Origin of the sequence: Photorhabdus sp. RW14-46 (assembly GCF_963887965.1) — a bacterium.
Classification (GTDB): domain Bacteria; phylum Pseudomonadota; class Gammaproteobacteria; order Enterobacterales; family Enterobacteriaceae; genus Photorhabdus; species Photorhabdus laumondii.
The window spans coordinates 1-57,671 of the sequence record NZ_CAWPHH010000015.1 but is presented as its reverse complement, the minus strand read 5'-3'; the positions used below and the strand labels follow the sequence as shown (position 1 = coordinate 57,671).

General features: G+C 41.8%; 36 protein-coding genes and 3 pseudogenes. 15 read left to right on the top strand and 24 right to left on the bottom strand.

The features are described 5' to 3' along the window. Positions 1 to 41: 41 nt before the first annotated feature. From treR to glyA, 3 genes are all read right to left on the bottom strand, one after another. A complete protein-coding gene (treR, locus tag AACQ38_RS13695) occupies positions 42 to 989 on the bottom strand; it encodes a trehalose operon repressor TreR (RefSeq protein ID WP_011147484.1) in 948 nt (315 codons plus the stop codon). Between the two features lie 72 nt (positions 990 to 1,061). Further along, positions 1,062 to 2,207, bottom strand: coding sequence for a 3-phenylpropionate MFS transporter (locus tag AACQ38_RS13690; protein ID WP_165578361.1), 1,146 nt, complete (start codon positions 2,205 to 2,207; stop codon positions 1,062 to 1,064). A 319-nt stretch (positions 2,208 to 2,526) separates the two neighbouring features. After that, entirely contained in the window at positions 2,527 to 3,780 is a 1,254-nt protein-coding gene (gene glyA / locus AACQ38_RS13685) for a serine hydroxymethyltransferase (protein WP_165578360.1), read from the bottom strand. Positions 3,781 to 4,148: 368 nt separating this feature from the next. Here glyA and hmpA point away from each other — a divergent pair. After that, positions 4,149 to 5,342, top strand: a pseudogene (gene hmpA, locus AACQ38_RS13680) (NO-inducible flavohemoprotein); the annotation flags it as partial. A 654-nt stretch (positions 5,343 to 5,996) separates the two neighbouring features. Here the strand turns inward: hmpA and AACQ38_RS13675 are convergent. The 4 genes from AACQ38_RS13675 to AACQ38_RS13660 all read right to left on the bottom strand — a co-directional run bounded on the left by AACQ38_RS13675 (position 5,997) and on the right by AACQ38_RS13660 (position 9,173). Further along, complete coding sequence (locus AACQ38_RS13675) at positions 5,997 to 6,419, bottom strand: regulatory protein RecX (RefSeq protein ID WP_011147489.1); 423 nt, start codon at positions 6,417 to 6,419, stop codon at positions 5,997 to 5,999. Continuing rightward, positions 6,416 to 7,810, bottom strand: coding sequence for a DUF6880 family protein (locus tag AACQ38_RS13670; protein WP_165578359.1), 1,395 nt, complete (start codon positions 7,808 to 7,810; stop codon positions 6,416 to 6,418). The genes AACQ38_RS13675 and AACQ38_RS13670 overlap by 4 nt, the downstream gene beginning before the upstream one ends. 59 nt (positions 7,811 to 7,869) lie before the next feature. Continuing rightward, positions 7,870 to 8,451 carry a recombinase family protein gene (locus tag AACQ38_RS13665; RefSeq protein ID WP_165578358.1) on the bottom strand — a complete coding sequence of 194 codons (582 nt, stop codon included), beginning with the start codon at positions 8,449 to 8,451 and terminating at the stop codon, positions 7,870 to 7,872. Positions 8,452 to 8,798: 347 nt separating this feature from the next. Continuing rightward, on the bottom strand, positions 8,799 to 9,173 hold the full coding sequence (locus AACQ38_RS13660) for a hypothetical protein (protein ID WP_165578357.1): 375 nt from the start codon (positions 9,171 to 9,173) through the stop codon (positions 8,799 to 8,801). Positions 9,174 to 9,336: 163 nt separating this feature from the next. Between AACQ38_RS13660 and AACQ38_RS13655 the strand changes: the two are divergent. Next, a pseudogene (locus AACQ38_RS13655) lies at positions 9,337 to 10,156 on the top strand (IS982 family transposase). On the opposite strand, the gene AACQ38_RS13650 reads toward AACQ38_RS13655, so the two are convergent. The 11 genes from AACQ38_RS13650 to AACQ38_RS13595 form a co-directional block, all read right to left on the bottom strand. Then, complete coding sequence (locus tag AACQ38_RS13650) at positions 10,143 to 10,793, bottom strand: DUF4276 family protein (RefSeq protein WP_041380234.1); 651 nt, start codon at positions 10,791 to 10,793, stop codon at positions 10,143 to 10,145. The pseudogene AACQ38_RS13655 and the gene AACQ38_RS13650 overlap by 14 nt on opposite strands. Further along, positions 10,790 to 11,878, bottom strand: a complete 1,089-nt coding sequence (locus tag AACQ38_RS13645) for an AAA family ATPase (protein ID WP_165578356.1) — start codon at positions 11,876 to 11,878, stop codon at positions 10,790 to 10,792. Before AACQ38_RS13645 ends, AACQ38_RS13650 begins: the two co-directional genes overlap by 4 nt. A 559-nt stretch (positions 11,879 to 12,437) precedes the next feature. Beyond that, complete coding sequence (locus tag AACQ38_RS13640; protein ID WP_165578355.1) at positions 12,438 to 13,025, bottom strand: hypothetical protein; 588 nt, start codon at positions 13,023 to 13,025, stop codon at positions 12,438 to 12,440. Between the two features lie 505 nt (positions 13,026 to 13,530). Continuing rightward, complete coding sequence (gene tssI / locus AACQ38_RS13630; RefSeq protein WP_207631862.1) at positions 13,531 to 14,652, bottom strand: type VI secretion system tip protein TssI/VgrG; 1,122 nt, start codon at positions 14,650 to 14,652, stop codon at positions 13,531 to 13,533. 422 nt (positions 14,653 to 15,074) lie between these two features. Continuing rightward, complete coding sequence (locus tag AACQ38_RS13625) at positions 15,075 to 16,466, bottom strand: aldehyde dehydrogenase family protein (protein ID WP_165578353.1); 1,392 nt, start codon at positions 16,464 to 16,466, stop codon at positions 15,075 to 15,077. After that, positions 16,466 to 17,527, bottom strand: a complete 1,062-nt coding sequence (locus AACQ38_RS13620) for an AMP-binding protein (RefSeq protein ID WP_109791723.1) — start codon at positions 17,525 to 17,527, stop codon at positions 16,466 to 16,468. Before AACQ38_RS13620 ends, AACQ38_RS13625 begins: the two co-directional genes overlap by 1 nt. Before the next feature lie 682 nt (positions 17,528 to 18,209). Then, positions 18,210 to 18,548 carry a nitrogen regulatory protein P-II gene (gene glnB / locus AACQ38_RS13615; RefSeq protein ID WP_011147501.1) on the bottom strand — a complete coding sequence of 113 codons (339 nt, stop codon included), beginning with the start codon at positions 18,546 to 18,548 and terminating at the stop codon, positions 18,210 to 18,212. Positions 18,549 to 18,563: 15 nt separating this feature from the next. Then, positions 18,564 to 20,186, bottom strand: coding sequence for an NAD+ synthase (locus AACQ38_RS13610; protein ID WP_165578352.1), 1,623 nt, complete (start codon positions 20,184 to 20,186; stop codon positions 18,564 to 18,566). Positions 20,187 to 20,252: 66 nt separating this feature from the next. Then, positions 20,253 to 21,590, bottom strand: a complete 1,338-nt coding sequence (glrR, locus tag AACQ38_RS13605; RefSeq protein WP_011147503.1) for a two-component system response regulator GlrR — start codon at positions 21,588 to 21,590, stop codon at positions 20,253 to 20,255. Continuing rightward, positions 21,587 to 22,432, bottom strand: coding sequence for a two-component system QseEF-associated lipoprotein QseG (gene qseG / locus AACQ38_RS13600; RefSeq protein WP_242685591.1), 846 nt, complete (start codon positions 22,430 to 22,432; stop codon positions 21,587 to 21,589). Before qseG ends, glrR begins: the two co-directional genes overlap by 4 nt. Before the next feature lie 3 nt (positions 22,433 to 22,435). Continuing rightward, on the bottom strand, positions 22,436 to 23,875 hold the full coding sequence (locus AACQ38_RS13595) for a sensor histidine kinase (RefSeq protein WP_041381009.1): 1,440 nt from the start codon (positions 23,873 to 23,875) through the stop codon (positions 22,436 to 22,438). Between the two features lie 775 nt (positions 23,876 to 24,650). Between AACQ38_RS13595 and AACQ38_RS13590 the strand changes: the two genes are divergently transcribed. The 5 genes from AACQ38_RS13590 (at position 24,651) to AACQ38_RS13570 (ending at position 29,600) form a co-directional block, all read left to right on the top strand. Further along, the gene (locus tag AACQ38_RS13590) at positions 24,651 to 24,923 is read left to right on the top strand and encodes a type II toxin-antitoxin system prevent-host-death family antitoxin (RefSeq protein ID WP_165578351.1); all 273 of its coding nucleotides are present in this window, start codon (positions 24,651 to 24,653) and stop codon (positions 24,921 to 24,923) included. Beyond that, complete coding sequence (locus tag AACQ38_RS13585) at positions 24,910 to 25,257, top strand: type II toxin-antitoxin system RelE/ParE family toxin (RefSeq protein WP_165578350.1); 348 nt, start codon at positions 24,910 to 24,912, stop codon at positions 25,255 to 25,257. The genes AACQ38_RS13590 and AACQ38_RS13585 overlap by 14 nt, the downstream gene beginning before the upstream one ends. A gap of 574 nt (positions 25,258 to 25,831) precedes the next feature. After that, on the top strand, positions 25,832 to 26,431 hold the full coding sequence (locus AACQ38_RS13580) for a short chain dehydrogenase (RefSeq protein ID WP_165578349.1): 600 nt from the start codon (positions 25,832 to 25,834) through the stop codon (positions 26,429 to 26,431). Between the two features lie 179 nt (positions 26,432 to 26,610). Continuing rightward, positions 26,611 to 27,777, top strand: coding sequence for an FAD-dependent oxidoreductase (locus tag AACQ38_RS13575; RefSeq protein ID WP_165578348.1), 1,167 nt, complete (start codon positions 26,611 to 26,613; stop codon positions 27,775 to 27,777). Between the two features lie 26 nt (positions 27,778 to 27,803). Next, on the top strand, positions 27,804 to 29,600 hold the full coding sequence (locus AACQ38_RS13570; protein ID WP_165578347.1) for a flavin monoamine oxidase family protein: 1,797 nt from the start codon (positions 27,804 to 27,806) through the stop codon (positions 29,598 to 29,600). 368 nt (positions 29,601 to 29,968) lie between these two features. On the opposite strand, the gene purL is transcribed toward AACQ38_RS13570, so the two are convergent. Next, the gene (purL, locus tag AACQ38_RS13565) at positions 29,969 to 33,856 is read right to left on the bottom strand and encodes a phosphoribosylformylglycinamidine synthase (RefSeq protein ID WP_165578346.1); all 3,888 of its coding nucleotides are present in this window, start codon (positions 33,854 to 33,856) and stop codon (positions 29,969 to 29,971) included. Between the two features lie 266 nt (positions 33,857 to 34,122). Here purL and mltF point away from each other — a divergent pair, with 266 nt between their 5' ends. Both mltF and AACQ38_RS13555 read left to right on the top strand, forming a co-directional pair. Beyond that, a complete protein-coding gene (gene mltF / locus AACQ38_RS13560) occupies positions 34,123 to 35,538 on the top strand; it encodes a membrane-bound lytic murein transglycosylase MltF (RefSeq protein ID WP_165578345.1) in 1,416 nt (471 codons plus the stop codon). A gap of 130 nt (positions 35,539 to 35,668) precedes the next feature. After that, positions 35,669 to 37,975 (top strand): Orn/Lys/Arg decarboxylase N-terminal domain-containing protein, encoded by a 2,307-nt coding sequence (locus tag AACQ38_RS13555; RefSeq protein WP_109791726.1) that lies wholly within the window; start codon positions 35,669 to 35,671, stop codon positions 37,973 to 37,975. Here AACQ38_RS13555 and tadA read toward each other — a convergent pair. The 4 genes from tadA to AACQ38_RS13535 all read right to left on the bottom strand — a co-directional run bounded on the left by tadA (position 37,964) and on the right by AACQ38_RS13535 (position 50,740). After that, positions 37,964 to 38,485 (bottom strand): tRNA adenosine(34) deaminase TadA, encoded by a 522-nt coding sequence (tadA, locus tag AACQ38_RS13550; RefSeq protein WP_339367049.1) that lies wholly within the window; start codon positions 38,483 to 38,485, stop codon positions 37,964 to 37,966. The genes AACQ38_RS13555 and tadA overlap by 12 nt on opposite strands. 251 nt (positions 38,486 to 38,736) lie before the next feature. Further along, entirely contained in the window at positions 38,737 to 39,333 is a 597-nt protein-coding gene (locus AACQ38_RS13545; protein WP_228985164.1) for a gp53-like domain-containing protein, read from the bottom strand. Positions 39,334 to 39,734: 401 nt separating this feature from the next. Then, the gene (rtxA, locus tag AACQ38_RS13540) at positions 39,735 to 50,330 is read right to left on the bottom strand and encodes an MARTX multifunctional-autoprocessing repeats-in-toxin holotoxin RtxA (RefSeq protein ID WP_165578344.1); all 10,596 of its coding nucleotides are present in this window, start codon (positions 50,328 to 50,330) and stop codon (positions 39,735 to 39,737) included. Between the two features lie 281 nt (positions 50,331 to 50,611). Continuing rightward, complete coding sequence (locus AACQ38_RS13535) at positions 50,612 to 50,740, bottom strand: hypothetical protein (RefSeq protein ID WP_278249247.1); 129 nt, start codon at positions 50,738 to 50,740, stop codon at positions 50,612 to 50,614. Positions 50,741 to 51,606: 866 nt separating this feature from the next. Between AACQ38_RS13535 and AACQ38_RS13530 the strand changes: the two genes are divergently transcribed. The 3 genes and pseudogenes from AACQ38_RS13530 (at position 51,607) to AACQ38_RS13520 (ending at position 53,389) form a co-directional block, all read left to right on the top strand. After that, positions 51,607 to 52,008, top strand: coding sequence for a hypothetical protein (locus tag AACQ38_RS13530; protein ID WP_011147514.1), 402 nt, complete (start codon positions 51,607 to 51,609; stop codon positions 52,006 to 52,008). Positions 52,009 to 52,316: 308 nt separating this feature from the next. After that, positions 52,317 to 52,793, top strand: a pseudogene (locus AACQ38_RS13525) (phage tail protein); the annotation flags it as partial. Further along, entirely contained in the window at positions 52,790 to 53,389 is a 600-nt protein-coding gene (locus AACQ38_RS13520; protein ID WP_165578343.1) for a tail fiber assembly protein, read from the top strand. The pseudogene AACQ38_RS13525 and the gene AACQ38_RS13520, both read left to right, overlap by 4 nt. Positions 53,390 to 53,557: 168 nt before the next feature. Here the strand turns inward: AACQ38_RS13520 and AACQ38_RS13515 are convergent, their stop codons facing one another. After that, positions 53,558 to 53,752 carry a hypothetical protein gene (locus tag AACQ38_RS13515; protein ID WP_207631861.1) on the bottom strand — a complete coding sequence of 65 codons (195 nt, stop codon included), beginning with the start codon at positions 53,750 to 53,752 and terminating at the stop codon, positions 53,558 to 53,560. A gap of 351 nt (positions 53,753 to 54,103) precedes the next feature. Between AACQ38_RS13515 and AACQ38_RS13510 the strand changes: the two genes are divergently transcribed. From AACQ38_RS13510 to AACQ38_RS13500, 3 genes are all read left to right on the top strand, one after another. Continuing rightward, positions 54,104 to 54,823, top strand: coding sequence for a gp53-like domain-containing protein (locus AACQ38_RS13510; protein ID WP_165578341.1), 720 nt, complete (start codon positions 54,104 to 54,106; stop codon positions 54,821 to 54,823). Positions 54,824 to 54,978: 155 nt separating this feature from the next. Then, complete coding sequence (locus AACQ38_RS13505; protein WP_011147518.1) at positions 54,979 to 56,250, top strand: phage tail protein; 1,272 nt, start codon at positions 54,979 to 54,981, stop codon at positions 56,248 to 56,250. A 446-nt stretch (positions 56,251 to 56,696) separates the two neighbouring features. After that, a complete protein-coding gene (locus tag AACQ38_RS13500; protein ID WP_165578378.1) occupies positions 56,697 to 57,524 on the top strand; it encodes a phage tail protein in 828 nt (275 codons plus the stop codon). Positions 57,525 to 57,671 lie beyond the last annotated feature (147 nt).

Below are 57,671 nucleotides of genomic sequence, written 5' to 3'. Positions count from 1 at the left end.
ATGGGTTGAAGATCACATTGAAACGGAAATATTTTTTATTTTTAAGCCAACTTACTCGGAATGATTACTTTTTGTTTGAAGTATTGACGATTTATTTGAGAAATTAATTGATCAGATGCATATTTACCAGCCTCACTATAACCCAAATCAATAGAAACCGTGTTAGGGTATAAAAAATTCAATAAAGGTGTATTACCAATACTACCTATTTGTATATCTTCCCGACTATTTTGCTGCAAATATTTATATGCACCTAATGCCAAACTATCGGTTGCACAGATTAAAGCTGTCGTTTTCTCTCTCAATACCTTATTAATATGTTGAAACCCACTCTGATAGCTTAAATCACATTGAACAGAAAGCGGGCGCAAACCTTGCTGTTCACAACAAGCTAGATAGGATTGATGGCGAAGAAAACCTGTCGTGGTATCACAATCATCTACACCAAGAAAACTAATCTCTCTGTGCCCCCGCCGATAGAATTCATTCATCAATAAACGGACAGCACCAATATCGTCATAACATACAGAAGAAAAACCGGTATATTCACGAGCAAATACCACCATTTTGTCACGCCAAGGGAAGAGAGACTCTTCTGATAATCCAGTAAAACCGAACAAAATAATACCATCTGCATGACGTAATGCCAACTGACGTAGATGTTCCTGTAAAAGCTGTGGATCAAAATTACTTTCCATAATAATGGGGTCGTAACCATGCTGGTAAAACAGGGGTAACATGGCACTTATCGATAAATTTTCTGAAAAAGATCCCAGACGCGACACAATTAAAGCAATGATTTTGTCACTCTTTACTCGCATCGCTCTTGCTGATTTAGAAGGAATAAAATTATTTTGTTGGATAATCGTTTCAACTCTTTCACGTACTTGTGGGCTGACACTATTCTCATTGTTTAATACTCGCGAGACGGTTGATTTACTGACATTAGCCAAGCGAGCGATATCTTTTATTGTTAATTTATTCGACATGATATCTCATAAAAATATTATTGAGGTATTTAGTTTCTTACAAAAATATTGTAAGAAACTAAATTTATGTTGTTAATAATTATGAGCTTTAACCTGCGGTCGCAAGAAGATAGCAGGAAAAGCAACTAAGGCCATCATCCAGAAAATTCCACTGTGCAGATAATCATACATAAATCCTGCAATTACCGTCATGACAGCGATACCGCCCCCCATTGCCAGTGCAGAATAGGCCGCTTGCAAACGCACAATTTCCCCTTCCTTTCTCGCACCGATAAAACGCATCGCTGCCAAATGACAGACAGTGAACGTACCACAATGCAAGATTTGGACGATAATTAACACCGGCAATGAAGTGTATGTTCCCATCAATCCCCAACGAACAACACCACAGATACCGGAAAGCAGCAGAAGATTACGGGCACTCCAGCGCCGAAATAATTGATTACTCAGAGTAAAAATAATGACTTCAGCCACTACGCCCAATGACCAAAGATAACCGACTACCGAGGCAGAATAGCCCGCGTTTTCCCAGTAAATTGCACTAAAGCTGTAATATCCCGCGTGGGCACCTTGCAATAAAGCCACACATAATAGGAATCGACGTACCGATTTTTCAGACAACAACTGTTTAAATGACACGACATCCACTTTGGCAGATTTGGTTTCACCAACCGGCATGATAGAGGGCCTAAGCAATGTCACCAACAGCGTAGAGAAGACGCTAAACAATATCGTGATGAGGATGGCACGATGTCCCCAGATAGAGATTAATTCCCCGGTTAATGCTGAACTGATAATAAAGGCAATTGAACCCCAAACCCGTATCTTGCCGTAATCAAAAGGAAATTGCTTTTGCCATGTTCCCGCCAGCGCATCACTCAATGGCATCATCGGCGAAAAAAATAGATTGAAGCCAACCATGACGAACAGGAGCCACGCCCAATGATTTCCTAATGTAAAGCCAACAATGAAAACAAAGGTTATCAATGCTGATATACGTAGCGCAAAAATAAGTTTTGCGGGATCTTTAACTGTAGGTGCAATTAATAAACTGCCCAAAAAACGGGAAATCAAGCCTGCACCCAATAGAACCCCTATCATATCGTGCTCTATACCTTCACCCTGTAGCCAGATTGCCCAGAAAGGTAAAAATATCCCGTAAGAAAAGAAATATGTGAAGTAATCTAACGCCAGCCAGCGCGTCGATCGAATAACCATTAGTCCTCCCTGGTAAAAAATGCAAAAAAACCCGCCCTTAACTAACTTGATTAGCTCAAGAAATTAAGATATTGAGAGTTATCTTGAAGTGGATATCCCCCGGGGGGAAAATCCACGCATCACTCCTCAATATCTCACTTAAGCAAACGATGTTAGCCGGAACAGGTTTTGTAATGAGCTATACCCGTCATCTTTCAAGTTGCCTCTTTGTTGGCTGCACTCGCTCACCCCAGTCACATAGTTACCTATGCTCCCAGGGATTCACTCCCTTGCCGTCGCGATACATCTTGAAATCCATAGGGTATATTGAAATTTTAATTTATGCGTAAACCGGATATTTTGCGCAAATAGCCAAAACTTTCTGCTTAATCATTTCAATGGTCACTTCATCATTGATGTTGTCCAATACATCACACATCCAGCCAGCCAATTCACGTGCTTCGGCTTGTTTAAAGCCACGGCGGGTAATCGCAGGTGTACCAATACGCACACCAGAAGTCACAAATGGGCTCTTCGGATCATTAGGTACGCTATTTTTGTTTACCGTGATATTTGCACGACCCAATGCAGCATCGGCATCTTTACCAGTGATGTTTTTATCAACCAGATCCAGCAGGAACAAGTGATTTTCTGTACCACCAGAAACCACTTTGTAACCACGAGCCAAAAACACTTCAACCATCGCTTTCGCGTTATCAGCAACCTGATGTTGATACGCTTTGAATTCTGGTTCCATTGCTTCTTTCAATGCCACCGCTTTGCCTGCAATCACATGCATCAGAGGCCCCCCCTGACAACCAGGGAATACAGAAGAGTTCAGTTTTTTATACAACTCTTCGTCGCCACCTTTTGCCAAGATCAAACCACCACGTGGACCCGCCAGTGTTTTATGCGTCGTGGTAGTAACGATGTGAGCATGAGGAACCGGGTTAGGATACACTCCTGCGGCGATTAGGCCAGCAACGTGTGCCATATCAACGAACAGGTAAGCACCAATGCTGTCTGCAATTTCACGCATTTTTGCCCAATCAACCACACCGGAGTAAGCCGAGAAACCACCGATAATCATTTTTGGCTGGTGTTTTTCAGCTTGTGCCGCGATATCGTCATAATCGATTTTACCGCTTTCATCGATACCATAAGGCACAACGTTGTATAACTTACCAGAGAAGTTAACCGGAGAGCCGTGAGTCAAATGACCACCATGTGCCAAATTCATCCCCAGAATCGTATCGCCCGGTTGCAGCAAAGCCATATAAACTGCCGCATTCGCCTGAGAACCAGAATGTGGCTGAACGTTGGCATAATCAGCACCAAACAGTGCCTTAGCACGATCGATAGCTAATTGTTCAACAACATCTACATATTCACAACCACCGTAGTAGCGTTTACCCGGATAACCTTCAGCATATTTGTTAGTAAGTTGAGAGCCCTGTGCCTGCATAACTCTTGGGCTGGTATAGTTTTCAGAAGCAATTAACTCGATATGTTCTTCCTGACGAACAACTTCTTGCTCCATCGCCTGCCATAGTTCGGGATCATAACTAGCAATATTCATTTCACGCTTTAACATTGGGTTCTCCTGACTCAGCTAACTTCTCTTCAAACAACACCCCCAAAGGGCCGAATGGCACACAGTGTAAACCCTTTTCACCGAATGAGATAGTCTTGACAAAATATTTTACGCAAACGATTGCATATCCATTACAAGCAAGGTATCGGTTCTAAATAGTGTAATGAAAATTACGCTACATTTTTCCTCATTTTGTCGGAATTTATGACCTAAAGTAGTCCTTTCCTTAGTGTAAATATCTTTTAGGGGCATTTTTTTCACCATAAAGACCACACGTTATATTTACAAAGTCCCCAAAAGGGTATAAGTTGCATTTAAATTACATGTTATAACTTTCATTACCCACTTGAAAGAAATTCAGGAGCTTCACCATGCTGGATAACCAAACTATTGCAACTGTCAAATCAACTATTCCCCTACTTTCCGCGACTGGCCCAAAACTGACAGCACATTTCTATGAGCGGATGTTTAAACATAATCCTGAGTTGAAAAACATCTTTAATATGAGCCATCAGCTTAACGGCGATCAACGTGAAGCCTTGTTCAATGCGATCTGCGCCTATGCAGCCAATATTGATAACTTAAAGGTACTACTACCCGCAGTGGAAAAGATCGCTCATAAACACGCGAGTTTGAATATTCAACCAGAGCATTATCAGATTGTCGGTACTCACCTGCTGGCAACGTTGAATGAAATGTTCCAGCCGGGAAATGAAATTCTGGACGCCTGGGGAAAAGCTTACGGTGTGCTCGCTGATATTTTTATCAATCGTGAAGAGCAAATCTATCATAGTGGTGAATTAACAGATGGTGGCTGGCGTGGTTTACGCCCATTCCGTATCAACCGGAAAGAAGTAAAAAGTGAGGTCATTTGCAGCTTTGAATTTGCACCACAAGATGGTGGGAAAGTAATGGACTATAAGCCTGGCCAATATCTAAGTATTTATCTGCAAGATGATAGTTTTGCTAACCGAGAAATTCGCCAGTATTCACTAACGGCAGCACCAAACGGCTCCAGCTACCGGATTGCGATTAAACGTGAGCCACAAGGAATCGTTTCCAACCATATGCACGATAAGATGCAAGAAGGCGATACCGTCTGGCTGACCGCCCCACGCGGTGATTTTTTCCTTGATATTAAACCAGAAACGCCGGTTACTTTAATTTCTGCGGGGGTTGGCCTGACTCCCATGATGAGCATGTTGTATCACCTCCACCAGCAAAATCACAATAGCCCGATTAATTGGTTACATGCGGCGGAACACGGCGGTCATCACGCGTTTAGCCATGAAGTCGCAGCGATCGCGCAAGCAATGCCGAATTTTGCTGGCACAATTTGGTATCGCGAACCAAGGGATGAAGATCAACAAGGTATTCATTATCAACACAAAGGTTTTATGGATCTGACGGTTCTGAATGAGGCGTTGAAAACAGAAGGAATGCATTTCTATTTCTGTGGCCCAGTCGCCTTTATGCAATATGTCGCGAAGCAGTTATTAGATATGGGGATAGATAAACAATTTATTCACTATGAATGTTTTGGTCCACATAAAGTGATTTAAATTTTCAACTTAATATTAAAAACGTTATAGGGTGATAATAGCCAATAAAGTGAACTGAACAGAAACTATTTTTAATTTATGGATTCTGATATTCATGTTTATTGAATGTGCTTAATATGACTGAAAAAACCAATTCATCATTATCTTAGAGACCTTATGGCGTTTGTTTATCGTGGAGCCCGTCCTATTGGACGTCAGCTCCTTACGATTCATTTTCATAAAATAAATCTCTCGGATTTGACTATTCTCATGTTTAGTTATAATGATAGATATATTAAATGGGTTAATATATTAGCGATTAAAATTGAATAAATGAGATGTAATACGGAAGTTACTTTAATTATTTGTACTGATTTAGTTCTAACAGCCCATTCTAACAGGGCTGCTTTATTTTCCCTTGTTCATAGTAAAGAGGAACCTGGACGGTACTCCGACAAAAGACGCTACAGTTTGGCCTGAATACGACGGTGTGGCTCCACATTTTTGTTGCTGATGTTCCAGATAGCGCTGGGCCACGAACAAATTGTTCTCAAATCCAGAAACGAAGTCGTTCATTTGCTTGTTGGAGATCGTGTCCTACCCACAACACGGGGTAATGGGAGCGAAGCTACAATATGACGACATTTGTCTTGGATGGGGCTCTGACAACCATGATCAGCTTAACGCCTCAAATATCATGTCCATCGAAAACCCCTTGTACTGGAGGTAGCGAATCTGTTTGTTTTTTTCTTTGGCTTCTGATACCACCGCATCACCAAATTTACTGACTTTCAGGTCCCTTGCCATGGCATACCAGTCCACATCCACTTTCTCCAGCATCTGCTCGACCAACTCCTGAGAAAAACCTTTTTGCCTGATCTCCTGTTTGATTCTGGCCGGGCCATGTTTTTTTCGAACATGTTTATCAATCAGGCGGTTATCATCCAGATAACCACACTCACCCAGTCTCGACAACGCCCTGTCGATATTCTCTCTGTTTTCCGTCATCTTACTCAGAGCCCGTGTCAACTCACCGGATGCGTAATCCCGCCTTGCCAGCAGTGACACCGCGTGGTCATACAGTTCCTGTGATGTCATGAGGCATCTCCGCTGTAGCGTAGGCCGTCCTTTCCTACGGATAATCCTTTGATTTTATCTGTCATCAGCGGCCAGAGTGCGGTTTTACGTTTATGTTGTTCGTAGAGAGTTCTGAGGTAGCCCTCTGTTTCCGGAAGCTGAGGGCAATCCTCCAGACCTTCGCCATAATCGATGGCTTTTTTCATGTCTGAGGCGGCATAGCTGTAATACTTGCTTTTTGATTGCTGAATGTTGTCCTCCACCAAAAAGCGGCGCAAAAGGGTCGCCGTATGCGCATAGCCGTGTTTATACAGAGTACTGGATAATGTCCGTAAATATGAATGGGTGATATAAGCCAGCGAGTCGGCGAGGTTGTTTTTTGGCGTGCCCATAATGCAGGCGTCGATTAAGTCATACCGTTCAATGTCTGATGCAAAACAGACATATGGCGCTAATCCTGTATCTTTTGCTATTTTCAGGAATTCCGGGCTGTGATCGACATCTTTTTCAGCAGCTTTTGTGTACAGATGATAAAAACGGGTATCACCTTGAAAGGTGAATGCTGTAATACAGTGGGCTTTGGCCTCTTCTTTTCTCCCTTCCTCAATCAGGGCCTGAATGAATAGTTCATTCCATATGATATTATCTGTGATATCCTCATCGTCATTCCGCTGACTTTTTAATACGGCGAGTGCATCATCGGACCGCAGTTCTTCCATAAGTAATCTGGCATAATCAAAATAATGGGTGGAATGGCAAAACTCATCGTTTTTAAACGCCATCGTCAGAAAATCCAGGTCTTTCATTATTATGCTGAGACCCAAAGCTTCCCGGTGGAGTTTTTTTTGATAATACATGTCACGAATTATACGTAAAATATCTGTACCGAGTAAGGCGCGGTATTTTTTAAAGATTTCAATCCCAAAATAAAATTCTCTTTCAACAACGGTGAATATTTTTTTAGCAATGAATGCAGGATCGTTGTTTTTTTGCGCTCCCAGTGATTTCATCCACGCATCCAACAAAATGGTGTAGTAGTCCATCCAACTTCCGCTGGAGGTGTCCACGTTACCGGTGAATTTTTCGAACTCAAGCATCATTTTTACGCTCAGACTTTCCACCTGCTCGGGGAGCGCGTGGGCGATACCCACAAGGGGGGTCGCTATACTGCGTGTCAGCTCATCAAAAAAGGCATCGGCATCATAGTAATCATAAAAACGTTTGCTTTTGGCGCGTCGGACATACTCCTTCTCGACGGCTTTGAGTACCTCCGCTGCCGATAACAGATACCCGTTCACCAGTGCGTTCCTGGCCTGTTTATTATCCTGTATCAGGTCATGAATGATATTGAGTAGCACGTCATGACCCATCTCTGAAAGCTGTGCGGTTTGTTTTTTTGTTAACGATACCATGAAACTCCTCGTGGGGCAGGCTGTATGAAACACCAGGGCGAATTATTTGCCCCTTCAGGTTATAAAATCATCCCGGCCTTTATTCTGTGAATGGTTTGCCGAGTTGTACTGAACTGACGGGCAACAGCACTGATGCTGTCTCCAGCTTTCAGACGAATGATCACCGCCTGCTGCTGTTCCTCATTTAATGCAGGTGGACGCCCGAAGCGTTTTCCTGCCGCTTTTGCTCTGGCAATACCAGAATGAGTGCGTTCAAGAAGCAAATCACGTTCGAACTCAGCCACCGCCGAAATGACCTGCATGGTCATTTTCCCTGCCGGGCTGGTAAGATCAACTCCGCCCAGCGCCAGGCAGTGAACCCGAATATCTGACTTTGCCAGCAGCTCTACTGTCTTTCGTACGTCCATCGCATTGCGCCCCAGACGGTCAAGTTTGGTGACAATCAGTACGCCGCCATTTTCCATACGATCAAGCAACCGGGCAAAACCGGGACGTTCGCTGGCGGCCACCGAACCGCTGATTTGCTCCTCAATCAGTCGCTGGGGTCTGATGGCAAAACCAGCCGCCTCAATTTCCCTGCGCTGATTTTCGGTGGTCTGTTCGAGAGTGGAGACCCGGCAGTAGGCAAAAACTCGTGACATAGTGAAAATTCCTGTACGTAATGGATGTCCGAATTATAATGCATGTACGAAATATAATGCATGTACGAAATAAATTATACTTACTTTCGTACATCTTTTGCAGAGGGTGTACGAAACCGGTGGGTTTGCGGCAACTTTGTATCTGGCGTTACTCCATCGAATGACGTTGTTGTTAAGCGCCCTCTACGGCTTGGTATTTTTGGAAAACGACTGATATGCGCGAAGAGCTTAACCGGCTAGCCGAAGTGCAGTTGCTGCGCTGTGGACGTGTGCCGATTGAACAATTCTGGGATTGATGCTGGTGGCGGGTATATCTTAATGGTTACTCGCCTTCAGTTAAGCGTGGTTCATGAAATTTCGTGTCGTTCGAGGAACACAACATCACCTACAACAAAGTCACTTCCTACTAAATGGGAACCGACAAGATACTCGCACGCGATGTAATTGACCGGATACTCTTTCCGCTTACCGTCTTCATCGCAAAGCATATAGCAGTATTCTTTTCCGTTGATGTTTAGCGGTGGCCGCAGCGTTACCATTTCAAGATACCCGCCCACAAAATTAGTGAGATCCTGAACATCAAACTCGCCCTCCATGCCCTTATTTGCCGGGAAGTCCTCGGCAAAAACCTCTTTGGTTGTACGATCTGCTTTAACCAGAAAAGCCATATCCATTATTCCTTTCAAGCGAAACGTTGAATCAATCATAGCAGACCGAAACACTGCCCCGAACCGGAAAAACTGTTTTTTTACTGTCATACTTGGGGGCAATCATACACATACACCCAAATCACCCTCACAAAGAACCTAAGGAATGATGAAGTTTTTGCTAAAGAAAATAAAATCGTGGATATCTTCAGGCTATGGTTACTTTAAAAGAACTTTACTGCTGCGTGTCGATGACTTTGTGCCTCTCTGGCATCAGCAATTCATTAAGGATAGATTACGTCAGCTTAATCGACCGTCTTTTCTTTCTCTCAGCTAAGTGATGACGCTCCTTATCTTATTTCACATCAGTCATTACCAGAATCTTAAATCCTTTTACTTTGAGTATGTAACACCTTATTTCCAGAAAGAATTCCCCGGATTAGTCAGTTATACTCGAATGCTCGCACTGAAAAAAAGAGCGTTCACCCCTTTTCATTGCCCAAGGCTAAGACAGCAAAGATGGCTTTTATTGATTCGACCAGAATAGCGGTATGCCATAACTTGCGTCGGGTCTTTGATGACGTAGTGAGTCGAGGAAAAAGCAGTACAGGCTGGTTCTATGGCTTTAAACTTCTCTTGGTTATCCATGATTGCAGGGAGTTTTTGGAGGTCAAATTGATCCCGGTAATACGAATGATAGTCAACCGGTCAAACAGTGAGTGAAAGGGTTAAGTGGATATGGAGATAAAGGTTATCTTTCACAAGCCCTGTGTGAAGACCTGGCTGTGGAAGGAGTTACGTTGGTGACGAATATACGCAACAATATGAAAGCCAAAGCTTTATTACTATGGGATAACCTGATGTTAAAAAAATGTTTTGTGGTAGAGACCGTAGTGAATCAGTTGAAAAATATTTCTCAGATAGCACACTCAAGACATCGTAGTGTTCTCGGCTTTCTGCTGGAAGTCGTGTCAGGATTAATTGCCTACACTTTTCAACACAAAAAGCCGAGCTTAAATTTACGTAATTTTGAAATAGCTATCCCTAAACAAAACTGAGGTTAGTTAGCTTATTTAACCACTGATTGAAATGTGGGCATTGGGAACGAATTGTATCTAATCCAATATCACCGGCGATGAGTGGGCCGTGTAAGGTCTTATGGTAATTGGGTACTATCGCCAAAATACGCTTAGATGGTGCAGTTTGTGGGCTATTATTAATATCTTCAGGGCTATCAAATTGAGCTTTGATGGTTTGTAATACTGAAATGGGGGCGTTGTCATCAAGCCAATCCGCAAATTTTTCAGGTTGGCAAAACAATAGTGCTTCAAATTCATGTAATAACAGATTGGGAATAAAATTAGTTTGCCCAATATCATTAGCGAAAGCTTGCTCTAGCTTAACTACCCGTTCGTTGGCTGCATTATCCTGTTGTTCATTATAATCAGGGAAATCAGTAGGCAGGCCATAGTAGTCAATTAATGTTGTGACGAATGCACCGGGATCTTGTCGACATAAGCGAGTAATTTGATATTTTACCTTACCATAACTTGTAATACCGCCTTTCTGACTGGTACTCGTCTGAACTAATATTGGTGTCAGATAGATTTGCTGTGCTACAAAATAGGGAGCTAACACATCCCGCACAAAAGTTTCTTCCGTTTGCCCTTCTACAAAAACATTGATACGGATCATCGCTGTGGCCTCCCGCCGAGTAAATTTTTCTTCCATAATTCACCAAGGCTATAGTCTTCAAGCCATTCTGAAAGAAAGTCACTATTCAGACGCTTAAAGGTAGATTCCCCTTGTTGTTTGTCAACGATAATCAAATCATCAGCATCAAATTGATTGACCAGTTCGACTGACTGGGTAGAAATAATCAGTTGGTGCTTACTGCTGGCGTTTTTGATCAAACCAGCCAGTACATTAATAGCATAGGGGTGAAGTCCAAGCTCTGGTTCATCAATAATAATTGAACTTGGCATATAATCTTCGGGTTGCAGTAACACGGTAGTCAATAAAATAAATCGTAAAGTACCATCGGACAATTCACTCGCTTTAAAGGGAATATCCTGCTCTTTCTCTGTCCATTCGAGTTGAATGTAATCAGTATTATCCGGGGTGGGCCGCAAGTAAAAATCACCAAAAAATGGTGCAACCATTTGAACGGTTTTGACAATGCGTTTGTAATGCAGAATATGATTTTTTTGCAGACGATATAAGAATGCCGCTAAATTAGCACCATCTTCCCGTAAATAGTCATTATCATTAATACGATGAGTTTGTTTAACTCTAGCATTATCACTCGTATCATGGAAATGGTAAACCCTCCATCGGAGCATAGTAAGTGATGCGTAATCCTCAATGTTATGATGCTGACCGATCTGAGATTCAAAGTGTCCAGCACCAATATTAAAATCCCCTTTGATGTCCAAAAAGAGTGATTCATGTTGGAACATCATACGGTTATCATTTGTGGGTTCCAGTTCAAACTTATAACCATTGTGATCAAAATAAAGCTCAGTGCTCATAGACTCAGTTTTTTTACGACCAAAATGCAATAATGTGTCGGGGCCACCCATTTTGCCAACAAGAGATTGTAAATGATGATCAAGTACAACGGTGATTAGACGAAAAAAACTGATGAAATTGGATTTCCCAGCACCATTGGCACCAATGAGTACATTTAGACATCCCATTTGTAAATCACATTCTGAGATAGATTTGTAGCCTTTTATATTAATTTTTCTTAGGAAATTATTGTTGGTTACTGGTTTCATAATTTTGCCTTTTCAGCATTATGCGACTCAAATATGCCCTATGTTAGAGCAAATAATAGGTTAAGTATTATCTTGATTGCCAGGTTTGCGTCCAGCTCTTCCTCTAAAAATTTTTCTTTAGTGGAATACATTATCATTAAAATAATCTTCCTAATACACCATGCTTTGTTACCGCCACGACTGCTCTAATGGGTACCGGGCGAGATTCGCACCCACTGAAAGACCGTGCCTCTGCACGGCGCATAAAAACATCTAGGTATTATCTTAAAAATATTCTGATGTTGAGGGTGTGATTTTGTATTACCACACTGCGATGCCTATTGTGGTTCAGTGTGAGTGGAACTACGAAATTAATCAGGATGGAACTATCCCGGGGCAGCTGGTAATCTCTCTTATGCTGAGTCGTGGGAAGCAATGAGAGGGCAATTCAGAAGAATATTGGTATCTTGGCTGTTTCAGTTTCACGTTAATACCTCACTTTCATATTAATCAGATTAGCAGACTTGTGAGATGTCCGAAATTTTTGCTCCACTACATCTTCCGAAGCACACCCACTATGTCACTGACTTTCATCAGTCAAGTATTTTTTCCTTACCTGAAAAACCGGTACCATCATGACAAACATGCTGCCGACAGCAAAAGCCCCTACTGCAAGCAACATATTCGCGACATTCCCCTCACCGAGGTGATCCCACAGAGTCATCGCTACCACAAAAATCAGCATGAACACGAAGATATGGGTAAATTTTTTACGGACTGGGAGGAGATGAAAAAGCGTGGTACGGATGAACTCTTCCCCCTCCTTCTTCTTAGTGAACGCTACTTTGACTTTATCGAGATCGACTACCGGCCGGTAAAAAAGCTTGTTGTTAACAGAGGTGCTAGCATAAGCCCGGATATCATCCGTTGATGGTAAGTCACTAGGCCACTTACGTGATACGATGACTCCATAAGCCTGAAGGACCGGTAGTGCAAACGCATAATGGTTAACCTTCTGAACATAGCGATTATCTAGAACAGCCAAAACGTCTCTACCAGCGGCTTCCTCTTTGACATAAAGCTTTATTCTGTCAGCCTTCGGAATGATGGGATGGAATAGCGCTAATGTTGTGATGACGGCAGAAATTAACCCGGTTTTTCCCTTCACCGGGCAGAAATAAGCCTAGTTCAAGTATGTAAGTATAACTGGTACTACGAATCCCATAATCCGAAAAAATGTGTAATTTTATTCCTTCTTCGTTCTCTTCCGATAAATAATGGTCAGGCCACCACCGCCAACTGCATCCCAGTGTATGTGCTATCGGCACATACAGGATCTCCGGCTCATGAACCTCAGAATCACGGGGCAGAAAAGGAATGATTCTATTGAAGAAACACATACCGTGAGATGGGCCATACTCACCGCCACCCATAGGGCCATGCAGGTCATCCGGTGATCTCTTGCCATCGTATCCACCTGAAACTTGAGATCGACAAATCTCCTGGCAGCTTCAGCCTGTTCGGATGACAGATGAGAGAGATCGGCCATTTTCATGTCTGAATCGGCCATTTTTATTGACCAACGATACTGGCTAAGCATTTTCTCTATCCTATCAAACTTCCTGTGCCATGTGTAAAAGGTGGCATCAGAAAAGACATTCCTACAACAGATTTCACATGCGAATAAACCTCTTTAGCCTCACGGAGAAATTGGGACTACCAAAGGTAAAACCGTTCGTCAAAGTCGTCCCTCTGCTACCAAAATGGGATTCATCCGCTTGAGGTTGATGACCGCGGTGAGTAATTTGGATTATTTGCCACGGCGCATTAAATTTTTCTTTCGGATGATCGGTAAGCGTAAACCACATGCCCGGTAAAAGAGCAAAACTGTCACTTTGCCCACTGCCAAGCAAAGCATCATTACGCAATGCCTCCAACCGGTATTGACTTATTCGCTGCCCATTTCCATCTTTATAACGTCCGGGAAAGTCATAGTAATAGTAGCTATTTAAATCCGAACGCTGATTGCCGATGTACCTGTGATTTTCATGGAATTGAAAATCTGAAAGCCACCGGGGATGTTTAAATGTGTAATCTCTCACCGAAATTTCAGCAATGCCCACTCGTTCTCCCCAACGAAACTGGCTGATGCAACACTGGTTGCCTGTAACATCAGGTTCTGGGTTGTAGGGCAGTGAAAGAGAACCATTCTTGGTATAAGAGTCGACAAAAATCATTGTCGGCTCGCCCTTATCCTGATCAAAGTAATAGTAATAAAAGATCCCTTCATCAGCTAACAGACGCTGTAAAAAAGCCAAATCACTCTCATCGTACTGAACACAGAACTCCCGCACGGGATGTTCATAGCGCAATAGACAAGAGAATTGCCGAACGCCATTTTCTTTCAATAGCCTATCAATAATATCGGTGACGGATTTATTCTGAAAAATTCGAGAGTTAACCCGCAATCCGGCACGCCACAAGGAAGGGTGGAGAGTCAAGTAATAACAACTACGATAACGGCCCGTTGTTTCCTGCACAAAATGAGTCACAATCCCGGTGATATAACGCTCAGGCTGCCCATCACGATAAACGGTCAATGTGGCGTATTGATCCAAAATATCCGCAAAATCAATATCTGAATTGGCACAAGTCACTGTGGCTTGCAAACTGAATAGCATTGACAAGACTTCATTCAGTGTAAATTCAACCACAACAAAAGTTTTCACAGGGAGATTACCGGCCGTAAGAGTAAAAACCAGCCCGGTTCGTTCCACATTTAAATCATTAGCCATAAGCAACTATTACCTATAATTGAGTTATCAGTCTGAAATATACCCTAAACGAAATGATCACAAAAAAAGCAATTATGATGTTTTTTAATCAATCAGGCAATGAAGTCATAAGGAAATATGATGAAATGCAACGTTAGCATCAAAGTGGAATTTGATAACTTTCAAACAGGCTTTGTTTTGGATATGTAATATGTCGCTAAACAGTGGTTGGATATGGGAATAGATAAACAATTTATTCACTATGCATGTTTTGGTCCACATAAAGTGATTTAAATTTTCAACTTAACACTAAATAATAAAAAACCGCGCCATGAATGACTTATGGCGCGGTTTTTGTATATACCTGTCATCTTTCAAGTTTGAATCAATTCGGTCACGGGTCTTTAGCATAGATTGATATCGTTACATTTCTCTTTATCATTTTAAGTAAACCAATTCTTCTGAATACGAACCCCTCGGCTATGCATCAAAAATTCTGACAAATATCCGTCATGCGGTACAAGTGGTGCCATCCAGGTTGTCGGAATATCTCCTGCATAAACATTACTGATAGTTGTATTACTCAGAACGGCACCCAGAATTTCTGGTTTTTTCGAGAATACAGTAACAACTAACGAATCTGATAACATTTGTGAACTCTTCAAACGGTCATAAGGTGCAACAGTGACGCATGGAAATGGAAGTTCGCGTTGAATTAAAGGATCTGTTGGATTATCGACAACAGTAACGCAAGGTCTAAGGATATATCCCGATGATGTTTGTTCACCAAACAACCGAAGATCTTCATTTTTTTCAGGATAAAGTGATTTCTGTAATAAAGCCGTAGTATTCGATGACCCTAATGGAAATGTCTCCTCAGCATCCATCTGATCAAACGCTTCCGATAAACGTTGACCAAAATCAACAGGGTCCCCTTCTATTAATACCGCGCTGGCAGAAACACATGCGGTACCACCAAGAGCACTGACCGATCGGGCAACAAGTGAAACTGCTTCATCAATATTGACATCTGAACCTACCACAATTTTCGAACGCCCCGGTCCTTGGATTAAAACTTTAGGATTCGAATGATATTTATTAACGATATCTTGCCCGCCATAAATAATAGACAGATCTGCCGCAGAAACCATTTCGTCAGCACCTTGATGATCTGTCGGTATGAGCGCAACATAGTTTCCGAGCCCAGCCTGTTGCAATGAGGAGACTAATCGTTGAGCGGTGAATGGTTCACGAACAGAAGGCTTAATTAAAATTCGATACCCAAAAGCAAGAGCTTGCGGCCACAAAGCATGCGCTCCCGGCCCATTGCCACCAGTCAGAACAGCCAGCACATCCGCTCGTCGGCTGAATAAAGCACATCCTTCTGCAACTCTGCTATCATCCACATGCCAAATAGCGCCATGTGGCATAGATGCTTTGATTATCTCAGGCATCATCATAAGCACTTCTGAAGTTTCAATCAGTGACCTTTCGATAATACTCGCTGGCAGCCCAATGACACGGTGTGTCAATTGCACATATTCTGCCGGAGAAAGCCCGGCGACACTCTCACTGGAATAAATTTTTGCCGCCTGCTTCATTGCTGAATGAATTTCATCCAACCTCAGTCGGGGAGCAATTCTCATCTTGCGAACAACTTCACAAATATAAACGAGAGGCGCTATCGCAGTTTCTCCAACAACTTCATCTAACACGTTGATAACAGCCGCACGCCGGCGTGTAACATAGGATTCTCCCAGTGCGAGAGCCTCCACTTGTTGCAATTTGTTCTCCATTGCGGTTTTTACGTCAGGCTTCACACTATCGATTAGCATTAATAGACCCCTTCTATTACCGCATGACCAGAAATCTCCTCAACAGGACGCACCAGCGTAACGGAAACTCCTGGGTAATCATCTATTCTTGGCATCCTCACCGCTGTATCACGTTCCAAGATATTCGGAAATAAAGCAAACTTGTTGATGTAGTTCATTACAACCCGACCTCGTTCCCCAAAAGGAACCGGTTTTTGCGTCAGTGGATCGATAACTTCAAAAAGGACGTTAGGGGCAAAGCTGTCAAAGATAGGTGACCCTTCAAAATCCTGATTATCTCTTGATTTAGATTCGCCCAGTATCATTGTACTGCCATAACTGGCTGTTATTTTGACATCAGGGAAAATTGAGGATTGCAAAAATGCCTGTGTATCTGGGTCCATGTGAGTTCCACCCCAAGCAATAAGGTCCAAACTCTTATTCAAATGACTGACCAACGCCGCTCTCCTAACCATTCGTTCTAAAAGTGGCGGCGTGACAATTAGGTAACTAATATTTTGTCTATTAATAATATCTTCAGCCTGATCGAGAATATGCTCGCAGTAAGCCTCCATCCCGGCAAGATCACCTTGTTGGATCATCTTTTTAACCCAACGTGGATCTAAATCCACGGTGAAGAAATGCCCACCATTAGCACGAGCACGAAGACGGCTTATTGCCCCGATAACATGAGGACCAGAAGGGACCAGCGCCAAGGTATTCTTTATTGCCCCCGTATTAACGACTTTCATATCACTCAAACGCCAGGCCACTAACTGCTCTAACCACTCTTCAAAGACGACAACACGTTTGGGTCGTCCTGTCGTCCCTCCACTTTCAAATACCCCCGCAATGGCCGCATTCTGCAAACCACGAGGCACCAAGCTTTCAGTCGGAACATCCCGAAGTTCATCAGCAATATCGGGAAATAACCTTAAATCAGAGAAAGTACGTATATCTTGCAATGGATCGAAATCCAATATTTTGCGTTTTTCAAGCCAAAACGGCGATCCGGTTTCAGGCGAAAAGTGCCAATTCATGATTTGAGACAAATAAACGTCAAAGTTATGAAAATCAGTCACATGTACCTCCATATTTTAAGCCAAATTTACAAGGCATTACTATTCAGCTTAAAAAAGATAAGAAATTTAAATGAATCATAAAATAGTTGAGAGGCTCTTTCTTTATCTGACAAGAAAGAAACCACACAACAATACAATTTTAATTGTTTTTTCAAAGATGGCCTTAAATTCTCACAATAAATTTATGATTAAGAATAATTATTAAAGTTAGAGGTAATCAATTAATTTAAAAAAACATTCAGTGATTGAGAAAATATTATCATTTATTAATCATGATGCGCGATTTGCAAAAGATAAATTTCTTTGTCAAAACGGTATATGGCTAGGCTTGGAGGTTTGAAATCAATTGATTTATACCCAATAGATTTCAAGATGCATCGCGACGGCAAGGGAGCGAATCCCCGGGAGCATAGGTAACTATGTGGCTGGGGTGAGAGAGTACAGCCAACAAAGAGGCAACTTGAAAGATGACGGATATATATGATTATTTAATTAACCACATCAATAGAGACAGAGTTTTTACTGCATTCTCAATATCTTTTATATTAGCCAATATTTTGATTCTGTATGCCAATATCCAATTTCGCTTTAGCGTTTAATCTATTAGCCTCAGCTACCATCTTATCTTTATAGGGGTGGCTTTTTTATCTGCCTGTCACCACCCCAAAAAATTCAAATTAAGTTAAATCGCCTCTTCATCCTGCTCACCGGTGCGGATACGCACAACACGCGCTACATCAAATACAAATATTTTACCATCACCGATTTTCCCGGTCTGTGCCGTCTGCATAATGGTTTCAACACAGGTATCGACAATATCATCTGGCACGACAATTTCTATTTTCACTTTTGGCAGAAAATCCACCATATATTCTGCACCGCGATACAGCTCTGTATGACCTTTTTGGCGCCCAAAACCTTTCACCTCTGTTACTGTCATTCCGGTGATACCCACTTCCGCCAGAGCTTCACGCACATCATCTAATTTGAAAGGTTTGATAATCGCATCAATCTTTTTCATGAAGTTTTCCTGTTGTTACCAGTTTTTACGGCCGAAACCAGAGGTAATCGGGTAGCGTCTGTCTTTACCAAAATTACGTAGCGTAATACGCGGTCCCACCGGAGCCTGACGACGTTTATATTCGTTGATATCAACCAAACGAACAACTTTACGTACAATTTGTTCATCAAACCCTGCCGCCACCAGCCCATCAACCGACTTATCCTGTTCCACATAACCTTCCAGAATATCATCCAGAATGTCATAAGGCGGTAAACTGTCCTGATCAAGCTGTCCGGGTGCCAATTCTGCCGATGGCGGACGATCAATGACTCGTTGAGGTATCGCCGGCGAAACGGTATTACGATATTTTGCTAATGCAAATACCAATGTTTTCGGTACATCTTTCAGCGCATTAAAACCACCCGCCATATCACCATATAATGTGGAATACCCCACCGCTGATTCACTCTTATTACTGGTCGTCAGCACGAGACGATGGCGTTTGTTAGACATCGCCATCAGAATAACGGCACGGCAACGCGCCTGTAAATTCTCTTCGGTGGTATCTTTGGCCGTACCGGCAAACAGAGGTTCAAATTGTGCCATAAATGCATCAAACACCGGTTCGATCGACACCACATTAAACTCAACACCCAACATATCAGCCTGTTTTTTAGCATCTTCTATACTCATTTCAGATGTATAGCGGAATGGCATCATAACGGCCTGAACATGCTCTTTACCCAATGCATCAACAGCAATTGCCAGCGTTAAGCCAGAGTCAATTCCTCCAGATAAGCCTAATAACACGCCTTGAAAGCCATTTTTGCGAACGTAATCATGCACTGAAAGGACTAATGCCTGATATACCTGCTGCAATGGCGGTAATTCAGGTGCCGGATTAACCATAGGTTCAATTTTTAATTCATTAAAGCAGCATTGTTGGATTTGTTCATTAAATGCGGCTAACCGATGAGTCACTTCACCACTTGCATTAAAAACTTTAGAACAGCCGTCGAAAATCAGCTCATCCTGACCCCCAACCTGATTAAGATAAATCATGGGTAACTCTGTACGTCGGCAATGTTCTCTAATCAGTTCATAACGGATATAAGGTTTTTCACGGCTATATGGAGAAGCGTTGATAGAAAGAACTAAGTCTGCACCAGCCTGTTTCAAGGTATCAATCGGCTCATCAAACCATAAATCTTCACAAATCAATAAGCCGAGATTGTAGCCCTTAAATGGCACAACACAGCTTTGATCGCCCGCTTTAAAATAGCGTTTCTCATCGAAAACACCATAATTTGGTAACCGTTGCTTGAAATAACGGGCCAAGATCTCCCCTTGCCAGAATAAGGAAAGTGCGTTGTAAATCTCCCCGTCCTGCTCCCAAGGATGACCAACTAAAATAGCAATTTGACAACTGGCAGCCTGTAAACGTGCCAATTGCTCACGGCAACGCTGATGAAAATCAGCTCGGAATAATAGATCTTCTGGAGAATAACCGGATATTGCCAGTTCAGAAAACATCACCAAATCAGCATTTTGTTGCTGTTGTTCCTGTACTGTCTGCAACATACGTTCACAGTTGCCTTCAATGTCGCCAATCATCCAATTAAGCTGTGCAAGGGCAATATTAAGAGTACGGCTCATAAAATTTGGCTCTCCCAAGCCACCAATCTTTATACCAGTGTAAAAACTTCCTGAGCAGCAGAAAAGTTATTCTTTAAAATCATTCGCATCCAATTCATGGCGCGCCAGTAATTTGTAGAATTCAGTCCGGTTACGCCCCGCCATACGCGCCGCATGAGTCACATTCCCTTTGGTCATTTGCAGTAATTTACGCAGATAATTCAGTTCAAACTGATTTCTGGCTTCTACAAAAGTGGGTAATGCTGTATTTTCCCCTTCTAGTGCCTGCGTAACCAAGGCTTCACTAATAACCGGCGCAGTAGTCAGCGCAACACACTGTTCGATCACATTAACAAGCTGACGCACATTGCCAGGCCAACTTGCCGCCATCAGGCATTTCATCGCATCAACTGAGAAACTACGGACAAAAGGTTTATGGCGTTTCGCTGATTCACGCAACAGATGATTCGCCAATAAAGGAATATCTTCAACCCGGCCATTCAAAGCTGGAATTTTCAAGTTCACCACATTTAGGCGGTAATAGAGATCTTCGCGAAACTCATTTTTTGCCATTGCCTTCGGTAAATCACGGTGAGTCGCTGAGATAATCCGTACATCAATATCCAGATCACGGTTACTTCCGAGCGGACGTATTTTACGTTCCTGCAATACGCGCAACAATTTAACCTGCAAAGCCTGTGGCATATCACCGATTTCATCAAGAAACAGCGTTCCCCCCTGCGCAGCAAGGAATAACCCTTCACGGCTGCTGACCGCACCGGTAAATGCACCTTTAGCATGACCAAACAGTTCTGACTCAAGGAGTTGTTCCGGCAAAGCACCACAGTTAATCGCGATAAATGGTTTTTTCGCCCGTGGACTGGCACGGTGAATTGCCTGGGCTAGCACTTCCTTCCCGGTACCACTCTGACCGTTTATCAGTACACTGACATCAGATTGAGCAACCATTCGCGCCTGCTCCAACAAACGCAACATAGCAGGACTGCGGGTAACTATCTGTTCCCGCCACTGTTCATCACTGGCAGGCGTAGTCAACGCCAATGCACCATCAATCGCTTTATAAAGCGCATCCCGATCAACGGGTTTAGTCAGAAAACTAAAGACACCCTGTTGAGTGGCCGCTACTGCCTCTGGAATTGAGCCATGAGCCGTCAGAATGATAACCGGCATACCCGGTTGCTGCTTCTGGATTTCAGCGAACAGTGCCATACCATCCATTTCATCCATACGCAGGTCACTGATCACCAAATCGATTTTTTCTTTAGTTAGCAATCTCAACGCTTCACCGCCACTTTCTGCGGTTGTGACACGAAAACCTTCACTGGTAAGACGCATTCCCAACAATTTCAACAAACCAGGATCATCATCAACCAGAAGAAGATGGGCTGGTTTACGCGCTGTCATGGTGCTGCTCCTTTATCTGATTCAGAGGTACTGTTTGGCGTACTGTTTTTGTTAGGTAATGCCGTCGTCGCGGGCGTTTCAACATGTTTATCCGAATTGCCTGAGCCAGCACTCCCCTGATTTTGTTTACGGGAAGAGAGCTGACGTTCAATATCTGTCAGGTTTTCCAGTTTACGAGAAGTTTGCTGTAGCTCAAATTCCAACCGTGCGCGACTTTCACGCAGACGATCAAGTTTATTATCCGTATCTGCCTGTAATTTTTGGAATTTTGCCCGCTCCTCAGCCACTGCAATTTGCTGAACTTGCTGCTCACGCCATAACTGCAATAACGCTCGCAACGGGTCCGGGAATTTCAACCGGTATTTGTTGAAGTTTTCAATCATTTTCCGACGCTCAGACAATGTAGGCCCGGCACTGTTAAGTAAGATACTTTGTTTAAAAGCCATATCCCAAGTAACCGGAAGCGTGTATTTCGCCATATTACGTGCTCTCGCTGATGTCAGGCGATCTGAACAATCCATCAGTCGCAGCCAGTAAAGCGCATTCTCAATCGATGGCGGCGTCTCTAAATCCCACATTAACCCACACTCGGCAATACGGTAATCCGTCACCCGTTGCTCTGGTATTACCATTTGCGTAACTGTCGCTAAATTATTATTAACCGGATTTTTAACGCAACCCGCCAATAAAAAAACAACGAAGATCAGCAGCATCATGCTAAAACCCCCAACTGAAACTCGTGGTAATAACAATCTGGCAACCGATACGTTTTCCCCAAGTTGTACTGCAATATTCTGCCGATCCGTCTTTCGTACAAAACGGTAAGTAGACCTGTTATGCATTATTTATTCATTCTCAGCAGCTAATGGCAATTTAATACGAAAACATACGTCAGCAAATTCGCTCTGAATTAATATCAGTTCGCCCCCCATACGCTTAATACAATCCTGCGCAATACTTAGCCCAAGACCGCTGCCTTTCACTGCACCTTTACGCTGGAGCGTTCCCTGATAGAACGGTTCAAAAATCATACTGCGTTCTGATTCAGGAATTGGCGTACCTGTATTAGCAACATTAATTTGAACATATTTACCAATCTGACGACTTGAAACCCAGATATTACCGGATTCGGCACCATAGTGCACCGCATTAGAGTAGAGATTATCAATAACCCGCATTAATAGCGTAGGCTCTGCCCATAAAATATCAGCATCAAGCTGGATTTCCGTCTGAATATTTTTCGATCTCGCGGGTAAACTGTGTGATAAAACTACCTCATTAACAATTTCCCGTAGAGAAACTTGCTGTTGCTCCGTCGGGCCATCTGCCAGTTTACGGTTATAATCCAGTAATTGTTCGATCAATTGCTGTAAATGTTTACTACTATTATCAAGAATAGCAACCACTTCTTGCTGATCAGCCGTTAATGGCCCTGCCACTTCATCAGCCAGTAATTCTGTCCCTTCCCGCATACTTGCCAGCGGTGTTTTCAGTTCATGAGAAATATGACGTAAAAACTCATGGCGCTGTGATTCCAACCAAGCCAAGCGTTCACTGAGCCAGATAATCCGTTGTGCCAAAGAACGGAGTTCTCGCGGCCCCTGAAAAGAATCTATGCGAACGCCCAATGATTGCCCTTCTCCCAATCGGTTAATCATGCGTTCAATCCCTTTAACCGGCCCGATAATCATGCGAGTAAATAACGCGACCAATAACGCACTCAGTAGAAATAAAATAAGACTCTGCCAGCCAAAAAATTGCCCTTTTTCAGCAATATCTTTCTGTAACTGTTCTCCCCGGCTGAAAATAATATCACGGGTAGCCTGTACCATCTGGCTATTAGCATTGGAGAACTGCTCAAGTAATTGAGCGGCAGGTTGGGTAGGTTCACTATTGAGACAAGCGATTTTTGTCAATTGCGACAATAAACTATTAAGCGTCTTAATATGTTGTTGCTCATCAAGTATAGCCATCTGATCTTTCAGCATCTTAAGGTATTGCTGATATTGCCTTTGGTAGAGGTTTTCCAGCGTCTTATCCCCTAACACACAATATTGGCGGTAGCTACGCTCCATCTCCAACGCAATACCCGTCATAGCCTCACTGCGGCGGGCATCCGCTAGCGTGGTACGGTTTATATCAGCCGCTTGCTCACTGAGTTGATCAAGACTTTGATAAGCCTGATAAGCCAAAACCAACAGCGGCAATAACACCAGCCAGAAGGCCATGACAACTAATTGGCGCAATGAGCGCGGAAATAAACGCCATTTTTTCAAGGAAATCATCTCGTAACCTGTCAGTACACCAATGCTAACCGACAAAGGGCTGATAGAAAAACCCATCGGCTGATAAATTTTGCTGTGACTGAAAATCAGTGTAAGACGCAAACAGTACAAAGGGGCAGGTAAACACCTGAGCAATGACGACGGGATAATAGTTTTTGCTACTATCCCGCCAGTGAGGGTGACTTATGCCTGTTGTTTACCTACAGTCAGACATAGGTGGTGCCTCACTCCACGTGTCGCCCGATGTTTGATAAGGCTCGAAAGCGATATCACGGAGTTGGACGGTAGGCACCTTACTCTGGCATCATTCGATAGTTTATGTGGCATTTCTCCACCTAATGTGGGCCGACATAAGAAGCTGAATGAGCAACTGTGCCAGCTTAATGCAGATTCCATGCCAACATTAAAATTTTAATTATAACTAGCTGTTTTTACTTTGGAAAAAATTAAACGTAACGTTTCAGCAACCAAACAGCTTCTTTTCCGACATGAGGAAAATTTATTTTTTGTCGCCAATTAAAGACATCTAAAATCATGAAAATAAAAACAGATTAAAATCAAATAATTAAATGTCTCCTTTTTGAGACACTCATAACACGTGTTTGTCGGGTAATTGAGACAATAGAGCAATTCGGCATCTAAACACCTAGGAATTTGCTGATATAAAACTCTCACATCTGAATCAGTAATAGTCCATATTTACCCCATATATGGCCTTTATCAGCAAATGATGTATTATTACAGAAGCAACAGAGTTTCTACTCGGAGGACACTTATGTATCAAACCCCAAATTCGCGGATTACGACAGTCTCCGCGTTTAAAAAAGAATTGGCTTCTATGGATGTATCGCAGCCAGTCACAGTAACCCAAAACGGGGAGCCGTTATATGTGGTTCAAGATCCGGCTCAGTTTGAAATGCAACAAGAACAAATGGCATTGTTGCGACTGCTGTCTTTTGCTGAAAAAGACATAAAATCTGGACGAATTGTGTCATCTAGTAAGCTACGAAATAATTTACGGAAATTAGCAAACGGTGATCATAAATAAAATTGAATATACCCAGACATTTGAAAACCAGCTTCATGAACGTTTTGGCTATTTAACCAGACATATCGGTGCAGAAGCATCTTGGAAAATTCTGGAAACCTTTTTACACAATTTTGAAACTCGTGTTCTTAGATATCCTAAAAGTGCTCCGCTATGTGAGGAAACGGCTGATATTGGGTTAACCAGCCACCATGACTATGTGGATACCAAATTGCAACTACGAGCAATCTACAAAATAGATGAAGCTAACCATACCGTAATTGCTACACTGTTCCTAAATACACGACAGAGTTTACGCCAAGCACTGATCCAATATTGCCTGCGTAGAGACTGAATTTCTGACATTCCATTAGCCAAAAGGGAGAGCAATTTTTGCTCCCCTTTGTGGTATCAATTGAAAGTATCCTTCAACTGTTTAATTTAACAATTCTTGTTTATTAGATTGCAGCACTACCCTAACTGTTTACGAGCATTACGGAAAATTCGCATCCACGGGCCATCTTCGCGCCACTCTTTTGGATATCATAAATTTCTGACAATATGTTTTTGGTATTCAGTAAAAAATATATTCAAACTTAAATTAGTAATAAAAAATACCGTTTTTAAACATTTTTTAGATAAAAAAAACATTAAAATGTATAATATACATTCAATTTAGACTATATTTTTATGAATACTATTTAAAAATATCTTAAAAATACCCTAAAAATGTCTTAAAAACGCCCAATTTGTACTTATTTTATACAAATTCACCCCACACTGTTGTTTGATTCAACTATTGGAGTTGAAAATTTCATTTTATACTCTAGCATTATTAGAGACTTCCACCTATATAGAGTTAAAAGTAATATTCATTATGCAACGATGTAGTCGAGAAAATTTTATTAACTAAGAAAAGGTAAACAGAAATGAAAGTTATTGTTATTGGAGCAAGCGGTACAATAGGAAAAGCAATCTCGGAAGAATTAGAAAAAAATCACGAAGTCATTCGTGCCGGAAGGAATGGCTTAGATGTTGTAGTTGATATCACTTCCGTTGATAGTATTAAGAGTATGTATGAGAGAATTGGCAAAGTTGATGCTGTAGTCAGTGCAACAGGTAGCGCACATTTTGGATCAATTTCAAAATTAACTCCAGAGTTAAACGAAATAGGAATAAACAGTAAACTTAAAGGCCAAATTAACTTAGTACTGTTAGGTATGGACTATATTAACGATGGAGGAAGTTTTACTTTAACAACTGGAATTATAATGGACGACCCTATCCTACAAGGAGCATCAGCAGCTATGGCAAATGGTGGTGTTAAGGCATTTGTAAAATGTGCAGCAATCGAAATGCCAAGAGGAATTCGCATAAATAGCGTTAGCCCTAATGTCTTACAGGAATCATTGGATAAATACAGTGAGTTTTTCCCAGGCTTTAATGCTGTCCCTGCTAGCCGTGTAGCACTTACTTTTAGAAAAAGTGTCGATGGAGCTCAAACCGGCCAAAACTACGAAGTTTATTAATTTAGAAAAAAGAATATAAATATATAGTCCTAAAAGACTTGTATACTTATATTAGTTAGCTATCAAATAGCTAAATTAAGTTATCCCGTATTCAAACTGCCTATACTAATTATTTTCATCAGGATAGGCAGTAAATATTCTATATTTTACAAAGTATATACTACAATAAAGGTACGCTTATGGCTAAAATATATGAGTTAATCGTTATTGGTGGTGGATTGATCGGCCTTTCCACAGCATATAATGCAACATCCTTTTTTGGAGGACACACTGCATTAAACGGAAAAGATGTTCTCGTCCTAGAGCAATCTTCATTCTTTAATCAATTATCTAGTAGTGCAGAAGCTTCCCGTCAATTCCGCTTTCAATACAATAATAACTTTATGACCCAATTGGTTATTGATTCTGCCCCAGAATGGGAACGGCTCCAAAAACAAACAGTAACTGAGCTTATTTCACATGTTGGTAGCCTTTGGTTTGGAGATCCAACAATCCCAACAACCGAAGGAGGAGTGAATTCTGCCATTAATGCAATGAAAAGAATGGGTATTCCTTATCAATATTTAACCGCAAAAGAAATTGAAGCTTGGTATCAATTTAAAAATATACCTGATGATTATGTAGGCTTTTTCCAAGCCAACGGTGGTATTATTAATCTACCTGCAACTTTAAGAACCCTCTATAATATTTCTCACAATAATGGAGTACATTTTAAAGAGTACAATTCAGTAACAAAAATTGAATCAGATGGCTGTAATGAAGTAATTGTAACGACAAATAAAGAAATATATCACGGCAAAAAAATCGTTATGGCCGTTGGTCCATATACCAATAAATTAATCTCGCCTTTGGGTACTACACTTAATTTAGAAATCTGGGATATGGTTTCTTCATATTTTCGTAAAAAAAATCCCGGAACAAACTATCCAACATGGTTTGTATTCCAGAAACCTAATGATAAAAATAGTAACTTATATTATGGGTTCCCTGAAGCACCTTGGAAAAACCCAGGCTACATTAGAGTAGCGCCAGATTATCCATTCAGAATTTATGACAGTCCAGAGCAACGAATACCACCAACAAAAAGTGATTTTGAAGGTACAAACCAATGGGTTAAGAACCATATGGAATATCTTGACCCAGAACCTAAATTTACATCTACATGCATGTTAGCAATGCCAAAGGATGACAAACCTTTCTATTTAGATTCGTTACCAGGTCATTCAAATATTGTCGTTTATACCTCTGGATGGGGTGCTAAATTCACGCCATTACTTGGCAAGATATGTGCTCAATTAGCTATTAATGGCCATACATTTTATGACGTAACTCCATTTAAAATCTAATATTAATATATAAAAAGGAAACCAATATGACTAATTCAAGAATTGAAATGGATCAAATTTCATATAAAGATGACAGCCAAGATGGGCTATCCATTGATGTCGCTATAATAGGAGCCGGTGTATCTGGCTTATATGCTGGATATCGTTTATTGACAGGTGAATGCTCAGATAATATTCACCCTCCCTCTTCAGTTCATATCTTCGATCTGGATGATCGTATTGGGGGTCGTCTACTTTCTATTAAATTACCAGGGACAGATATCATTGGAGAATTAGGTGGCATGCGCTACATGACTTCTCAAAAAATTACAACTACTCTTATCGAAGATATTTTTCTACTAAATTACAAATCATTTCCATTAGGAGATCCAAAAAACCACTTTTATTATTCCCGTAAACAACGCTTTAAAGGTAATGCATGGGATATTGCACAAAAAAATAACCAAGAATTCAAAACACACTATTATCTCAACAAAAATGAAGAAGGTTATAGCCCCAATCAATTGTTTAACAAGGTAATTTATGATGTCCTAATAGATGATCCATGGTTTGTTGAAAAATATGGAGACTCAGTAAAAAGAATAAACAAATACACTTATGAATTTAAAATAAGAGCTAGACAATGGGATGATATAAAGATTAATTTATCTTACTATAAAGAAAATAGCTCTTATAATGGAATGAAAGTCCGAGAAATTGGATTTTGGAACTTAATAAAAGATCGAATTGGGCAAGAGGGCTACTCTTTCTTAGCCGATTGTGGAGGATATTTTTCAAATACAATAAACTGGAATTCCTCAGAGGCAATGCCTTATATGGTAGGTGATTTTTCATCAGATAATGTTGAATACAGAACCATAGAAAATGGATATGATCAGCTCGCCTATGCGTTAGCCAAGAACTATAATGAAGCTAAGGGATCTCAGTTATGGATGAAAAATCAACTTGTAACTTTTAAGAAAGATTCAAATGGAAAGAGGAATTATACTCTTAAGTTTTGGAATAAAAAGGGTAAATATTACTGGACAGTCTATGCTGACAAGGTAATTTTGGCTATGCCAAGATGGTCTTTAAAACTTTTAGATCAAGAGAATTTTTTCTTTGATAAAACAAAAAGAAATAAATTACAAAGAAACATAGACTCAGTATTTAGTGAACCTTCTTTCAAACTATTAATGGGATTTGAATATCCATGGTGGACAAAAGATTTCGGCACAACCGCAGGAGAATCAATTACAGATTTACCTATACGTCAGTGCTATTATTTTGGTACTGATCCTAAAAATTCACATTCCTTGTTCTTAGGCAGCTATAACGATATGCGTACGGTATCGTTCTGGAACCCTCTTATACAGCAGAAATATAATAAAAGTTTTAAATTCGATGATATAAACCCTGATAACAAATATCTACAAAAGTTTGAACCACATTCTACTAAATTGGTATCGAAAGAAAAAATTGAGCAAATATTTGTGCCAGGTAATGAAGCTTCTAAAAACTTAGTTGATGAAGCTATGAGCCAAGTTGAAGAACTACATGGAATAAAGATTCCACCCCCTTATATTGTACGAATTAAAGATTGGTCTCAAGATCCTTATGGCGGCGGCTATCATGCTTGGCATGCAGGAATTCATGTTAATGAGGTAATGCCTTATATGCGCCGTCCTATATGCGATGAATCAATTCATATCATTGGTGAAGCTTATTCAAGTCAACAAGGGTGGACAGAAGGGGCATTTTGTGTGACAGAAAATCTTTTACAAGAGTGGTTTAATTTAAACAGACCATACTGGTTAGCTGATGATTATTATCTAGGATGGTAAATACAATGTTTAAAATAGATTGAGTTTCATTTTTTACAGCCTATTTTTACATATATAACCTTAGATATTTTTAAAAACAGTCAATTTAGAAGTATGTAAACTCAGATTCGGTTTTTGAGTTAGAAAATGTAGGCATTCAATCCGGTTATCACTTCCAGTAGAAAACTTATTGGACTATGATGCCTCGTATGTTCCATTTAATGAATATTTTTTGACTAATCAAATACCGTTTCAAAATGAATTGAAACAAATAAAAAAATGGCTTCAATTGTGATCTCACGTCAGTTACGAAACAAAGAATCACAATGAAGCCAATGAACACTATCAGCCGGAAAAAACCGGCTGACACAATTTATATACCGCGGTACTTACCCTAACTGTTTACGAGCATTACGGAAAATTCGCATCCACGGGCCATCTTCGCGCCACTCATCTGGATGCCAAGAGTTATTCACCGTGCGAGATACCCTTTCTGGATGCGGCATCATCACGGTTGCTCGACCATCAAGGCTAGTCACTGCGGTAATGCCATTCACTGAACCATTGGGGTTAGCGGGATAGTTTTCCGTAACCTGACCATAGTTATTCACATAACGCAAAGCCACTAACTGGTTGCTTTCAAGCATCTCAAGATGCTGTCTATCACGGAATTCTACTTGCCCTTCCCCATGAGAAACCGCAATCGGTATACGAGAACCGACCATATCCTGTAAGAACAGTGACGGGCTGTCAGTAATTTCCACCAAACTGAATCGTGCTTCAAATCGCTCTGAGCGGTTACGTACAAAACGCGGCCAATGTTCTGCACCCGGGATCAATTCCCGCAAGTTAGACATCATCTGGCAACCATTACAAACACCCAGCGCTAACGTATCTGGTCGTGCAAAGAAAACGGCAAATTCATCACGGACACATTCATTAAACAGAATTGATTTCGCCCAACCTTCACCTGCCCCCAACACGTCACCATACGAGAAACCACCACAGGCAACCAGTGTCTGGAATTGGTTCAATCCAATACGTCCAGACAACAAATCACTCATATGAACATCAATCGCTTCAAAACCTGCTCGGTGGAATGCCGCGGCCATTTCAACATGGGAGTTAACGCCCTGTTCACGCAGTACAGCCACTTTCGGCCTTACCTGCTGCAAGATGTAAGGCGCTGCAATATCTTCTGAAATATCAAAGGTCAGTTTTACATTCAGTCCAGGGTCCTGATTATCCTGTTTAGCCTGATGTTCCTGATCTGCACACGCCGGGTTATCGCGCAGACGCTGCATTTGCCATGTGGTTTCTGCCCACCATAAGCGCAAGGTACTGCGATTCTGGCGATAGACTTCAGTATTACCACTAAAGATAACAAAATCATCACCTGCTTGGGCTTTACCCAAATAATGTACGCAATCGGCCAGACCATGTTCTGCCAAAATGCTTTCAACAAATCCTCTATCCGATGCTCGAATCTGAACTACAGCACCCAACTCTTCTGTAAAGAGCCCAGCCAGAATATCTTCATCAAATACACTGATATCAGCTTCAATGCCACAATGGCCGGCAAAAGCCATTTCAGCCAAGGTTACCAGTAAACCACCATCAGAGCGGTCGTGATAAGCCAGCAATTTTTGTTCCGCAATCAGTTGCTGAATTGCATTGAAGAAACCCGCTAATTGTTCAGCACTACGTACATCCGCGGTTTTATTACCCAGTAGACGGTAAACTTGTGCCAATGCGGTACCGCCCAGCGTATTTTTTCCTTGCCCCAGATCGATTAATAACAACGCATTATCTTCATCGGTAGAAAGCTCCGGCGTGACTGTACGGCGGACATCTTCCACTCTGGCAAAAGCAGTAATCACCAGTGACAAAGGAGCCGTCATTTCACGCTCCTCACCTTGGTCATGCCAACGGGTTTTCATCGACATGGAGTCTTTACCCACCGGAATTGTCAGCCCTAGCGCAGGACACAGCTCCTCACCCACCGCTTTAACCGCCGCATACAAACCGGCATCCTCACCTGGGTGACCCGCAGCAGACATCCAGTTAGCTGAAAGTTTAATGCGTTTTAAATCCTGAATATAAGCAGAAGCGATATTGGTCAGCGCTTCACCGACCGCCATTCGGGCGGAAGCCGCAAAATCCAGCAAAGCAACCGGCGCACGTTCCCCCATAGACATCGCTTCGCCATAGTAGCTATCAAGGCTGGCGGTGGTAACAGCGCAGTCCGCAACTGGGATCTGCCACGGACCCACCATTTGATCACGAGAAACCATGCCAGTGACAGAGCGATCGCCTATCGTGATCAGGAAGGTTTTTTCCGCCACCGCCGGCAAATGCATGATGCGCTTAACAGCTTCCGCCAGATCGATATCCCGGCGTTCAAGGCTCTCACCGCTCGCTTTTAATGTAGTGACATTACGCAACATTTTTGGCGTTTTACCTAACAGTACATCCAGAGGCATATCGATTGGCTGGTTATCAAAGTGTTCATCATTAAGCAGCAAATGACGTTCTTCCGTTGCCTCGCCGATAATGGCATAAGGCGCACGCTCACGCCGACAAATCTCTTCAAATAGCGGGAGTTGTTCCGGCGCAACCGCCAGTACATAACGCTCTTGTGATTCGTTACACCAGACTTCCAGCGGGCTCATTCCCGGCTCATCGTTAAGAATTTTACGTAACTCAAATCGTCCACCGCGACCACCATCACTGACCAGCTCAGGCATCGCATTGGAAAGCCCACCAGCACCCACATCATGAATAAACAGAATCGGGTTGTTTTCGCCTAACTGCCAACAGCGATCGATCACCTCCTGACAACGGCGCTCCATTTCCGGGTTATCACGTTGAACCGAAGCAAAATCCAGATCAGCATCGGATTGCCCCGATGCCATAGAAGATGCGGCCCCTCCGCCCAATCCAATGTTCATGGACGGACCACCAAGCACAATCAATTTTGCGCCAACAGAAATTTCACCCTTTTTGACATGTTCATCACGGATATTACCGATCCCACCAGCCAGCATGATCGGCTTGTGATAACCACGTAATTCGCTACCGTTATGACTGTTTACTTTTTCTTCATAGGTACGGAAATAGCCCAACAACGCCGGACGACCAAATTCATTATTAAATGCCGCGCCCCCTAAAGGGCCTTCCATCATGATATCCAGAGCACTAACGATACGCTCTGGTTTACCAAAATCCTCTTCCCACGGCTGTTCAAAACCCGGTATCCGCAAATTGGATACCGAAAATCCCACCAGACCCGCTTTTGGCTTAGCACCACGACCGGTCGCCCCTTCATCGCGAATTTCACCCCCCGAACCTGTCGATGCGCCCGGCCAAGGAGAAATCGCCGTCGGGTGATTATGCGTTTCCACTTTCATCAGAATATGAGCCTGCTCCTGATGGTAATCATATGAACCGTTTTCCGCGCTAGCAAAGAAACGACCAACAGCAGATCCCTCCATCACGGCAGCATTATCTTTATAGGCTGACAGGACATAATCAGGTGTCTGCTCATAGGTGTTTTTAATCATTTTGAACAGCGATTTTGGCTGCGCCTGACCATCAATAATCCAATCAGCATTAAAGATTTTATGACGACAATGTTCTGAGTTAGCCTGAGCAAACATATAAAGTTCAACATCTGTTGGATTGCGCCCTAATTTCTGGAAAGCATCCATCAGATAATCAATTTCATCTGAGGCTAACGCCAATCCAAGTTCAATATTGGCCGTTTCTAACGCACTGCGTCCTGCTTGCAGAATATCAATGCGCTTTAACGGAACCGGTTGCTGACGAGAAAACAATTTTTCCGCCTGTTCCAATTGAGTAAAGACCGTTTCCATCATCCGATCATGCAGCAATGATGACAATATTTGCCACTGTGTATCACTCATTTCACCACTTTGGATGTAATAAGCCACGCCACGCTCCAAACGCACAACCTGGGACAGGCCACAATTGTGAGCAATATCGGTTGCTTTGGAAGACCAAGGGGAAATCGTTCCCGGACGAGGCGTCACTAACAGCAATGTACCTTGGGGTTCATGTTCAGCCAGCGAAGGTCCATATTTTAGTAATTGTTGTAACTTTGCTGAATCAACATCACTCAAAGATGCATTAATCTCTGCAAAATGAACATATTCCGCATAAATATCATTGACCGGAAGTTGCTGTTCTTGGCACACAGAAAGGAGTTTAGTGATACGAAATGCAGATAAAGCAGGTGAACCACGTAGAATTTTCATAGTAATCAATTCTCTCATCTTAGAAGCAAAGCTTAATAGATGCCTAAGGGGAAATGAAGCCATTATAGAGGATTGTCACCCATGACGAAACCGTTTGCGTGACGATTATTACCGCCAATTATCCTGTCGTCAAATCATGCAAATAGTATCAATTAGGTTGCACAGCCCGTTTTTGTTCCGCAAAATGCTCAATCACTGGAAATTTAACCATAACAATATAGCGCGTTTCCACCTGGCACCACACTGCGTTATACAGAGATAACCATTTGAATAATATAAAAATAAATTATTTCGTTATCATTGTTATCGCTCTTTTTTCTGCCGCCATCATTAGTCTGAACATCAGTTGGCCGAATAAACAGCAGGAGCAGATTAACAGGATCATTACCAGAGGAGAGCTACGGATCAGCACCATTAGCTCACCTCTGATCCATCTTACCGGTAAGAAAGAAGCCAATGGATTTGATTACGAGCTGGTACAACGCTTTGCTAATTACCTTGGCGTCAAATTAGAAATCAAATTTAGAAAAAATATCAATCAGTTATTTGATGATCTGGAAAAGGGTGAGGCTGATTTTCTGGCCGCTGGCCTGACTTATCATCAAGAAAGGCTGGATCAAACCCGCACAGGTCCAGCTTACTATTCTGTATCCCAACAACTGATTTATCGCAAAGGGACTCCACGCCCTCGCTCTTTTAAAGACTTAAAAGGTAAACTGCTGGTCGCTTCTGGTTCTGCTCATGCCAGCACATTGAAAAAGATAGAAACAGAGAATTTTCCTGAACTCGAATGGGAGGAGACACCGCAATATAACACTCGCGAACTACTGGAACAGGTATCAGAAGGTAAACTGGATTATACGTTAGGTGACTCGATTAATGTCGCGTTGCAACAACGTACTCACCCTAATCTGGCCGTCGCTTTTGATGTGAGTGAAGATAACCCGCTGACATGGTATTTAAAACGCATTGACGACTACAGCCTTTATGCTGCCATGCTGGATTTTTTCAGCCAGCTAACGGAAAAAAATGTCATGCCACGGTTGGAGGAGAAATACTTTGGTCACGTCCACTCATTTGATTATTTCGATACACTCTCTTTTCTCAGTGCCATCGATAATATTCTGCCTACCTATCAGCCACTATTTGAAAAATATTCCGGTGATATCAGTTGGAAACTGCTCGCTGCCATTGCCTGGCAAGAATCTCATTGGGACCCACAGGCAATCTCACCCACGGGTGTGCGTGGCCTGATGATGTTAACCACCCAGACGGCTAAAGGGTTAGGCGTCGTTGATCGCCTTGATCCGGAGGAGAGTATTAAGGGAGGGGCGATCTATCTGCAAAATCTAATGAAACGACTACCTGAAAATATCCCTAAAGATGAGCGCATCTGGTTTGCACTGGCAGCTTACAATATGGGTTATGGACATATGTTAGATGCCCGCAAACTGACGGCATCACAGAAAGGAAATCCCGATAGCTGGCTTGATGTCAAAAAACGGATTCCACTATTAAGCCAGAAAAAATATTATACAAATACCACCTATGGCTATGCCCGTGGACATGAAGCTTATCGCTATATTGAAAATATTCGCCGTTATCAGCTTAGTTTAGTCGGATATTTACAGGCCAAAGAAAATCGGAAAAAATTAATTCCCCAAGAAAACCAACCAAAATAAAGTAAACAAATATAAGGCTCTAAGGAGTCAATTACAGCCATTATATATCCTCAGTTATATTATGTTTGACAACTAATTCAGCTAACCATACTAAATTCATCGGGACACTATCTCTCTCAAAGGATAAATCATGATTAATTTAGACATTAACGAACAAAACAAAATTATGGTCGTCAGCAGCCATGTATTTAGACCGACGACGGCGAATGGTCGTGCCTTTACCGAGTTAATAGAAGCATTAAAAAAGAACAATTTCGCTGTTATCCTGGCGGCTACATTCCAAGATGGCATAGCTACCGTTTCTTCTGATTCCTCACTATGCTGTATTTTTGTTGATTGGACTTCAGGAGATAATAACTATGAATCTCATAAACAAGTGTTAGAATTACTGAAAGAGATACGCAAACACAATACAACCATTCCGGTATTGTTGACCGCGGAATATTCCAGCATCGACACACTGACACTTGAAGTCATGGGATTGGCAGATGAATTTGTCTGGATGCTTGAAGACACGGCTGGATTTATCGCCTCTCGCGCCAGTTCGCTAATTAAGAAATATTATGCGCAATTATTACCGCCTTTCACTCGTGCATTACTGCAATACACTCAAGAATCACCAGAATATTCCTGGACTGCTCCTGGACATCAAGGCGGTGTTGCACTGACTAAGACAGCGGCAGGAAGAGAATTAATTAATTTCTTTGGGGAAAATTTATTCCGAAGTGATATTGGAATAGAAAGAAAAATACTTGGCTCACTGCTAGATCATACAGGTGCGATTAAAGAATCAGAAGAATATGCCGCAACGATTTTTGGTGCCCATCAAAGCTATTGCGTGCTTAACGGCACTTCGGGTTCTAACCGTATTATCATGGGTGCCGTTATTGGTGAGAAAGAGATTATTATATGCGATCGCAATTGCCATAAATCGATTGGACAAGGTTTAATAATGACTGGGGCTTTGCCCGTATATCTTATTCCTCAACGCAACCGCTATGGTATTATTGGCCCCATTCCCAGAGATCAATTTCAACCAGAATATATCCAACAACTCATTGATCAACACCCATTAAAAGCGATCGCAATAGACAATAAGCCTGTTTATGCGGTCATCACCAACTGTACTTATGATGGAATATGTTATCACGCAGAACAAGCACAAGATTTACTAGCAAAAAGTGTTGATCAAATTCATTTTGATGAAGCCTGGTTTGCTTATGCGCGTTTTAATCCTATGTATAAACATCGTTACTCAATGCGTGATGACCCAAATGATTTTGACAATAATGGCCCGACAATATTTGCCACTCAATCCACGCATAAGATGTTAGCAGCGCTATCACAATCATCCTATATCCATATCCGCAATGGCAAAAAACCCGTTGAACATTCCCGTTTCAACGAGTCTTATATGATGCACTCCACAACTTCACCGCTATATTCGCTTATCGCCACTAATGAAATTGCAGCGGCCATGATGGATGGCCCACAGGGGCAAAGACTGATACAAAACGCTATCAATGAAGCCGTAGACTTCCGTCTGACATTAGCAAAAACCCATCATCAATTTAAACAAAAAGATGATTGGTTTTTCTTACCCTGGAATGCCAGAGAGATTATTAGCGCAGATAGCGGTAAATTAATTCCCTTCCATGAAGCAAACAGAGAACAATTAGCAACGGATCCTTCCTGTTGGGTATTAAAAGAGGGAGAAAAATGGCATGGATTTACCAATCTATCAGCAGAATGGTGCCTGCTAGATCCAACAAAAGTTGGTATTTTATGCCCAGGAATGAATGATAATGATGAATTGCTGGAAAATGGTATTCCAGCCGAAATTCTTTCCGCTTATCTCAGCCAGCATGACATTGTGCCGGCGCGTACCACCGATTTTATTGTTCTTTGCCTGTTTTCTATCGGCGTCACCAAAGGTAAATGGGGAACATTAATCAATGTATTGTTGAATTTCAAGAAACACTATGACGCTAATACTTCACTTAAACAATGTTTGCCAAAACTCGCGAAGCAATACCCTGAATATTATGAAAACATGGGGCTCAAAGATATTTCGGATAAAATATTTGGGTATATAAAAGAATATGAAATGGATATTGAGCAAAAGAAATCATTTAGCCAATTACCTGAGATAGTGAAACTCCCCCGACAAGCACACCTTGATCATATGGCAGGCCGTACTGAACATTTACCACTTAATGAACTCGCTGGGCGCATATCGGCTGTAAGTGTCATTCCTTATCCACCAGGTATACCAATAATCCTACCGGGAGAACGTTTTGGTGATGAACATGCCCCCCGGTTACAATATATTCGCCAACTCGGTGAATGGAATAACAAGTTCCCCGGCTTTGAAAAAATCCTGGAAGGCGCAGAGATGATAAACGGCGAGTACCATATATGGGTACTAAAAGAGTGAATCTTGATTTTCTTCCTGCTGTTTTCTGGCGGCTTTTAATGCTTTATGTTGCTGCCGACGTTGTTTGAAAAAAGCACTCAACATCGTCGAACATTCCTCAGCAAGCACACCACTGGTAATATCAATTTGATGATTCATGCCAGGATGGCGCAATATATCAACCAAAGAACCTACGGCGCCAGTTTTCATATCGCTGGCGCCATAAACCAGCCGCTGTATTCGGCTATGTATCATAGCACCAGCGCACATAGTGCAAGGTTCGAGGGTGACGTATAAGGTGGTATTTATCAAACGATAATTTCGTAACTGCTCTCCCCCTTTGCGTAACACAATAATTTCAGCATGAGCGGTGGGATCATGCGCGATAATAGACTGATTCCAACCTTCCGAGATGATTTTATTATCAGCAACCAATATAGCACCAACAGGTATTTCCCCCTGCTCCCACGCCTTTATTGCTCGTTCGATGGCCTGCTGCATCCAATACTCGTCACTATAGATTTCAATCACTGCGGTATCTCATTTGATTACATCAGGGACAATTATAACGATTTATTTTACCTGTTTTCCAGATATATTTTCTTATTAATCCATTGGGAATAGATACCCGAGATCATTTTATATATTTCTTGCTACTAAAATATCCAAAAAATTAACAACCGAATATATAATACAACTCTATTTTATGACATTATTATATTTCCTTTTAATGAATAATAAGCCGAAACAAGTTCGGCTTATTATTCATTTTGAAATACTAATTAAAACCCGATTGCAAAATAATCTCCATATACATAAGTATCACCAGCAGATAACTTGATTTCAGTCCCATAAGCATTAATCGTTCGCGCTGCAACCCAAGAGTTAAAAGTATTCAATGTCCCGTTAGGTGCGGCTGACATCGGAAATATCCAATCACCAACAGGTGACATAAAAACCTTCAGACAACCCTGCTTAAAAGGCGTTGGTAAAATAACTTTGTTTATCGCTAATGGAGTAAAATTATGTCTTCCCCATTGAAGTATTAATCCACCCGGCAGTTGTTGATAACCATTAAGTGATAAACTACCGGGGAAATTTTTGTTCGCATGACACTCTAATGAATCAGTAAAAGTCTTATTAAGGGTTGCCAAATCACCATTATCTAAGACATCCTTTCCACACTGAGTGGACATAAAATTAGCCACAACAGAGGCTATTGTCGATGACTGGCGTAGTGCCTTATTTAATAAGTGAGTGGGAACATTATCTGGTGGAAACCCAGAATACAAACTCAAACTTTCTTCGTATCTTTCTTGGCTGACTACATTCGCATTACTACTAGTAGAAAAAGCCTTAAAATCATTTTTATTACTCATTTACCCTCCTCACAAAAAAACAATAGATTTCATTTGCTAAAAATTTATTTAAATAGAAAATTTCAAATACAAAGATAACATCAATGTAAAAACAAGCAATAAACTTATTTTAATCATTATGTTATTAAAGAAAATATAACAAAATAAACCGACTCTACCTCAGCAATAATAGCATTACATATATCCACAAAAAAATCCCAATACGTTATCTAAATAAATAATTCATGACAATAATCAGAAATATTATTACTTCTTGTATTCTTATAATAAATTCAACATTAACAAATAAAACTCAGAAATAGTACCCACTAAAACTTCACAAAAAAACAAAAAATAGCCCACATTTCTGTGAGCTATTTTTATTTCTACGACAATTATTCTGCTGATTTACAGAGAGCTAATTAGGCAAATTTTCCCTTGCCAAGAGTTACATCGGCCCATGCCGTGGCAACAGCAGCTCTCGCCTTACTGCCCAGACTCTCAATAAAACCATTATCGCCCACTGTCGGGGAAAAACTACTCATTGCCTGAATCAATGAATCAACCGCATTGTCAGAAAGTGCCGTAAATTCATACTCGCCCGATTTGTCTTTATCCCCCATCTGCGTCACTAATTTGGCACGATGACCATTAAAGTAATCATTAAAGGTAACTGAACCCACCGATTCAAAGATCTCCTGAGCAGTGTTGTCCTGAGTATGACGGTTCACTGACAGCACCAAATCATATCCACTGCGCTGGAACCATAAGTCTTTCCAGTCAACACCATTAAACAAGATCATATCTTCTGCGTTGATATCGTTAACCCGGTTATCAATCACTTCTGCGCTGACCACAAAGCTATCGACACCGGCTCCACCCTGGAAGCTGTTCTGATAACCGCCCAGCACTAACAAATCCTGTCCATCACCGCCATTAAACTGGCTGAACTTCGAAATCGCAGCGGCTATTAAGTGATCATCACCTTCTCCACCATTAATTACCGCGTGGTAGCCCATCAGCTTAATCGTATCATTGCCGGAATAACCATCGATCCGGTTGTCATTGCCAAATACTCTGGCAAAGTCATCGCCTTCACCTAAATCAACCCGGTTGTTATTACCGATGGTCACCGCGTAGTCCTGACCTGCCCCAGTATCCACCCGGTTATAGTTACCGGAAGTCACGACGTAATCCTGCCCATTACCCGCATCAATAAGGCCGCCTTCACCAAAGACAAACGTCTGGTCATTACCTTCGCCCATAAAGACATGGTTAATACGTCCGGCTACCACGGCGGTATCATCACCATCGCCGCCAAACATCCAGTTTTCGCGCCCCATGAGAACGCCCATATCATTGCCTTCACCACCCGTAAAGATATTGGATGTTCCTAGTGAGTAATAAACATCATCACCGCGACCACCCCAGAAGTTGTTGTTATCGCCCAAATAGGCACCGAGATCTTTACCGTCACCACCCCAGTTGAAGTTATAATTTCCCAACGACACATTAATATCGCCATCTCCTTGCAGATGACCACTGTTACGCAGGAAATCAAAGGTTTTTTGCTTCATATTGAGCAGATCTGCGGTTAGATTCTCTTTCAAATTGGTCACTAATGATTGCATCTCTGCTTGTTTATCTTTGCTAAACATCGTTGCAAACAGGTTAGGCAAATTCAGCGAATTAAAGCCAAATGCACGTTCTGCTTTGTTATTCGCTTGAGCGCTATCTCCGTTGGTGCTAACCACCGCGCCTTGTTCCTGATTTTTATCGGGCGCTTTCTCTTTCAAACCATGACTTTCCGCAAATGTCCTGACCCCATCTTCTCCCGCTTTGATGCCGGCCTCCAAACTATCCAGCAATTTCCCCGGGTTGGTGAAGGCTGCCAGTTGATCACCGCTAAATTCCTTTATCACTTCCAGCATCTCTTTTAGCATCGCCTCGCCATCAACAGGCTTACCCGTGCGGGAAACAATACGTCCATCCGCGGTGTAATCCACACCAAAAATATCCGCCAAAGTGGTATCCGCCCCCACCTCCGATAATCGGCCAAGCAGCTTATTCTGAAGCTGACGCGGTAAATCCTGCGGGGTATAGGTGAAGGTTGTTTTCGCCATACCCGTTGCCGAGTATTGCTGGGTCATCAGACCAAACAGTGAACCCAGATTGGTATCCAAAATTGACTGAATATTGTCACCGAACGTAAAGTTCCAGTTGCCGGTCGTCACCTGAATATCAGCGCCACGCCCGCCAACAGCAAAGTTGAAGGCCAGCTTCTGATTAGCCTGACGGAATTTATCTGCCCGGCTCATTTTGCCCATTTCAATGCTATTGCCATTTTCACCTAACCACTGATTAAATTTCTTATTCAGTGCTGATTCGGCGTCATTCTGCAAACCACGGCTGCTACGTTCATGTTGTGAGTCCAAATCAAGCAACGTTTTGTAATCCACGCTACTGGTTTGGTCTAAACCAGACATATCACGCACAAACTTCCTCGCTCCGGCAATTGTCCATTGCTGATCTTGTGCCGCTAACCAATCCTGCGTTTCACCGGAACGAGCAATACCTTTCAATACCTCAGCAATACGGGCAGTATCATCAAATGGATTGACCAACGGTGGCGTTGGGATGGATTTATCCATCATCACAATCAAGTCATTACTGCGTCCTTGATTGAAACTGACATTACGGTTACCAATAAACATCTGCGCCCCTTCAAGCGCCTGATAGCCGCCTATATCAACGCTATGTTTGCTATCACCATGACCAATGTGAACCATCACATTGTTGTCACCGAAAGCCAGCGATTTAAAACCACCGGTTCCCACTTTAATACCTACGTTCGAGGTTCCCCAATTAAGCGCCGTAAACTCTCCTTCACCGACATCCACTTGGATATTACCGGAGTAACTGAGCTGACGATGCGAGTTATCGCTGGTATTAACCTTTTCACGCTTTTGTGGCTTAATGAAAATTTCTGTGTTATCCGCAATTTCCCCTTTGGTAACCGAATCAGCCTGCGTATACCCGACTTTAGCGAAGTCGATATCGCTTTCAGCAATACCACGACGAACCTGTTCGGTATGCGTTATCAGTTTATTCTCCGCATTCAAACTCAATACAATTTTGTTATCAGGCGAGTTGTTAACCCATTGGTTATTTTCGTCACGGGTAAATTTACGGCCTGTTGCGTCAACCGCAACTTCGCTACTACGGGCTGACACATCACTGCGAATGCCTTGTTTATCCAATTCAGTAATAAAGCGACGCGCAAAGCCATCCCGTTTATCATCACTAATCAGTGAACAACCCACCAAACTGATGTGATCGGGTTTGTTGATGGCCTGTTTGCCCAGCTTAGCCGCCTGATAAAACTGATTTAGTTTCGTCGCCAATTCATCAGCGCTGTAACCACTCAGACGAATGTTATTCTGCTCTGACGTATCACGACCATGACCGACAACCTGCCAACGTAATTTATTTGATAATTTAGCCAGATCGCCATAAACAACACGATATTTACCGTTGGCGTCGAGTTGAATAACCACGCTGGAATCCGGGTGTTTACCCGCCAGATTAGCGGCTGCTCTGGCAGCTATCGGGTCATCTTCCATCTGAAGAATAATCTGACCATCAAAACGGGTTTCACGACCATCAGTCTGCGGCGTTACATCCACCTTTTGCCAGCCATCAACGGGCTTTTTCAGATGACTATCGCCGATAATCGTCGGTTCTACCCCTTTATTTGTGCCAGATAACCCCTCTAAGTCTTCCACCGCAGGGCGGCTTTGTGGTTTTACTACCGCATACTTCTGATAAAACTCTTGAGTTTCTTTAAACGCATTATCCAGCGCCTGATTTACCCACACCTTACCCGATTCCCCAGCAATATCCGCCAGATCCTGATAATTAGCCGTGTAGCTGTTCAGTATCTGTTTACGTTTTATCTCATCAGTTGCTTGTAGTGCCCGATAAACCACCAGACTTTCGTTGACAGAGTGACCACCATCAAATACCAAAAACGACAGCGTATTGAGATAGCTCTGCCCGGTTGAGAAGTCGGGTTGCTTGCTGGCAATATAGTCATTGAGGTGAACCATGATATTGGTCGAGCCAGACGCGCCAGTTACCACAGACTGGCCTCGCTCCAATGCATTACTCTCAAATGCCGTTTCCCGCCCGGGAGTCAAGATCCGACCTGCCGCGACCTTTCTACCATACAAAAAGTCGTCATGTTTATTATTCGCAGGTTGGTAGGGCAACGCCGTGCCATAATCATTGGTCTGCTTTTCCGTAATTTTTACTTTGTACTTAACATCCTCCGCATTCGTCCCGGCAGTCAGTTCAGTACTGGTTGAACGAGCTTTGGTGATCACGTTCAGATAGAAAGAATCCCCTTTTCTCTTCCAGTCAGCAACATCCATCCCCATTCCCGATGTAGTCGCCATTTTTACCGCCAGAAACGGCACCTTAATCACAGAAAAACCATCATCAACCTTGGTCATCATGGTCTTGAAATTAGCAAAAGTCGGATCGTCCAAGAATGTTGTCACCTCAGGTACCCGGCTGAACCAAGGGCGAAAATCCTTATCAATAGCCTCGGCAAAAGATTTCATCTTTTTATCAATTGCCCCGTTACGTTTCTCGCCTTCAGGATAAAGATCACCTATCCACCGCTCAAAATCTTCTACCAAGAAGTTACCTGTTCGTTCAGCGGTATTTTTCGCCTCTGGTGAAGCCGTTTTCACCAGTTCATAAGCCAGTTCAGAATCAAAATGGCGGCCAAACAGGTTATCAATATATTGTCCAGTGGCCTTCTCTTTATTAGCATCAGTCAATAGCTGTTGAGCCAGCGTGTGCAATTCAGGATATGTTTGCAACTGGGCAACAGCATCCTTAAATAATTCTTTGGTTTTTTCATTTGTCACTTGCCCGGTAAGCCAAAGTTTTCTGGCACGTTCAATCAGCGGCTTACCTTCTGGGATAGCTTCTTGTTGTAATCGGCTGACGAAAACGATAAGGCTTTCGTTTTCGGTCTTAGGTGCTTCCCGCTCTGCTACAGAGTTAGTCTGGGTTAATGGCTTAATTTGCAAATCAGTGAGACGATTAATTTCGCTTTGTGCAATATCGCCTTTCAGGCCCACCACACGGCCAATCCCATCGAACGATACCTGCTGTCCAAACTGCGTAACCTGCTCAGGTGCCACAGCGATCCCCAAAATCCCGGCTGACTCAGCTCTCTGGGCCTGAATGTGAGCAACCAGCTCACCCATCTCAAAACGTAAGCTTTTCACCAGTTTGCTACGTTGAGTGAATTCCTTGGGATCATGCTGCTGCCAATGCGCCAATGTTTGTTCAAGCTGCAATACATGCTGTTCATCGGGCTGCTCAACGGTACGGTTAAAAGCCTCACGCACGGCCACCAGCGCCTTACTAGGCAAATCGGTATTTATCGAACCAAGACGCCTTTTAGTCGAATCAATAAACCGCTTGTTATCCTTCTTCAGTAAGATAAGTTCTAGTTTTTTAAGTACAGAAGAATGAGATCTAGGGTTATTTCCCCCTAATCCTTGCAGATCAATACCTGAAATCGTCGGCGCTTTTCTGATTAATTCTCTGGATTTATTTAAAGTTGATTTCACCGCGCCATCGGATGATGTTTCGGTAAACATTGACATGATCGAAGCACCGGTATTTTCTGAGCGCATCCCTTTATTAAGCTGTAACCGATTGACTGCTTGTTGCGCATTATTCAAAGCAGCCAAATCTTCTGCTGTTAGTGCCAGATCTTCACTGAGCCAACCGTCAGGTTCAGCTTTTGATGCAGGATCGATATGACTCTTCGATTTCTCCACCTCAATCGGTGTATAAGCGTTTCCAGACAAACCGCTGCCCTCTGCCCCAGTGCGATCCGGTTTAGCATTATCAGCCTGTTTCACGCTTTTTGCATTCTTCTGCGCCTGTGTCGTTTTATTTTCCGCCGCTGTACTATCACTTTCACCACGCTGTTTCGCTTTTTCATACGCGGTATTGGAGTCACTCACCGCTTTATCGGCTCGTTGTTTCTGTAATAATGCCTCTTCTTTTCTCTGCTCCGCTTTTTTCTCAGCGTCTACAATATCGTCGTCTGCACTATCTAGATTCTCAGCGCTTTTCGTGAAACCTACTTCTGATTTCTTAATGGCTGTTATTACTGTTTCTCGTTTATCAATAAAGTGCTGCTGTGCATCAGCTAATTTTTTCTGTGCAGTAAGTTTGGCATCATTTAATTTATTCTGGATATTATCCAGATATCCACCAGCAAACCGATTACGCCACTCATCACCTGATTTACCATCATAATTTCCATAGTTATTAAGCACACCCATACCTTGAGTCAGGGAGAATAGTTCTTCCGTGACTCCCCTAGACTCTTCACTTATTGCATCACGCTGCACTTGACCATTGGTATTCAGCGCAGCCTGATTGGTTGATTCTAGTTGGCCTTGTGATTTTGAAATCGTTTTAAGCTGTTTATCTTTCTCTTGTTGCAGACGCTGATGATTTATCTCCGCTTTTTCTTTATCGCTTAACGCATTTTGCGCGGCTTTATTCTGCTTCGCATGTCTGACAACCGCATCAGCGTGTGGTGATGCCTGATCCTGAGCTGAACCAACATTATCTCCAATCTGCAAGTCATTCTGAATAACGTTAATATCAGGCGTTTCTACCGGGGTTATTGCACCACTCAAGTTGTTCGCCAGATCCGAACTCACTTCATCAATTTTATCCATCTGGAAACCATCAATGGCGGAAACTTCGGTTAAATTAATCGCCCCTCTACCTTTATTGACGCCAGAAGTATTTGCCTCATCACCACGAATCAGATAATTAATCGTCTGGCTTCCCTCTACATTGAACACAGTTTGTTTAATATTCTCAAACAGAGAAGAGAGATGACTACTTTGTGTGTTGCTCTCTGCAATAGAAAGACTGTAGAAATCACCATTACCCACCTTAATCGCCACATTATTGCGGGCATAAGAGGCATTGATCCCCAGGCCATCGCCAATATGAATATTGGCATTACCTTTGCCTTTCATGATCGCAACATTGAGACCATTTCCAACTTTGGTATTGACGTTATATTCACCCCACACCGCGTTGACCGAAACTCCGTCACCTACTTTGGTATTCACATTCAAGTCGCCATGTGTCGCAGTGACGCTTAAACCATTCCCTACCGTAGTGGTGATATTGGCTTTACCCTTTGCCGCGGTAACCTGCATACCATCACCGACTTTGGTGACGATATTGCCTTTACTCCACAAGGCATTAAAGCTGTCACCGTTCCCGACCTGAGTCACAATGTTGGCATCAGCTTTAGCAAGTACTACATTATTCCCATCGCCTACCTTAGTAATCACATTAGCTTTGCCCCAAGCGCCGGTATAATCATCACCGTTACCAACATGGGTGATAATGTTAGCATCGCCCTGAACTACCGTGACTTCTCGCATTCCGCCCACTTTGGTAATGATATTCGCTTTACCTTTCGCGAAATTGTAACGATCGCCATTACCAACATGCGTCAGGATATTAGCCTCACCCCAGACGGCGTTAATCCCTGTACCTTCCCCCACTTTAGTGATGATATTGGCTTTACCTTTAGCGAAACCCACGGTTGTGCCATCACCAATGTGTGTCATGATGTTGCCCACATCGGAAATAAGCAGGCCGACCGTCGTCCCACTACCCTCTTTCGTCAGAATATTGCCTTTACCTAATAGCACGGCAGCCGTCGTTGATGCTCCCATATGAGTCACAACGTTAGCCTCGGCCGCTGCCACAACCCCCATAAAACCCTTACCCACTTTGGTGACAATATTGGCTTTACCCAGTGCCAGTACGCCAGTTAAACCGTCGCCATAATGGGTCATGATATTAGCTTCACCAAACATTGCCGCCAGCGTTGTCCCGTCACCCATTTTGGTCATCACGTTCAACTTACCGGCAAGCAAGCCAATGCTGGTGCCATCACCTACATGCGAATAGATATTAGCTTCACCCACCATCAAACCAAGCGCCAAATCATTGCCCGCTTTTGTCAGGATATTGCCCTGCCCGATCATCGCGGCAAAGGTTGAGCCATTACCGACATGGGTCATTACATTGGCCTCACCGATCATTGCTGCCAAGGTCGTCCCATCACCCACTTTGGTAGCGATATTGCCTTTAGCCAACATCAAAGCAACGCTCATCCCATTCCCAACGTGAGTAAACACATTGCCAGCGGCTATCATCAATGCCAGCGCCTTACCATCCCCTACTTTGGTAAAGATATTGCCCAGACCCCCCATCAACGCCCATGCATCACCCTTGCCAACATGGGTAAAGATATTGCCAGCACCAATCATGGCCGCAATTGCGGTTCCATCTCCCACTTTAGTAAAGATGTTACCTGCTGCTCCCATGACCCCTAATGTCTGATCATCTCCTACATGAGTCAGCACATTACCAATCCCAAGCATAATGCCGGTAGTATCACCGTTGCCTACTTTGGTCAGGATATTGGCACCACCCAACATCACCCCCGTCGTGCTTCCATAACCAATGTGAGTCAGAACATTTGCACCACCGCCCATCAGCGCAACAGCATCACCTCTTCCCTTTTTGGTCAGGATATTGGCACCGCCCAGCGCAATTGCTGTGGTGTCTGATATTTCATTATCACCCGAAATATGCGTGATAATGTTGGCTCCCCCGAGCATGCCGGAAACCAGATTATCTCCGCCAAGCTTGGTCAACACATTAGCACCCCCCAAAAGTAACGAAGAAATACTCCCTTTACCTTTTTGGGTCATGACATTAAAACCGCCGGCACCTAACCAATTCGCGCTGCCCTTACCTATTTGGGTATGGGTGTTATATCCCCCCAACATGACGACCCGGCTATCGCCATTACCTTGGTGGATTGAAATATTGCCAATCGCCAAAAGACGAGCCAGATACCGTCCATCACCGACACGCACCAGAACGTTTGCCGCACCACCAGCGTAAACATCCATTTCCCCATTCCGGCTTTGGTGAACAAGGACATTCGCCAAACCTGCACCACGGAATGTCAGATTGCCATCTATGCCACTTTTTTCGATGATATTGGCAGCACCTGCGCCTTCAAAATGCGTATTACCAGATCTCGAACTATGAAGAATGACGTTAGCAATCCCATCACCTTCAAAATTAACATTGCCATTTATTACACTGGATTTAATAAGGTTTCCGCCACCCATACCGCTAAAATTAACGTCACCGGAGCTATCACCGATATTCGAAGATGATTTCACCCATTCCTGAAGACTATCTTCTTCAATATGTTCTAAATGCTCAGAGACACGACGTACAGTATCGACTTGATATTTAAGGTTAGTGAGTGAATATCCCCCTACCTCCATCGAGCTATAACCATTTGCACGTGAAAAATCTTCATTGGCTAAATCTCGGGTATGGTCGCCCGCTTTATACCAGGCACTGGCATAATATTTCAGCTCGCCGGTTTTATCATCATTCTTCAATTCCACCACAACCACTTTGGTATATGACTCGACATATTTGGCATAGACATAAGCATTTGATCGACGATTCGATTTCACCGCCGAAACATCCAATACCGAACCATTAGAATGGATTGAACGCCCATGCATTTTTGCATCAATCAGCTTGATATCTTCTGCTTTAGCCGTGGTTCCGCTGGCATAAGTCACCCACTGATTTTCTCGCAAATCTTCTTCAACAGTATGCTGAATAGTAACGGGTTGATGATGTTCAAAGATTAAATTAGAAAGACGATAATCACCATCATTGCTTATATCATCATATCCATTCTCTAAAGAGATATTTTCCGTAGCAAGATTTTTGAGTTGATTACCATTTTTACGCCATGAAGTGGCGTAATAACTCAATTTATTGGTTTTAGGATCATTTTTTAGCTGAACTTTGCTGATCTTAGTATATTTTCCGTCAGCAAATGCAAAGAGATAAGTATTAGACTCAGTCGTTGATTTAATGGCAGTCACTTGCTGAGGCTTCTGGGATCCCATCTTCGCCGTTATTAATACAATTTTCTCCGCGCTAGCGTATCCCAAAGCTTTATTATACGAATCGCTATCCTCACCTATTCTTGATATTTCATTGTAACCACCGGAACCGGAGAAACGGATATTACCATGAGCTATATCAGAATAAACTTTGTTATAACCCCCGGCACCTTCAAATTCAATATTACCGCGAGTCTGTCCATATTTATCTTTACTATCTCGCAAACGTTCAATGCGATTTGATGCTCCGGCACCCTGAAAGATAATATGGCCTTCTTTCCCTTTACGAATAATGTGGTTATCAACCCCAGCACCAGTGAACGCAACATTACCGCTTTCCACCCGCGAACTGATGCTATTTGCTGCCCCTCCACCAACAAATATCACATTTCCCTTGCTTCCTTCATAACGGTCATGCCAGGTACGGTCAATTTTATTACCCGCCCCTGCGGCATTAAAGTTTAAATCCCCCTGATGAGTTTCGTGCCATAATCCGTTATAACCACCGATACCTTTAAATGCCACATTACCGGATTGACCTTTACGACTGAGGTTATTGTAAGCGGCAGCCCCAGAAAAATTTAGATTACCGCTGCTTCCTCGGTGATCCATAGAAACACCACCCGCCGCGCCAATAAATGAAATATTGCCATTACCGTTTTTATCAATACTTGCGTAACCCGCGGCACCATGTACCTTCAGATCACCGTCAATATTCACTATTTTTAAATATCCAGCACCACCATCTACGGTCTTATCACCAGAACTGGCATAGATTGTTGCTCCTAGCGAACCAACGGTAATATGATCATTCCCTCCTTTGGCATAAATCTCCCCTCCTACTCCAATAGCAACAATATTATTCCCACCATCATCATCGTAATATTTCCCAGTAAAGAAAAATTCCGCACTACGGTTTGATGATTTCCCCATAAACAATCCCTTAATTAAGTTGAGGTTAAATATACCCGTTATCTTTCAAGCTGCCTCTTTGTTGGCTGCACGCACTCACCCCGGTCACATCGTTATCTATATGCGCCCGGGGATTCGCGCCCTTGCCGTCGCGATACATCTTGAAATCCATTGGGTATGGAAAACTACTGCATCTGACAGATACAACAGTTGCTTTGAAAATCTAATTTCCCGCGGATGATACAAATCCCCCGTCCTTCCCACGGTAAAAAGCCCAATGACAGCAATCAATTAAGCATGTTTTATATAATTTGTTTTAATTCAGGCTGATTGCTGTTTTCAGCCGCTATCTTATTTATCCCATTGTTCTTTTTATACCCGTTATCTTTCAAGCTGCCTCTTTGTTGGCTGCACTCACTCACCCCGGTCACATAATTACCTATGCGCCCGGGGATTCACTTCCTTGCCGTCGCGATACAACTTGAAATCCATAGGGTATATAACCAAAGAAATAAGAGAGAAAATGCTTTTGTTATCACGGGTATCAAAGATGACTTGTTCTAATTTTTTAAACATATTTCTCCCTTAAGAATAAATTTATTCACAAAGACAACACAATATACCGAAAAATAGAAGCATTAATCCCAAAGATATAATGAGCTGATATCTCTATAAATATGGTCAAATGAATAAGCAAAATAAAATAATAGTTCATCTATAAAAATATCATCTAACAATAATAGTCTGATTTTTTTATAAAAATACAGATAAATCCTTAAAGCATAATATTAACAAAAGAAAAACAAAAATATATCATAAATAAAATTTCTTATTTATGGATATAAGAATCTTTCAGTTGCTGTCCAGAGCTAACACCCATCCTTTCATAAAGAAATCTTCATAATCATGATATAACCTCTAATTAAACCGTCGAGATTAATAGTTGTGGTAATATATAGCCGTCATCTTTCAAGTTGCCTCTTTGTTGGCTGCACTCGCTCACCCCGGTCACATAGTTATCTATGCTCCCGGGGATTCACTCCCTTGCCATCGCGATCCATCTTGAAGTTTCTTGGGTATATAATTTTCAGAAATAAGACATTAATAGCTTTGGTATATTTTCAATTATAAAACATTGACTATTTATTACTACCAACTACATATAAGTAGTTAACAACCTAAGTTATAAATCATTCCATTATTCCTTTTCTGAACTAAATTATAAATGAACGGATACTATCTTTACAACAACTCAAGGTATGGTCTATAAATACATAATCTAATTTGAGGAAAGTATATGAGTCCCAAAAATTATTTTAAGGATTTATCTACTAGCAATAATGCTAATGTAGTAAATCAAGAAAAATACGAAAAAATCCTGAGTTTGTATTCTGGATTTCTACCAGATAATGTCCCCACGCATTTATTAAATAAGGTATTACGTCGATCGTCAACAACAGTCTCTGTTGTAGATAATTTTATCATGACACAATCTGGTGATAGTGTTCTCAATGATAGTGATATCGTTAAACTCAACATTCAATTAAATAGAGAGTTAGAACAAAAAATCATAACTAAAATTTCCAATTACGCATTGAAAAAATCACAAAATGTTGCAGATATTCCTAATAAAAATGTACTTGTGAAAAACCGAAGCTTATTGGAAAAGCTAATTCCGGTAGGTGCACCACCTCTTTAGCCGACTGACATACACCAAATAGTGGGTGAAATGTAATGGAGCAATCTTCGATAAAACTTTATATCCAAAATTAGCAGCAGTTTACCCCAGTGGCGGATGACCGATATACCCTAAAGATTTCAAGATGCATCGCGACGGCAAGGGAGTGAATCCCCGGGAGCATAGATAACTATGTGACCGGGGTGAGCGAGTGCAGCCAACAAAGAGGCAACTTGAAAGATAACGAGTATAGGGGTATCAAAGCCACATAACCTAGCGTTTAACTATATGATGAGGGCAGCATAATGAGCACGTTGGTACTTGAAGAAATCCCGGTAGGAATACCACTTCCTTGGCCGACTGACATACCACCAAATGGGTGGGTGAAATGCAATGGAGCGATCTTCGATCAAACTTTATATCCACAATTAGCGCAAGCTTACCCTACTGGCAGATTACCCGATTTACGGGGTGAATTTATCCGGGGCTGGGATGATGGGCGTGGGGTGGATATTGGCCGATATCTATTATCCGGGCAACTAGCAGATATTGCTCCACATAGTCACAGGGTTGTCCGGATGTGGTCCAACTCAAATGGCGGAACCGACGGGGTAGGTTCAGCGGGCCGTATTCTCAATAGTGTCTACCAAAACATTAACTACGGCATTGATCCTCGCGGAATAGGCATCGCTATCGGCATGGGATCTGGTGGTTACGGCTATATGGATAATGCGATTGCTGCTTCAACGGGAACAGAAACACGTCCACGAAATGTGGCATTTAATTACATTGTGAGGATTGCATGATGAATAAGGCTGTACTGGATAAAAATAATATTGCCATCAGTGCCGGAAGTATCGTTGTGTTTAATTACGATGCGATTACGCTGGAATATTTAAACAGTTCTGATGAGTACCTTCCCGTTGGTATCGGCCTTCCTGCCAATTCCTGCATAGACGCGCCACCTAAAGCCCAAGAGGGATATATCGCCTGTCGTTCACCTGATTTAACCGGCTGGCAAATGGTACCAGACTATCGAGGGAGAATAGCTTACAACACCCAAACTGGGGAACAGAAGGAAATCATTAAACCGGGTGAATTACCAGAAACACTGACATTCAAACAACCAAGCACCGATTTTGATAAGTGGGATGGTGAAAAATGGGTAACGGATATTGAAGCTCAAAAAGCCAACCAGATTAAACAGGCAGAACAACAACGTGTCATTCTTCGTCAACAGGCTAATGAAGCTATCACTTTATTACAATATGCCATTGAAACTGAGATGGCCTCAGACGCAGAGAAAGCATTATTGCTTGCCTGGAAGAAGTATGTGGTATTACTGAACCGTGTTGATATTTCAATGGTTTCAGATATTAAGTGGCCACAAATACCAGAATAATAAAATTATCAAGACCGGGCACTATTCTATCCCCGATCTTTTCTCCAGTGATGATAATGACTTTTTTGACCGGTCGATTTCCGATGCTTTTGAAGTATTAATCTGGTCAGGTATAATTTATGATTAACATTGTGGGCTGCATGGCAGCCCTTTTTTCATTTTATTTTTTTAGGAGATAACTTCTCTCCTTATTTGATAGGTATACTCCTCTATATTTATGGAACATAACATATACCCGTCATCTTTCAAGTTGCTTCTTTGTTGGCTGCACTCTCTCACCCCGGTCACATAGTTATCTATGCTCCCGGGGATTCGCTCCCTTGCCGCCGCGATGCATCTTGAAATCCATAGGGTATAAAACAAATATAATAATCTAATCAATAGACAAAACAATAGTATTTTCGTAGTTACCACTTTGACATAATGTATTTTAATAAAACTTGTGGAAATCATTTAAAATTTCCCAAAAGAAATAAGATAAAATAATTTCCATACGTGAAATATAAACGTCTTGAATATACTTTCGATAACAATATGTTAAATAACTTATTGCTATCAGTCATATATAAATAATCAATCGTTTAAGTTATAATAGAATCTTACTCTCCTCTTTTTGGAGTAGACTATAATTAGAATCAACCTCGATAAATTACCTATACTATAACTTAACATGTTAATTATAACAGAACATTATTTTATTTAAGGAAAGTGTATATGAGTCCCAAGAATGATTTTAAAGCGTTTTCTATTAATAATAATGCCAACATAGTGAGTCAACAAGAATACGAAAACAGACAGGATTTAAAAACCGGGTTCCCACCAGAACATATTACTATTCATGTATTAAATAAAGCATTGCGTCAATCATCAACAATAGCCTCTGCCGTCGCTGACTTTATTGCAACACAATCTGGCGATGATGTTCTGGATGATGGGGATATTGTTAAACTAATCGCCCAGCTAAATAGAGCATTAGAACAAAAAATTATAACTAAAATTTCCAACTCTGCATTGGAAAAAGCAAAAAACGGCGCAGATATTCCTGATAAAAATACGTTTATAAAAAACTTAGGTTTAAATGAAGCTGCAAAACGGGAAATAGGAGCTGGCGTTAATCAGGTTCCAGATATGTCGTTTTTCAACGCAAACCTAGGTTCTACCGGCTGGCAAAAACTACCTTCGGGTTTAATTGAAATGTGGGGGTTTGTGCTAGTTCAAGGCTATGGTTCTATGGATGCCGGATATTTAAATAATTTCCCAATCCCCTTTCCGAACGCATGTTTAAATGTTGTGTTAGCTAACGGTGGTTATAACCCTCAAGACTCCGGAATATGTTCAGTACATGTAGTAGATCGGAGTCAGTTCCGATGTTATAGAAGCCCTACTAATCATCCTACGCCTGTTGGCGCGTATTTTAGGGCGATAGGATACTAATTTGATAAAAATAAAATTGTCACGATCATTTAATTAACATAGCAAAAAATCATGATCGATAAAACCATGTATTCAATGCATTAAATAAGGAATCAATTTTACAATAATTCAATATGTTATTTATAAAATTCATTACTTAATCTAAGGAGTATAGTATGAGTCCTAAAAATGATTTTAAGGCTTTTTCTATTAGTATTAATGCTAATGCAGCGAGCCAAGAAAAATATGAAGAAAGTCAGAATTTGAAAACTGGGTTTGCACCCGATGGTATTACCACTAATATATTAAATAAGGCATTACGTCAATCATCTACAATATCCTCAGTAGTCGCTAATTTTATCGCGACACACTCTGGCAATGATGTTCTGGATGATGGAAATATAGATAAACTTACCGCTCAATTAAATCAGGCATTGGAACAGAAAATGGCACCAAAGGTTCCCGATGCCTCATTAACACAGAAAGGTATTGTTCAGCTTACCGATGTAGTTGGTAATAGTCATTCACTCGCTGCAACTCAGAAGCTTGTTTCTGATGTCAATGATAATGCTAACAATAGATTAGCCAAAAACCAAAATGGGGCAGATATTCCCAATAAAAATGAGTTTGTGAAAAATCTCGACTTATTGGAAACCGTCAATCTGGCGAAAAATGCTGTGCCGAATAGTAGGAAAATTAATGGTAAATCGCTGACTGGAGATATCAATTTAGCGGCTGGCGATGTGGGAGCATTTAGGCTCGGATTAACAGGAAAATATTCTGTTGATAACCAAGTCCCGTGGAATGTAGATTCAGGATCATATGACTTACTGCATGCGAAATTTAGTGATCATGTTGTGCACTTCTATAATGGCGCTGGGAATTGTCCGGCTTTTCAGTTGAAAGTGCATTATAAAAACGGGGGTATTGCTTATCGCTCAGCTCGTGATAATTATGGATTTGAAGAAGATTGGACTAGCATTTATACAACCAAAAACAAACCTACTGTAAATGAACTTGGCTTATCAGAAACCGTGACATTGGCAAAAAATGCGGTTCCTAATAACAGGAAAATTAACGGCAAAGCGCTGATTGAAGACATCAATCTGGAAGCCAGAGATGTGGGGGCATATTCACGTTCAGAATCCGACGAACGATATCAAAAGAAAGGCCCTAATCAGGGATGGCGAAAAATAGGAAGGAGTGGAGATAGTGGAAGTAGCATATTACTGAGTCAGGACATACGAGGAAGATGTATATATTTACGTACTGGTAGCCCAGGTATATTTTTACCTTTACAAATGCCTCCGATCGATAATATTTTGGTTGGCACTGGATATGGATCAAAAGGATGGCTCGTTGTGCATTCATCAGACGGAGGAGTGAGGCTATCTATAGTAAACAAAGAGGATTGCCCTGATATTACAGAAATTTATATTGCTGATTAAAACCATGGGCTGCATAGCAGCCCTTTTCCCATTTTATTTTTTTAACAGATAATTCATGCCATCATTTGATAAAAATATTCCCTTATATTTATGAAACATACATAAAAAATAAAAACATTTTGGATATACTTTCGATTACAAGACATTAAACGATTTATTATCATCAGCCATACACAATTAATTAATCAATTGATTAATAATGAAATCTTATTATTCCATTTTTGGCGTAGACTATGCTTGAAATTAATCTCGATAAATTACCTATACTATAACTCAATATGTTAATTACAAAACAATATTATACCCTATGGATTTCGAGATGCATCGCGACGGCAAGGGAACGAATCCCCGGGAGCATAGATAACTATGTGACCGGGGTGAGAGAGTGCAGCCAACAAAGAGGCAACTTGAAAGATAACGGGTATATTTACTTAAGGAATATATGTATGAATCATAAGAATGATTTTAAAGCGTTTTCTATTAGCAATAATGCGAATGTAGTCAGTCAAGAAAGATACGAAGAAAGTCAGAGTTTGTATTCTGGGTTTCCACCAGATAATGTTCCCACTCACTTATTAAATAAGGCATTGCGTCAATCGTCCACAATAGCCTCTGTTGTAGCTGATTTTATTGCGACAGAATCTAGCAGTGATGTTTTGGATGACGGTAATACAACCAAACTTACTACACAATTAAATAAAGCACTAGACCAAAAACTTACAAAGAAAATTCCCGATGCCTCATTAACACAGAAAGGTATTGTTCAGCTTACAAATGTAGTTGGCAATAGCAATACACTGGCCGCAACTCAGAAGCTGGTCTCCGATATAAATGATAACGCCAATAACAGACTAGAAAAAACGCAAAACGGCTCAGATATCCCCAATAAAAATGCGTTTGTGAAAAACTTAGGGTTAAATGAAGCGGCAAAACGTGCAGTGGGAACTGGAGTTAATCAAATCCCAGATATGTCATTCTTCACCGCAAACTTGGTTCAGAATGGTTGGCAAAAATTACCCTCAGGTTTAATTGAAATGTGGGGAATAGCACTAGTTTCTCTCGGTGGAAATCCTAATGGCGGATATATTAATAACTTTCCAATACCATTCCCAAATAAATGTTTTAGCATCACGTTAACTCACAATGATTGGGACCCCGGATCAGCAGGAATATTTGGTGCATCCGTATTAAATCAGAGTCAGTTCAAATGTTATAGAAGTTCTACCCCTTATACACCTAATGTTTATACCTATTTTAGGGCAATAGGATATTAATTAAAAAATTAATTTATCATGGCGGATTCGACTAATAAGTGCAATTTTTCAGAAGGGCGGTCAGTTGCTATAGTAGGCATCTTTCTCGCCAAAGGAAAATGCACTATGGCCTATACACAACTGACCGAAACAGAAAGATACCAGATT

Bases quoted from the DNA above. Each gene is read 5' to 3' on its own strand.
- AACQ38_RS13665 (WP_165578358.1), bottom strand. From the start codon at position 8,451: ATGTCACGAGTTTTTGCCTACTGCCGGGTCTCCACTCTCGAACAGACC.
- AACQ38_RS13570 (WP_165578347.1), top strand. From the start codon at position 27,804: ATGACTAATTCAAGAATTGAAATGGATCAAATTTCATATAAAGATGAC.
- AACQ38_RS13545 (WP_228985164.1), bottom strand. From the start codon at position 39,333: ATGAGTAATAAAAATGATTTTAAGGCTTTTTCTACTAGTAGTAATGCG.
- purL (WP_165578346.1), bottom strand. From the start codon at position 33,856: ATGAAAATTCTACGTGGTTCACCTGCTTTATCTGCATTTCGTATCACT.
- AACQ38_RS13500 (WP_165578378.1), top strand. From the start codon at position 56,697: ATGAATCATAAGAATGATTTTAAAGCGTTTTCTATTAGCAATAATGCG.
- AACQ38_RS13610 (WP_165578352.1), bottom strand. From the start codon at position 20,186: ATGAGCCGTACTCTTAATATTGCCCTTGCACAGCTTAATTGGATGATT.
- AACQ38_RS13555 (WP_109791726.1), top strand. From the start codon at position 35,669: ATGATTAATTTAGACATTAACGAACAAAACAAAATTATGGTCGTCAGC.
- AACQ38_RS13520 (WP_165578343.1), top strand. From the start codon at position 52,790: ATGATGAATAAGGCTGTACTGGATAAAAATAATATTGCCATCAGTGCC.
- AACQ38_RS13530 (WP_011147514.1), top strand. From the start codon at position 51,607: ATGAGTCCCAAAAATTATTTTAAGGATTTATCTACTAGCAATAATGCT.
- rtxA (WP_165578344.1), bottom strand. From the start codon at position 50,330: ATGGGGAAATCATCAAACCGTAGTGCGGAATTTTTCTTTACTGGGAAA.
- AACQ38_RS13675 (WP_011147489.1), bottom strand. From the start codon at position 6,419: ATGACATCACAGGAACTGTATGACCACGCGGTGTCACTGCTGGCAAGG.
- AACQ38_RS13580 (WP_165578349.1), top strand. From the start codon at position 25,832: ATGAAAGTTATTGTTATTGGAGCAAGCGGTACAATAGGAAAAGCAATC.
- glrR (WP_011147503.1), bottom strand. From the start codon at position 21,590: ATGACAGCGCGTAAACCAGCCCATCTTCTTCTGGTTGATGATGATCCT.
- glyA (WP_165578360.1), bottom strand. From the start codon at position 3,780: ATGTTAAAGCGTGAAATGAATATTGCTAGTTATGATCCCGAACTATGG.
- qseG (WP_242685591.1), bottom strand. From the start codon at position 22,432: ATGCATAACAGGTCTACTTACCGTTTTGTACGAAAGACGGATCGGCAG.
- AACQ38_RS13590 (WP_165578351.1), top strand. From the start codon at position 24,651: ATGTATCAAACCCCAAATTCGCGGATTACGACAGTCTCCGCGTTTAAA.
- treR (WP_011147484.1), bottom strand. From the start codon at position 989: ATGTCGAATAAATTAACAATAAAAGATATCGCTCGCTTGGCTAATGTC.
- tssI (WP_207631862.1), bottom strand. From the start codon at position 14,652: ATGGCTAATGATTTAAATGTGGAACGAACCGGGCTGGTTTTTACTCTT.
- AACQ38_RS13510 (WP_165578341.1), top strand. From the start codon at position 54,104: ATGAGTCCCAAGAATGATTTTAAAGCGTTTTCTATTAATAATAATGCC.
- glnB (WP_011147501.1), bottom strand. From the start codon at position 18,548: ATGAAAAAGATTGATGCGATTATCAAACCTTTCAAATTAGATGATGTG.
- AACQ38_RS13670 (WP_165578359.1), bottom strand. From the start codon at position 7,810: ATGGTATCGTTAACAAAAAAACAAACCGCACAGCTTTCAGAGATGGGT.
- AACQ38_RS13575 (WP_165578348.1), top strand. From the start codon at position 26,611: ATGGCTAAAATATATGAGTTAATCGTTATTGGTGGTGGATTGATCGGC.
- AACQ38_RS13690 (WP_165578361.1), bottom strand. From the start codon at position 2,207: ATGGTTATTCGATCGACGCGCTGGCTGGCGTTAGATTACTTCACATAT.
- AACQ38_RS13645 (WP_165578356.1), bottom strand. From the start codon at position 11,878: ATGAAACCAGTAACCAACAATAATTTCCTAAGAAAAATTAATATAAAA.
- AACQ38_RS13650 (WP_041380234.1), bottom strand. From the start codon at position 10,793: ATGATCCGTATCAATGTTTTTGTAGAAGGGCAAACGGAAGAAACTTTT.
- AACQ38_RS13625 (WP_165578353.1), bottom strand. From the start codon at position 16,466: ATGCTAATCGATAGTGTGAAGCCTGACGTAAAAACCGCAATGGAGAAC.
- AACQ38_RS13505 (WP_011147518.1), top strand. From the start codon at position 54,979: ATGAGTCCTAAAAATGATTTTAAGGCTTTTTCTATTAGTATTAATGCT.
- AACQ38_RS13595 (WP_041381009.1), bottom strand. From the start codon at position 23,875: ATGATTTCCTTGAAAAAATGGCGTTTATTTCCGCGCTCATTGCGCCAA.